Source organism: Achromobacter semiaridum, from assembly GCF_053543755.1.
The window spans coordinates 1-52,218 of sequence record NZ_JBLVOL010000012.1 but is presented as its reverse complement, the minus strand read 5'-3'; the positions used below and the strand labels follow the sequence as shown (position 1 = coordinate 52,218).

Below are 52,218 nucleotides of genomic sequence, written 5' to 3'. Positions count from 1 at the left end.
CCGCCCGTGCCCGGGCCATCGGCGCGGGGCATGCCGCCGCCTGAAAACAGCGTTCTGCCCAAGGGGGTTGGGACGGAACACAGCGCATCAAGACACACACCATGATTCTTCTACAGCTTATCTACAGCGGTATCGCGCTAGGCATGATCTATGCCGTGATTGCGTTCGGATACCAGCTCACCTTCGCCACGTCCGGCACACTGAACTTCGGTCAGGGTGAAGCCCTGATGCTGGGCGCGCTGGTCGGGCTGACGCTGGTCGGCCTGGGCGTGAACTACTGGGTCATGATTCCCATCGTCTGCATCTTCGGCTTCGCGCAGGGCGCACTGGTCGAACGCGTGGGCGTGCGGCCGGCCATCAAGACGCGATCGGAATTCGGCTGGATCATGGCCACCATCGCGCTGGGCATCATCTTCAAGAACGTGGCCGAGAACATCTGGGGCCGCGACGACCTGCGCTTTCCGTCGCCCCTGCCCGAAGCGCCCATCCAGGTGCTGGGCGCCAACGTGCTGCCGATGGAACTACTGGTGGTGTTCGGCGCGCTGGGCATGATGATCCTGGTTGAAATCTTCAACCGCAAGTCCATTTACGGCAAAGCCTTCGTGGCCACGTCGAACGATCGCGACGCGGCCGGATTGATGGGCATCAACACCGGCATGGTGATCACGTTTTCGTATGCGCTGTCATCGCTGACCGCCGCGTTTGCCGGCGTGCTGGTCGCGCCGCTGACGTTGACCGGCGCCACGATGGGCGCGGTGCTGGGCTTGAAGGCGTTTGCCGTGGCGATCATCGGCGGCCTGTCCAGCGGCATGGGCGTGGTGGTGGGCGGGCTGATTCTGGGCATCGCCGAAACCACCACCGGTTTCTATCTGTCGACGGGGTACAAGGACGTGCCGGGATTGGTATTGCTGCTGCTTGTGCTGACCTTCAAGCCCGCCGGCCTGTTCGGCAAGACCGCGATCAAGAAGGTGTAAGCGATGAAACCCCTGCACCTCTTGCTGTCCGTCGTGGCCGTGGCCTGCCTGGCCGCCGTGCCCCTGGGCGTGACCAATACGTATTACCTGCACCTGATCGAAACAATCATGATCTATTCGATCCTGCTGTTCGGGCTCGATATCGTGGTGGGCTACACCGGCCAGGTGTCGCTGGGCCATGCCGGCCTGTTCGGCATCGGCTCGTACGTGGCCGGCGTGCTGTTCTTTCATCTGCAAATGCCGATCTGGGTGATTCTGCCCGCCGCCATCCTGATCGCGGCGGCCTTTGGCGCGGTGCTGGCGTTGCCGGCGCTACGCGTGACCGGGCCTTACCTGGCGATGGTGACGCTGGCGTTCGGCACCATCATCCAGATCCTGATCAACGAGATGACCTTCATGACCGAAGGCCCCTTGGGCATCAAGATTCCCAAGCCGTCCATCGGCGGGCACATCCTGACCAAAAGCGAGTACTTCTGGCTGGTGGGCGCGCTACTGGTGCTGTCGCTGATCGTCGTGCACCGCATCTTGAAGTCGCACCTGGGCCGCTCGTTCGAAGCGCTGCGCGACAGCCCGATTGCGTCCGACTGCATGGGCGTGTCGGTCTACCGGCACAAGGTGTTCGCGTTCGTGATCAGCGCCGGCTTTGCCGGGCTGGCGGGCGCGCTGTACTCGTATTCGGAACAGTACATCTCGCCCAACACATACAACTTCGAACTGACCATCCTGTTCCTGCTGGCCATCATCATGGGCGGGCGCAAAAGCCGCACGGGCGCGCTGCTGGGCGCATCCATCATCGTGCTGCTGCCCAAGATGCTGGACGACATCGGCACCTTCCGCCTGATCGCGCTGGCGGTCGCCATCCTGGTCACGGTGGGCAGCATCGTGGCCGTGTCCAAGGGCCGCGCCGAACCACGCCGCGTGGTCGTGCCCGTGGTGGGCACCATCGTGCTGGCCATTTTTTCGTACTGGCTGGAAGCCGTGACCGACTGGCGCCTGACGATCTTCGGCGCGATGATCCTGTTCGTGGTGTATTACCTGCCCGACGGCATCGTGGGCTTTGTGCGCAACCTGTTCTTCTCGAACCGCCGCGCGGCGCTGTCGGTGAAGACCGACCTGGTCAAGGAACAGGACGCGGTGCCGGACGCCGTGGTGGCGGGCAAGGGCGAGACGCTGCTGTCCGCCAAGCGCGTGCTGATGCAGTTTGGCGGCCTGAAGGCGCTGAACGAAGTGGACCTGACCATCAAGCGCGGCACCATCCACGGCCTGATCGGCCCGAACGGATCGGGCAAGAGCACGATGATGAACGTGCTGACCGGCATCTATGTGCCGACCGCCGGCGCGGTGGAATTTTCGGGCAAGTCGCTGGTGGGCCTGCCGCCGGCGGATATCGCCGCCACCGGCATCGCGCGCACGTTCCAGAACGTGCAGCTGTTTGGCGAAATGACGGCACTGGAAAACGTGCTGGTCGGCCTGCACCACACCTTCACCACCGGCCTTGCCGGCATTGCGCTGCGCACGCCGAAGTGGAAGGGCGAAGAGCAAGGCGCCCGCGCTCGCGCCATGGCGCTGCTGGAATTCGTGGGGCTGGAATCCCTGGCAAGCGAAGAAGCCCGCAACCTGCCCTACGGCAAGCAACGATTGCTGGAAATCGCGCGTGCGCTGGCGCTGGACCCGCAGCTGCTGCTGCTGGACGAGCCCGCCGCCGGGCTTACCGCGCCCGACATCGTCGAGCTGCTGGCCATCATCCGCAAGGTGCGCGACCACGGCATCACGTTGATCCTCATCGAACATCACATGGATGTGGTGATGGGAGTGTGCGACACCGTATCGGTGCTGGACTTTGGCCAGAAGATTGCCGAAGGCCTGCCGAACGAAGTGCAAAGCAACGCCAAGGTTATCGAGGCGTATCTGGGCGGCGCGCCCGCCTGACGCCAAGAGGACGACAAGATGCTATCGATCAAGAATCTGGAAGCGGGCTACGGCAAGGTCAAGGTGCTGCATGGCATCAGCATGGAGGTGCCCAAGGCCAAGGTGGTGACGCTGATCGGCTCCAACGGCGCCGGCAAGACCACGACGATGCGGGCGCTGTCGGGCATGATCCGGCCCACGGCGGGCGAGGTCACGCTGAGCGGCAAGCGCATTGATGGTCTGGAATCGCACCGCATCGCGCGGCTGGGCCTGGCGCATTCGCCCGAAGGCCGGCGCGTGTTTCCCACGCTGTCGGTGACCGACAACCTGCTGTTGGGTGCGTTTCCGCGCCTGACGGGCAGCCGCCCCAAGGGCGATGTGCAGGCCGACCTGGGCCGCGCCATGGATCTGTTTCCGCGCCTGAAGGAACGGCGCGATCAACTGGCCGGCACCTTGTCGGGCGGCGAACAGCAAATGCTGGCCATGGCGCGCGCCGTGATGCTGAACCCGGAACTGGTGTTGCTGGACGAGCCGTCGATGGGGCTGGCGCCCATCTTGGTGGAAGAGGTGTTCCGCATCATCGCGCGCTTGAAGGATGAGGGCGTGACGATGCTGCTGGTCGAACAATTTGCCGCGGCCGCCTTGCAGGTGGCCGACTACGGCTACGTGCTGGAGAACGGCCGGATCTCGGTGCACGGTAGCGCCGACAAGTTGCGCGACGACCCGGCGGTGGTGGCGGCGTACCTGGGCGGCGGGCACTAGCAACGAAAAACGCGACGGGCCGTGCGTTCAACACGGAACCGTCGCGTCTGCTTACGCCCGCTTCTATCCGGGCGGCTGGCGCGGGGTGCGCGTCGCAGCGCGCAACGACGCTTAGACGATGGTCAGCGTCACGTCGATGTTGCCGCGCGTGGCGTTCGAGTATGGGCAAACAATGTGCGCTGCCGCCACCAGCTTTTCGGCCTGTTCGCGGTCCATGCCCGGCAGGGAAATCTTCAATTCGACTTCGATGCCGAAGCCGGTCGGGATGGCGCCGATACCCACGATGCCGTTCACCGACACGTCGGCCGGGATGGCGATCTTGTCGCGGCCGCCAACGAACTTCATTGCGCCCAGGAAGCAGGCGGAGTAGCCCACTGCGAACAGCTGTTCAGGGTTGGTGCCGGCCGCGCCCGCGCCGCCCAGTTCACGCGGCGTGGTCAGCTTGACGTCCAGGTTGCCGTCATCGCTGACGCCACGGCCTTCACGGCCACCGGTGGCGGTTGCATTGGCGCGGTAGAGGACTTTTTCGATAGACATGATGCGTTTCCTTTGTAGGATGAAAGTTGAACTGCCTGGGCCGGGCGGGCCTTCCCGCATCGGCGCTTACTGATGGACTGCTAACCCACTGCAAACCTGCTTCAGACCTGCTTCAAATCGGTTTCAATTCCATTTACATCGCACGCTACTATATCGTGCACTATTTATTAGATCGGATGATGACACGCATCACCCCACACTTCAAACACTATCAACCAGCTTTTCCCGCAATGCGTGCAGCGCCTTCATCATGCCCTGGGCTTCGTCCAGCGAGCACTGGGCGGCGGCAGCCACGGAATGCGGCACGGCCTCGGCCTGCTCGCGCAGATCACGGCCTTGCTGCGTCAGCCCCACGATCACCTGGCGTTCGTCGTCCACCGCGCGCTTGCGGGTCACCAGACCGGCGGCTTCCAGACGCTTGAGCAGCGGCGTCAGCGTGGCCGAATCCAGGAACAGCCGGGCGCCGATATCGGTCACCGTGATGTCGTCCCCTTCCCACAGCACCAGCATCACCAGGTACTGCGGATACGTCAGGTCCAGCCCGCGCAGCAGCTTGCGGTACACCTTGTTCATCGCCAGCGAGGTCGAGTACAGGGCGAAGCACAGTTGGCTGTCCAGCAGCAGCGGGTTGAACGCGCTTTTGGCTTTGGTGGGCGCTTTCGCTTTGGATTTCATTGCGCAATATTAAATAGCGCACTACTTAACGTCAAGGCTTTTTTGAATATTTTTTAGGGCTTCGGAACATCACACCGCCCTGCCTTCAGGCCGCGTGTTCGCCTTCCACCGTACTGCGGTCCGACCCGTATTGTTTCAGTCCGTCCAGATCCAGCACGCGTACCGCGCCGTATTCCACGTTCAACAGACCCGCCTCTTCCAGTTTGCGCAGCGCCTGATTCGCACGCTGGCGCGACACCCTGGCCAGATAGCCGACTTCTTCTTGCGTAATCGTCAGCCGCATTCCCATGCCGGGATACAGCAAAGGATTGAACAGTTCAGCCAGACAGCGGGCCACGCGTGCATCAGGATCCAGCAAGCGGTCGTATTCGGCCTTGCCGATGAACTGCGCCACGCGCTCGTTCAGCTGATGCAGCAGATAACGGTTGAACGGAATGCTGGTGTCCAGCAGCCAGTCGAATGTGGGCGCCGGCAGCCGCGCCACGACGGAATCGCGCAGCGCGACGATGTCATATTTGCGGACTTCGCGCTTCAAGAGCGACCCTTCGCCGATCCAGCCGCCGGCGGGTACGCCCGTCAACGAGGCGACCTTGCCTTCCGCGTTGCCCACCGACACTTTCACCAAGCCGGCCAATACACCAATCCAAGCCTGTGCGAGTTCCCCTTTGCGCTCTATGATCGATCCGGCAACGACTTGCTGCACGGACAGGTCCCGCTCGACGCGCGATTGTTGCTCGGCGTTGAGCACGCGAAACCACGCCGCGGCAAGTTGAAGGGAGTCGGATAGCTGCATCGGGAATACCCTAAAAGTTCCTTGAATGTCGCGATGGTGACAGTTGGTAGCAACCCAACCTTATACCTTAAGTCCTGCCGTAAATCTAAAACCAACTGGTCAAGCCCCTACTCGCCAATGCCGCATCCGCGGCGCGCCGGCGCGGTGTGCCCAAACCGGAGGAGACAACGTGGCACATTCATCGCCCGCATCCGCACAGGTGCCGGCGGCGCTGGACACCTTTCCAGCGCTGCTGTTCGCGCATGCCAATGTACGTGGGTCGCGGCCCGCGATCCGAGAGAAAGACCTGGGGATCTGGCAAACCCTGACGTGGTCCCAGGTGGCCGAGCATGTACGCCATGTGGCCAATGGCCTGGCGGCGCTGGGCATTCGGCCTGGCATGCACGTGGCCGTCATCGGCGAGAACCGGCCGCGTCTGTACATGGCGATGATGGCCGCGCAATCGTTGGGCGCGATTCCCGTGCCGCTTTATCAAGACGCCGTCGCGCAGGAAATGGTCTACGTGCTGCAAGACGCCGAGATCAGCGTGGCGGTGGTGGAAGACCAGGAACAGGTCGACAAGATGCTGGAAGTGCGCGAGCAATGTCCGGCCTTGAAGCACGTGGTGTTTGATGACCCGCGCGGCCTGCGCCATTACTCCGATTCCATGTTGCAGTCGTATGAACAGCTGGAGAAGCTGGGCCAGGACTACGCGGCCCAACATCCCGACTTTCTTGACCGCGCCATCGCCGCCGTGCAGCCGCACGACCCGGCCGCCATGTTCTATACGTCGGGCACCACCGGCAAGCCCAAGGGCGTGGTGCTGACGCACCATGCGCTGATCGACCGCGCGCGCGCCGTGTCCGACATGGAAAAGCTGACCGACCAGGAAGACGTGCTGGCGTATCTGCCTCCCGCCTGGATCGGGCAGAACATGTTCTCGTATACGCAGCTGCTGGTCACGGGCTTCACGGTCAACCATCCCGAATCGCCGGACACCGTGTCGATCGACATGCGCGACATCGGTCCCACTTACTACTTCGCGCCGCCGCGCGTGCTGGAAGGCCTGCTGACGCACGTGATGATCCGCATGGAAGACGCGGGCTACATCAAGCGCAAGCTGTTCGGCGCCTGCATGAAGCTGGCGCGTCGCGTGGGCACCAAGATCCTGGACGGCGAATCCGTCAACGCCTGGGATCGCCTGCGCTATGCGCTGGGCAATGCGTTGATCTACGGCCCCTTGCGCAACGCGCTGGGCATGAGCCGCGTGCGCGTGGCGTATACGGCGGGCGAAGCCATCGGCCCGGACCTGTTCGTGTTCTATCGGTCTATCGGCATCAACCTGAAGCAGTTGTACGGCTCGACGGAAACGTCCGTGTTCGTCTGCGTGCAACCCGACGGCAAGGTGCGCGACGACACCGTCGGCCCGCCCGTGGCCGGCGTTGAAATACGCGTGGCGGACAACGGCGAAATTCTGGTCAAGAGCCCCGGTCTGTTCAAGGAGTACTACCGCAACCCGGACGCCACGGCGGAAGCGCGCAGCGCCGACGGCTGGTTCCACACGGGTGACGCGGGCTACCTGGACACCGACGGCCAGTTGAAGATCATCGACCGCGCCAAAGACGTGGGCAAGCTGGCCAACGGCAGCCTGTTCGCGCCGAAGTACATCGAGAACAAGCTCAAGTTCTTCCAGCACATCAAGGAAGCCGTGGCCTTTGGCGCCAACCGCGACGACGTATGCGCCTTCATCAACATCGACCTGGAAGCCGTGGGCAACTGGGCCGAGCGCCGGGGCCTGCCGTATGCGGGCTACACCGACCTGGCCGCCAAGGAAGAGGTCTACCAGCTGATCGCCGAATGCGTTGAGCAAGTCAACGCCGATCTGGCCACCGACCCCAAGCTGTGCGCGTCCCAGGTCAGCCGCTTTTTGATCCTGCACAAGGAACTGGACCCGGACGACGACGAGCTGACCCGCACGCGCAAGGTGCGCCGCGCATTCATCGCGCAGAAATACGGCGTGCTGATCGACGCCCTGTTCAGCGGCAAGCAGTCGCAGTTCATTGAAACCGAAGTGAAGTTCGAAGACGGACGCACCGGCAAGATCTCAGCTGACCTGAAGATCTGGCCCGTCAAGACGTTTCCCGCCATCACAGCCCGAGCCGCGTAGAGATCATGAGCAACAACGACCGCGACCAGCGTATCGGCGACGTCATGCTGGACATGCAGAACATCTCGTTGTCCTTTGGCGGCGTGAAAGCGCTGACGGACATTTCCTTCAACGTGCGCGAGCACGAGATCCGCGCCATCATCGGCCCCAACGGCGCGGGCAAGAGTTCCATGCTGAACGTCATCAACGGCGTCTACACGCCGCAGAAAGGCGGGATCGCATTCCGTGGCGAGAGTTTCTCGAAGATGAACCCGCGCCGCGCCGCCGAAATGGGCATCGCGCGCACGTTCCAGAACCTGGCGCTGTTCAAGGGCATGAGCGTGCTGGACAACATCATGACGGGCCGCAATCTGCGCATGAAGTGCGGGCTGCTGTCGCAAGCTTTCCGCCTGGGCCCGGCCGAACGCGAAGAGACCCAACACCGGGAATTCGTCGAGAACATCGTCGACTTCCTGGAAATCCAGGCGTATCGCAAGACGCCGGTGGGCCGGCTGCCCTACGGCCTGCAAAAGCGTGTGGACCTGGGCCGCGCACTGGCGATGGAGCCGCGCCTGTTGTTGCTGGACGAACCCATGGCCGGCATGAACATCGAGGAAAAGCAGGACATGAGCCGCTTCATCCTGGATGTGAATGATGAATTCGGCACCACCATCGTGCTGATCGAGCACGACATGGGCGTGGTGATGGACATTTCCGACCGCGTGGTGGTGCTGGACTACGGCAAGAAGATCGGCGATGGCCGCCCGGACGAAGTCCGTGCGAACGAAGACGTCATCCGCGCCTATCTCGGCGTGTCGCACTGAGGCGGACAGACATGGGATTTTTTCTAGAGACCTTATTCGGCGGCTTGATGAGCGGCATGATGTATGCGCTGATCGGCCTGGGCTTCGTGTTGATCTTCAAGGCGTCCGGCGTCTTCAACTTCGCGCAGGGCGCGATGGTGCTGGTGGCCGCCTTGTCGATGGCGCGTTTCTCGGAATGGATACCGCGCTGGCTGGGCTTTGACAACATGATCCTGGCCAACGTGCTGGCGTTCATCGTCAGCGCCATGGTGATGTTCCTGCTGGCCGTTGCGATTGAACGCTTTGTGCTGCGCCACCTGGTCAACCAGGAAGCCACCACGCTGTTGATGGCGACGCTGGGCATCAGCTACTTCCTGGACGGGCTGGGCCAGATCACGTTCGGCAGCTCGGTGTATTCCATCAACGTGGGCATGCCGAAAGATCCGCTGATGATTCTGGACACGGTCTTTGAAGGCGGCTTGCTGATCAACCTTGAAGACCTGACAGCGGCTGTCATCGCCGCGCTGCTGGTGGCCACGCTGGCGCTGTTCTTTCAATACACGTCCACCGGCCGCGCCCTGCGCGCGGTGGCCGACGACCACCAGGCCGCGCAGTCCATCGGCATTCCGCTGAATCGCATCTGGGTCATCGTGTGGTGCGTGGCGGGCCTGGTGGCGCTGGTGGCGGGGATTATCTGGGGCTCGAAATTTGGCGTGCAGTTCACGCTGTCCACCGCGGCGCTGCGCGCGTTGCCGGTGGTGATCCTGGGCGGCTTGACGTCGGTGCCGGGCGCCATTCTGGGCGGCTTGATCATCGGCGTGGGGGAAAAGCTGTCCGAGGTCTACCTGGGGTCGCTCGTGGGCGGCGGTATCGAAATCTGGTTCGCCTATGTGCTGGCGCTGGTGTTCCTGCTGTTCCGTCCGCAAGGGCTGTTCGGCGAGAAGATCATCGACCGCGTGTAAACCACAGGCCACTAGGATAAAAACATGTTCTATCGTGAAAACGGCCAGTTCAAGACCACGTACCGGGCGGACCAGCAGATCTTCCCGATCCGCCAGGACCGCATCTTCATCTGGTTACTGCTGGCGGTGGCGTTCATCGCCGTGCCCGCGCTGTCGTCCGACTACCTGCTGCGCGCCATTCTGATTCCGTTCCTGATCCTGTCCCTGGCGGCGGTCGGCCTGAACATCCTGGTCGGCTATTGCGGGCAGATCTCGCTGGGCACGGGCGCCTTCATGGCGGTGGGCGCGTATGCAGCCTGGAACTTCGGCGTGCGCTTTCCGGGCATGCCGCTGATCATCCAGATCTTGCTGGGCGGCTGCTTCGCCACGCTGGTCGGCGTGATCTTCGGTATCCCCAGCCTGCGGATACGCGGGCTATACCTGGCGGTGGCGACACTGGCCGCGCAGTTCTTCGTGGACTGGGCGTTCCTGCGCATTCCGTTCTTCACCAACTATTCGTCTTCGGGCAACGTGTCGGTGCCGCCGCTGACGGCGTTCGGCCTGCCGGTGCAATCGGCCATGGAAAAGTACCTGTTCGTGCTGATCCTGGTGGTGATCTTCAGCCTGCTGGCCAAGAACCTGGTGCGCGGCGCGATCGGCCGCCAATGGATGGCGATACGCGACATGGACGTGGCGGCGTCGGTCATCGGCATCCGCCCCATGTACGCAAAGCTGACGGCGTTTGCGGTCAGCTCGTTCATCGTGGGCGTGGCGGGCGCGCTGTGGGGCTACATCCACCTGGGTTCGTGGGAACCGCTGGCGTTTGACCTGACGCGCTCGTTCCAGCTGCTGTTCATGGTCATCATCGGGGGGCTGGGCTCGATCATCGGCAGCTTCTTCGGCGCGGCGTTCATCGTGCTGGTGCCGGTGGCGCTGTCGAACATCCCGCATGCGCTGGGCATCCCGCTGTCGGTGGACACCGCCGCGCACATCGAGCACATGGTGTTCGGCGCGCTGATCGTGTTCTTCCTGATCGCCGAACCGCACGGGCTGGCGCGCTTGTGGAGCATCGGAAAAGAAAAGCTGCGCATCTGGCCGTTCCCGCATTGAACGAGATGCCCCCCCGAAGCGCCGTTGGCGCTTGCCATCAAGGGGCCACTCGGAGGTACTGAGGCAACACGCGATAAGAGCTTATTGATAAACGGCTGTCGGGGCGGCACAAGCGCCACGGCGACCATCCTGAATACCCGGCTCAAGACCGGGCCAATCCCGGTGTCCCAGGGTTTACTGACCCAAGCACCACGCAGGAGGTAAATGGAGATGAAGCGTCTTAACCTGAAGTTGGCGGCAGCCCTGGTGGCCGCAGCCGGCGCCCTTGGCGCCGTGGCCACGCCGGCAATGGCGGCCGAAGAGCAGTTCGTTCCGTTGCTGGTGTATCGCACCGGGTCGTTCGCGCCGCTGGGCATTCCCTGGGCCGATGGCAAGCTGGACTACCTGAAGCTGGTCAACGAACGTGATGGCGGCGTCAACGGCGTCAAGATCACCTACGAAGAATGCGAAACCGCCTACGCCACCGACCGCGGCGTGGAATGCTATGAACGGCTGAAGGGCAAGGGCACCGGCGCATCGGGCTTTGACACCCAGTCCACCGGCATCACTTTCGCCGTCAGCGACAAGGCCATGGTCGACAAGGTGCCGGTTGAAACGATGGGCTACGGCCTGTCGCAGTCGGTGGACGGCAGCGTGTTCGAATGGAACTTCCCGCTGCTGGGCACCTACTGGACCGCTGCCGACGTGATGATCCAGGACATCGCCAAGAAAGAGGGCGGCATGGACAAGCTCAAGGGCAAGAAGATTGCCCTGGTCTATCACGACTCGCCCTACGGCAAGGAACCGATCCCGCTGCTGCAAAAGCGCGCGGCCAAGGAAGGCTTCGAGCTGGTGCTGTATCCCGTGACCGCCCCCGGCGTGGAACAGAAGTCCACCTGGTTGCAGATCCGCCAGGCGCGCCCGAACTACGTGCTGCTGTGGAGCGCGGGCATCATGACGCCCACCGCCATCCGCGAAGCGCAGGCCAGCGGCTATCCGCGCGACAAGATGTACGCCATCTGGTGGGCCGGCTCTGAAGGCGACGTCAAAGATCTTGGCGATGTCGCCAAGGGCTACAACGCCATCACCGTGCACAACAGCGGCGCCGACCACGACAAGGTCTACGACGACCTGAAGAAGTTTGTCTACGACAAGGGCCAGGGCGCGGACAAGACCGGCAAGACCACGCTGGGCACCATCGCCCACACGCGCGGCATGATGATTTCGATGCTGCAAGTGGAAGCGATCCGCACGGCGCAGGAAAAGTACGGCAAGGGCAAGGCGTTGACGCCCGAGCAGGTGCGCTGGGGTTTTGAAAACCTGAACCTGACGCAGGACAAGCTGGACAAGCTGGGTTTTGGCCAGATCATGCGCCCCGTGAAGACCTCGTGCAGCAACCACAAGGGCGACGACTGGGCCCGCATCGTGCAGTGGGACGGCGCCAAGTTCAAGGTGGTGTCCGACTGGTACCAGGCCGACAAGACGATTCTGGACCCGATGGTCAAGGACGCCGCGGCCAAGTACGCCAAGGAAAAGAACATCACGCCCCGCACTTGCGAGAACTGATGTGAACCGACGGCCGGCGTCCTTGGGGATGCCGGCCGCCACCACGCCGCAGGATTCGTCATGACCGCTGCATCTTCCGCTGCATTCTCCGCCGCACCTTCCGCAGCAACCCCGGTTGCCGCCCCTGCCGCCGCGCCCTCGGTGCTGCTGGACGTCAACGGCATCGAGGTGATCTACAACCACGTGATCCTGGTGCTCAAGGGCGTGTCCCTGCAAGTGCCGGAAGGCAAGATCGTGGCCTTGCTGGGCGCCAACGGCGCCGGCAAGACCACGACGCTGCGCGCGATTTCGAACCTGCTCAAGGGCGAACGCGGCGACGTCACCAAGGGCCATATCCAATACCGGGGCCAGCGTATCGAACGTCTGTCGCCGGCCGAGCTGGTCAAGCGCGGCGTCGTGCAGGTGATGGAAGGCCGCCACTGTTTCGCGCACCTGACCATCGAGGAAAACCTGCTGACGGGCGCCTACACCCGCAGCATGAGCCGCGCCGATACCGCCGCCGCGCTGGAACGCGTCTATCAGTATTTCCCGCGCCTGAAGCAACGTCGCACCAGCCAGTCGGGCTACACGTCGGGCGGTGAACAGCAGATGACCGCCATCGGTCGCGCGCTGATGGCCAACCCCAACATGATCCTGCTGGACGAGCCCTCGATGGGGCTCGCGCCGCAGATCGTGGAAGAGATTTTTGAAATCGTGCGCGACCTGAACCAGCGTGAACGCGTGAGCTTCCTGCTGGCGGAACAGAACACCAACATCGCGCTGCGTTATGCCGACTACGGCTACATCCTGGAGAACGGACGCGTCATGATGGACGGGGCCGCGCTGGATCTGGCCCAGAACGAGGACGTGAAGGAGTTCTACCTGGGCATTTCCAGCGGAGAACGCAAGAGCTTTCGCGACAACAAGTTCTATCGCCGCCGCAAACGCTGGCTGGCCTGAAGAGAGGGTGCGATCCCATGTCCGAGTTTTTCGATGTACTGGAAACCCGTGCGCCCGAGCAACGCGAGCGCGAATTGATGGCGGCCTTGCCCGCCGCGATTTCGCGCGCCATTGCGCGTGCGCCGGCAATCGCCGAGCAGCTGCGCGGCGTTGACCCGGCCAGCATCACGACGCGCGCGGCGCTTGCCCGCCTGCCGGTGCTGCGCAAGCACGAACTGCTGGAACGCCAGCAGCACAGCCGCGACGACGACGCCACGCCCGCCGGCCCCGGCAAGGCGTTCGGCGGCTTCTCGGCCATTGGCTGGGGCGAGGCGATGCGCGTGTTTGCGTCGCCCGGCCCCATCTACGAACCGGAAAGCGCGCGCGCCGATTACTGGCGCTTTGCCCGCGCGCTGTACGCGGCGGGTTTTCGCGCGGGCGAGCTGGCCTACAACTGCTTTTCCTATCACTTCACGCCGGCCGGCTCCATGATGGAAACGGCGGCGCACGCCGTGGGCTGCACCGTGTTTCCGGGCGGCACCGGCCAGACCGAGCAACAGGTGCGCGCTATTCAGGACCTGGCGCCCAGCGGTTACACGGGCACGCCAAGCTTTCTGAAAATCATCTTGGAAAAGTCGGACGAACTGGGCGTGAAGCTGGGCTCGTTGCGGCGTGCGCTGGTGTCGGGCGAAGCCTTCCCGCCGTCGCTGCGCGACTGGCTGGCGGCGCGCGGCATCGACGGTTATCAGGCGTACGGCAGCGCCGACCTGGGCATGATTGCGTTTGAAACCCCCGCGCGCCAGGGGCTGGTGCTGGGCGAAGACATCATCGTGGAAATCGTGCGCCCGGGCACGGGCGAACCGGTGCCAGACGGCGAGGTCGGCGAAGTGGTCGTCACCACCTTGAACCCGGACTACCCGCTGGTGCGCTTTGGCACCGGCGATCTGTCGGCGGTCATGCCGGGCATCTCGCCTTGCGGGCGCACCAACACGCGCATCAAGGGCTGGATGGGCCGCGCCGACCAGACGACCAAGGTGCGCGGCATGTTCGTGCACCCCTCGCAAGTGGCGGACGTGGCGCGGCGCCATCCCGAGATCCTGCGCGCGCGGCTGGTCATCAGCGGCAGCACGGGGTCGGACCGGATGGTGTTGAAGGTGGAATCGCGCGTGCGCGGCGAAGACCTGTCCAAGCGCATCGCGGAATCGGTGCGCGATGTGACCAAACTGCGCGCCGACGTGGAATGGGCGGATGCCGACAGCCTGCCCAACGACGGCAAGGTCATCGACGACGTGCGCACGTACGAGTAACGCGAAGGCCGCGACGGCCTAGCGCTGTCGGGTCTTTTCGATCACCGCGAAGATCGCCATGCCCGCGATCATCGCGGCCAGAACGATCAGCGCGTCCGGCACGGGGTAAAGGCGGACCAGTCCAGGTTCATGTGAGTGACGCCATCGCGCGGCCGCAGTACAAACTGGATAGCGTTTTCATGACCAGGCTGACTTCAAGGCTGGCCATCTGGTAGTAGACGTACTTGCCATCACGGCGCGTGGCCACCAGCCCTTCGTCGCGCAGCACGCCCAGCTGCTGCGACAGGGTCGGCTGGCGGATCCCCGTTAGCGATTCCAGTTCACCCACATTGCGTTCGCCTTGCACCAGCTGGCACAGCAACAGCAGCCGGTCTTCGTTGGCCAACGCCTTGAGCAGCGTGCAGGCCTTGGCGGCAGAGGCGCGCAAGGCGGCAAGTTCGCAGTCGGTCAGGGGGGAGTTCATGAGCCAGGGGGGTGACAAAGAAGGCGGGCGGTCATTATATTTATGTATAAACTATCGAACAATATTATTTAAAAATATATATTGAATAAGTATTGTTTGTTCGTATGAAGTTGTCTCCACGGCCGGCCATGAATCCACACATCCAAGCGTTTTTCGACTCCGTCACCGCCACCGTCACTTACGTCGTGCATGACGGCAGCGCCTGCGCCATCATCGATTCGGTGCTGGACTACGACCCGAAGTCCGGACGCAGCAGCACGGCCAGCGCCGATCGCGTCGTGCAGTACGTGCGCGAACAGGGGCTGCAAACGCAATGGCTGCTGGAAACGCATGCGCATGCCGACCACCTGTCGGCCGCGCCCTATCTGCAACGGCAGTTGGGCGGCGTAATCGCCATCGGGCAAAGCATCCGTACCGTTCAAGGCGTGTTCAAGCAGGTCTTCAACCTGGAACCCGAATTCCAGCTGGACGGCTCGCAGTTCGGCCGCCTGTTCGCCGACGGCGAGACCTTTTCGATCGGCCAACTGACGGCCACCGCCATCCACGTGCCCGGCCACACGCCCGCCGACATGGCCTACCTGATCGGCGACGCCGCGTTCGTGGGCGACACGATGTTCATGCCGGACGTGGGCACGGCGCGTTGCGATTTCCCGGGTGGCGACGCGCACGAACTGTACCGGTCCATCCAGCGCCTGCTGGCATTGCCCGGGGGCACGCGCCTGTTCATGTGCCATGACTATCCGCCGGCTGGCCGCCAGGCCCACTGGCAGACGTCGGTGGCCGAACAACGGGCGTCCAACATCCATGTGCGCGACGGCATCAGCGAGGATGAGTTCGTGGCCATGCGCACGCGGCGCGACGCCACGCTGGGCATGCCGACGCTGATCCTGCCGGCCATCCAGGTCAATATCCGCGCGGGGCATTTTCCGCCGCCCGAAGACAACGGCGTGCGCTACCTGAAGATTCCGGTCAACGGGCTGTAGGCGGCGCGGCGTGGCCAGCGCCCCCCGAAGTGCAATGACCGTACTTGCGCGGCACGGGCGAATCCCGCAAGATCGGCGGACTTACCGATAGCCGACCAGACGGAACCCCATGTTCGCAGAAGCCGAAGCCGACCCCAGCCTGCCCAAGGACGAGTTCAAACCGCTGGAAGCCCGCTTGCGCGTCGCCCTGCTCAACGCGCAGTACCGGCGCCTGGAACAGGCCGACAAGACCTTGCTGGTGGTGGTCGCCGGGATTGACGGCGCGGGCAAGGGCGCCACGATCAATCAGTTGAACGAATGGATGGACCCGCGCCACATCAAGACGCTGGCGTATGGCCCGCCCGAAGGCGAAGAGCTGGACCGCCCGCCGTTCTGGCGGTACTGGAAGGACCTGCCGCCCAAGGGCAAAACGGGCATCGTGTTCGGTTCCTGGTATGCGCCCTTGATCATCGAGGCCGCCAGCAAGAAGCCCAACCAGGAATACATCGCCGCGCAATCCGCCGCCATCCTGCGCTTTGAAGCCATGCTGGCCGCCGAGGGCGTGCAAATCGTAAAGCTGTGGTTCCACCTGTCGGCCAAGGCGCAGACCGAACGCGCCCAGCGTTTGATGGCCAGCCCCGAGACGTCCTGGCAGGTCAGCCCGGTGGACTTGAAAGTGGCCAAGCGGTTCGACCGCATTCGGCATGGCGCGCAGATCGTGCTGAACCATACCGACAGCGGCCACGCGCCCTGGGTCGTCATCCCCAGCGCCGACGAAAACATGCGCGCGGCGCGTACAGCGGAATCCGTGCTGGCCGCGATGCGCCAGCGTGGCGTGCCGCGCATACCGGCATCGTTTCACGCGCATGCGCGCCCGACGCGCGTCGTCGACCGCCTCGGCGAACTGGACTACGACGCCAAGATCGACAAAGACGATTACGAATCCGAGCTGGGCCTGTTGCAGGGCCGCCTGGCGCGCGCGGCGCGTTCGCGAAAATTCCAGGATCGTTCCTTGATCCTGGTATTTGAAGGCCAGGATGCCGCCGGCAAGGGCGGCGCCATTCGCCGTGTCACGCACGCGCTGGACGCCCGCCAGTTCGACATCACTCCCGTTGCCGCACCCACCAGCTATGAGTTGTCGCGTCCGTACCTGTGGCGTTTCTGGCGCCACCTGCCGCGCCACGGCCGCGTCGCCATCTTTGACCGGTCCTGGTACGGCCGCGTGCTGGTCGAGCGGGTGGAAAAATTGATCGCCCCCACGCAATGGCGGCGCGCCTACGGCGAGATCAATGACTTCGAAGAGCAACTGGCGGCCAGCGGCGCGCTGGTGCTGAAGTTCTGGTTGGCGGTAACCGAAGACGTGCAGCTGGAACGCTTCAAGGAACGCGAGAAATCGCCCTTCAAGAATTTCAAGATCACGCCGGACGACTGGCGCAACCGGGAAAAATGGAAGGACTACGCCGCGGCCGCCAACGAGATGATGACCCGCACGGACGTGGCCCATGCGCCGTGGCATCTGGTGTCGGCCAACGACAAGCGTTACGCTCGCCTGCAGGTGCTGCGACACATCGTCCAGGCCCTGGAAGACCAACTTTGAATTCGACCGTGTAGGAGGCCTCGCGCCATGAGTACCGCTGAAATCCGCCCCATCGGCGCCGCCGACTTCGACATCTGGCTGCCGCTGTGGAAGGGCTATGAGGCGTTTTACCGCGTCAGCATCGACGATGCCGTGACGCGCAACACCTGGGCGCGCCTGCTGGACCCCGCCGAACCCATGCACGCCGCGCTGGCGTTTGACGGCGGCCGCGCCATCGGCATGGTGCACTGGATCTTCCATCGCTCCACCTGGACGGCGGGCGACTACTGTTACCTGCAAGACCTGTACGTGGACGCGGACGTGCGCGGCACCGGCGCGGGCCGCAAGCTGATCGAACACGTCTACGCGGAAGCCACCGCCGCCAACGCCGCGCGCGTGTACTGGCTGACGCACGAAACGAACGCCCCCGCCATGCAGCTGTACGACCGCATCGCCGACCGCTCGGGCTTCATCCAGTACCGCAAGGTGCTGACATGAGCGCGCGCGACCCGAACTGCCCCTTGTGCCAGGAAGACGGCGGCACGGTGCTGTGGCGCGGGCCGCATCTGCGCGTGATCGAGGTTGACGATGCCGACTACCCCGGCTTCACGCGGGTGGTCTGGAACGGCCATCTGGCCGAGATGACCAGCCTGTCCACGCACGGGCGCGACCTGCTGATGCGCGCCGTTTACGCGGTGGAAGAAGCGCAGCAGGCCGTGCTGGCGCCGGACAAGATCAACCTGGCGTCGCTGGGCAACATGGTCCCGCACCTGCATTGGCACGTGATTCCCCGGTGGCGCGGCGACCGTCATTTTCCGGACCCGATCTGGGCCGCGCCGCGCATTGCCGCCGGCGCGGAGCCGGCACAATGGGCCGACCGCCAGGCGCGCACGCAAGCCTTGCTGCCGCGCTATCGCAATCGCGTCGTCGAAGCGATGAATGCGCTGCTGATGCACTGATGCACTGCTGATGCACGCGGCCGGTGTGCATTGACCGCGCCGTGGGGCATTGCGTGGTGAATTGCGCAGTGCATTGCGCACACTGTCAGGGCTTTGAAACTCGCTACCGGGCTAGGCCGCGCGGGCGCCGTGGCCCCGTTCTGCCAGCCACGATGCGTACACGGTTTCCACCTGCTGGGCGGCGCGTTCGGCGCAGAACAAGCCCTGGTCCCGTATCCGCACCCTGCCCGCCACGCCCATCCGGCGGCGCAAGGCGGGGTCTGCCAACAACGTGGCCAATGCCGCCCCCAACGCGGGCGGGTCGCGCGGCGGCACCAGCAGGCCGGTCACGCCTGCCTGCATGGTTTCGGGTACGCCCCCCACGTTCGTGCCCACCACGGGCACGCCCATGGCGGCGGCCTCGATGAAGACGGTGCCCAGCGCTTCGCGGTGCGTTGCCAACGCAAAGATGTCCAAGGCCATCAACACGTTGGCGATATCGTGGCGCCGGCCCGTGAAACGCACCCGCGCGTCCAGCCCCATCGCCTTCACCTTGTCCTGCAACTGCGCCATCAACGGCATGCCGTCGCCGACCAGCACCAGATGCGCGGCGGGAAAACGGGCAGCAATCTGGTCAAAGGCATCGATCAGGTCGGCATGGCCTTTTTCAGCGCGCATCACCGCCACGCATCCCACCACCAACGCATCTGCCGGCAGGCCGAGCTCGCGCCGGACGCAGGCATGTTGCGCGGCGTGCGGCAGCACGATGGGCGAATGAATCGTGGCCACAGAGCCGGGCCGCGCGCCGCCATCCAGCAACTGCTGCTGCACATACCGGCTGACGGCAATGACGCGATGCGCAAGCCAGGTGTAGGCATAAAGCGAACCGATGGGCTTGGCCAGATGCCGCGTGCGCACGATCAGCGGCGCGCCGGCCAGCCTTGCGCCCCACGCGGCCAATACGGTGTCGCGGCGGCTGTGCGTGTTGACCACGTCAAAGCGCCCGCGCCGAAGCAAGCGACGTACAAAGAGCACGCCGCGCAAAAAATTGCCCGGGCCGTCCATGACGATGCGGTGCACCGTGAACCCTGCCTCGCTTGCCCGGTCGCCCAGTTCCGCACCGGGCTGGCACAGCAGTTCCAGATGATGGCCGCGGTCGCGCATCGCAACCATTTCCTTGTAGACGCAAAATTCCTGCCCGCCGAATGAGGTGGCGGCTTCGGTATGCAGGATGCGCAGTCGGCCACCGACATCAGCGGCCGGAGTATCAACGGGTGGGGCAGTCATTGCGGCAGGCGGGCGGCGTTCGTGTCGGCGTTCGTGTCGGCGTTCGTGTCGGCCCGGTGCCAGGCTTGACCCAGAACCAGCAGATAGGCTTCCAGATACGCCACATCTTCCGGCGCCAGCGGCAGCACGCCCGGCTGACGGCATTCATGCGGGCATTCAGAGGCGGCCAGGCGTGGGCCTGCCCACACCTGGATGCTGCCGTGGCAAGACATGTCAAAGCGCGCGCCGTCACCGTGCCAAGCCAACAGGCTCATGCTGGGAGCCAGGTGCATTACCTGGTAATGACCATGGGCGTCTGACGACGGGAGTGCGCTCACCGCGCTGCCGATATCGACCAGCCGGGGAGCCGCGCCGGGCCTGGCGGGCTGGTAGGTCAGCACGGAAAGCGGGGGGAGGTGTGGGGACCGAGGAGGCTGTGGGGGCTGTGGGGGCTGAGGTGGCTGAGGTGGCATAGGACGCATAGGGCGCAAGCAAGGACTAAGCTCGGCGATGCTAGTCAGGAACGCGCGCTAAATGCCCGAGAAAATTCTTACTTTCCCCGGGACAGCATTGCAGGACCGACATATACGACAAATCCGACCGAACACCTGCCCACGTCCCTTTCAAGAATTACTGAGAATGCATGGAAATTCGCCGACGTTGAACTACAGTTGCCTCACTTTGCCGGTGCCGCGCTGACTGCGCCGCACGGCATTGCCTTGCCTGTTCAGGTAAAATTCAGCAAATTTTTCGACCCCTCTTTTTCAAGGACGCTCTTTGACACAGCCGGCCACGCCCCATCGCCCCGCCTCTTTTCTTCAGGCATTCCTGCGCTCGGAAGCGCTGGGCGGCTATGTGCTGATGGCCGCCGCGCTGGTCGCCTTGATCGTCGCCAACAGTCCCGCCGCCCCGGTCTATTTCGACGTGCTGGGCACCAAGCTGGGCTTCACGGCCGGTCCCGTGGTGCTCAAGGAAACCGTGCTGCACTGGATCAACGACGGCCTGATGGCCGTGTTCTTCCTGTTGGTGGGCCTGGAAATCAAACGCGAAGTGTTGGACGGCCAGTTGCGCGGGGTATCCCGCATCGTGCTGCCGGGCGTGGCGGCGGTGGGCGGCATGGTGATGCCGGCCCTGATCTACGTGCTGCTCAACCTGGGCACGCCTGACACCTTGCGCGGCTGGGCCATTCCCGCCGCTACCGACATCGCCTTCGCGCTGGGCATCCTGGCGTTGCTGGGCAGCCGCGTACCGACATCGCTGAAAATCTTCCTGACTGCGCTGGCCATTCTTGACGACCTGGGCGCCATCGTCATCATTGCGCTGTTCTACACGTCTCAATTGCAGGTGTTTGCGCTGGCCATGGCCGGTGCGCTCCTGGCCTGCCTGTTCCTGCTGAACCGCGCCGGCGTGCTGCGTCTGACGCCTTATCTGCTGCTGGGCGCCCTGCTGTGGTACTTCGTGCTGAAGTCCGGCGTGCACGCCACCCTGGCCGGTGTCGCTTTGGCGCTGACCATCCCGCTGCGCCCGCGCAACCAGGGCAAGCCCGAGGCCCATTCGCCCCTGCACGATCTGGAACACGCGCTGCACAAGCCGGTCGCCCTGCTGATCGTCCCCATCTTCGGCTTTGCGAACGCGGGCGTGTCGTTCGCGGGCATGGGCCTGGCCAGTCTGGCGCAACCTGTACCGCTGGGCGTGGCGCTGGGCCTGTTCCTGGGCAAACAACTGGGCGTGTTCGGCTTTGCCTGGCTGGCGATCAAGACCGGCATGGCCAGCCTGCCGCGTCATGCCATCTTCAAGCAGTTGTACGGCGTGGCGCTGTTGTGCGGTATCGGTTTCACGATGAGCTTGTTCATCGGCGCGCTGGCTTTCACCGACGCGGCGACGGTCGACGCCACCAAGATCGGGGTGCTGACCGGGTCGCTGGCGTCCGCCGTGGTCGGTTTCCTGCTGCTGCGCTCAAGCGGCGCCCCGGCCACCGAAGCCGCCCCCGCTCCGGCGCGCCCGGGCTGAAGCGGCACGCGACGGGCGTTCAGCCGGCGCTCAAGCTGAAGGACTACCATCGGATCAATTCCTGGCGAATCGCCGGCGCGACACCGGCCGGCCATTCGCCAGGCCTGTCTGTCGCCGGCCATCGCGCCCCTGGGCGCATTCACGGGCCGGCAATCCTAGTCCGGAGGTAGCAGCATGTCCCAGTTGAATGGAAAAGTGGCCGTCGTCACAGGCGCGGCCAGCGGCATCGGCAAGGAAATTGCGCTGACCCTGGCGCGCGCGGGCGCCACCATCGCGATTGCCGATTTGAACCAGGCGGGCGCGGACGCGGTCGCGCAACAGATCGAAAAAGCCGGCGGCAAGGCGATGGGAGTTGCCATGGACGTCACCAGCGAAGACGCCGTGAACCAAGGCATCGACAAGGTGGCGGCCGCCTACGGCAGCATCGACATCCTGATCTCGAACGCCGGCATCCAGATCGTCAACCCCATCGAGAGCTTCGCGTTTTCCGACTGGAAGAAAATGCAGGCCATTCACGTGGACGGCGCCTTCCTGACCACCAAGGCGGCGCTCAAGCACATGTACAAAGACGATCGCGGCGGCGTGGTGATCTACATGGGATCGGTGCATTCGCACGAGGCCTCACCGCTCAAATCCGCCTATGTCGCCGCCAAGCATGCGCTGCTGGGGCTAGCGCGCGTGCTGGCCAAGGAAGGGGCCGCGCACAATGTGCGTTCGCATGTCATCTGCCCCGGTTTCGTGCGCACGCCGCTGGTGGAAAAGCAGATCCCCGAGCAGGCCAAGGAACTGGGCATCAGCGAAGAAGAGGTGGTCAAGAAAGTCATGCTGGGCAACACGGTGGACGGTGTTTTCACGACCGTCGAGGACGTTGCGCAGACCGCGCTCTTCCTGTGCGCCTTCCCCAGCGCGGCCCTGACCGGCCAGTCGTTCCTGGTCAGCCATGGCTGGGTGATGCAGTAGGGAAGCTCGCAGCCGGCGGCGCTATGCCAAAATCGCGCCCATGCCGATCGATAACCGCCTGACTCCCAACGCCCTCGCCGCCCAGACGGCCGCGCTGCCCGCCGCCTGGGCGGCCGTATTCAAAGACTCGGCCGTGGCCGATGCCCTGGCGCGGGCCACCGCTCACGTCGAAAAGCGCCTGGTGGAAGGCGCCGTCGTCTACCCCGCCACGCCGCTGCGTGCGCTGCACGGCATGGCGCCGTCCGACGTACGCGTGGTGATCCTGGGGCAAGACCCGTACCACGGCCCGGGCCAGGCCCAGGGCCTGGCGTTTTCGGTGCCCGACGACTGCAAGCGCCCGCCCAGCCTGCGCAACATCTTCAACGAAATCGCGCTGGAATATCCAGGCGCCGCCATCCCCACCGGCAATGACCTGAGCCCTTGGGCGGATCAGGGCGTCTTGCTGCTGAACACCTGCCTGACGGTGGAGGACGGCCAGCCCGCATCCCACGCCAAGCGCGGTTGGGAAACGGTGACGGATGCATTGATCGCACTGGTCGCGCAAGATCCCGCCCCCAAGGTCTTCATGCTGTGGGGCGCCCACGCGCAGGCCAAGCGTTTGTTGCTGCCGGACAACAACGGGCACCTGGTGCTGATGGCGAACCACCCCTCCCCGCTGTCCGCCCGCAGGCCGCCCATCCCGTTCCTGGGCTGTGGGCACTTTCAGATGACCAATGCGTGGCTGGTGAACCAAGGGAAAAACCCTATTGATTGGGGGCTGGACAAAAAAATAATTCCCTTGCAAAGCGAAATCGGGTTATGATCGCCGCACTGCACAAAACGAGTTCGGCATTTACCGCTTTGATTTAGCGGAATTTTTTGCAGTCTGCCAGGCAAGCTAGCCTGGCCCCCATGCCGAACTATCATCGATTCCTGACCTCCTTTCCTTTCGCCCTGCGTTCCAATCTGTATAAGAGAACGCGCCACGCGCACGGTTGATTCGGTCGGCACGATGCTCCATCAACCGTCGCCTGGATCCGGCCGCCTACTCCCCTGGCCCGACCAAGCACTGCGTCGCATTGTCTGCGGCAAGGGAAAGTAATGTCTTTCGAAACTCTGGGTCTTGCACCCGCTCTGTTGTCGGCCGTTCAAGAAGCTGGCTTCAATACCCCCACCTCGGTCCAAGCCGCTGCCATTCCGCAAGCGCTGGCCGGTCACGACCTGATGGTTTCCTCGCAAACGGGCAGCGGCAAGACCGCCGCCTTCATGCTGCCGGCCCTGCACCGTATTGCCCAGATGCCCGCCAACAAGGGCGTCGGCGTGCAAGTGCTGGTGCTGACCCCCACCCGCGAACTGGCCCTGCAAGTGACCGAAGCCACGGCCACCTACGGCCGCAAGCTGGCTGACCTGCGCACCGCCACCGTCGTGGGCGGCATGCCCTACGGCGCCCAGTTGAAGGCGCTGTCGCGTCGCGTTGACGTGCTGGTCGCCACGCCGGGCCGCCTGATCGATCACCTGCAATCGGGTCGCGTCAAGCTGAACACCGTGCACACGCTGGTGCTGGACGAAGCCGACCGCATGCTGGACATGGGCTTCATCGAAGACATCGAAACCATCGTCAGCCGCCTGCCGGAAGATCGCCAGACGCTGCTGTTCTCGGCCACGCTGGACGGCACGATCGCCAAGCTGGCTGCGAAGATGATGCGCGACCCGCAGCGTATCGAGATGGCCGGCGCCAAGGAAAAGCACACCAACATCACGCAAAGCCTGCTGTACGCGGACGACGCCAGCCACAAGATGCAATTGCTGGATCACGTGCTGCGCGACGCCAAGCTGGATCAAGCCATCGTCTTCACGTCCACCAAGCGTGGCGCTGACGACCTGGCCGATCGCCTGGCCGACCAAGGCTTTGCCGCCGCTGCCCTGCACGGCGACATGAACCAGCGCCAGCGCACCCGTACGCTGTCGCAACTGCAACGCGGCCAGCTGCGTATCCTGGTTGCCACCGACGTTGCCGCTCGCGGCATCGATGTGCAAGGCATCAGCCACGCCGTTAACTTCGACCTGCCGATGCAAGCCGAAGACTACGTGCACCGTATCGGCCGTACCGGCCGCGCCGGTCGCAGCGGCCTGGCGTTCACGCTGGCTACGCACTCCGAGCGCCACAAGGTTCGCCGTATCGAGCACTACATCGGCCAAACGATTACGCCGGAAACCATCGCCGGTCTGGAGCCCAAGCGCACGCCGCGTCCGTCGGCCGGCGGCAGCGGCGCCCCGCGTGGCGGCAAGCCGTTCGGCAAGCGTCCTGGCGGTTTCGGTGGTTCGCGCCATGAAGGCGGCGGCTACCAAGGCAACCGCGAAGGCCGTTCGTTCGGCGGCCCGCGTGAAGGCGGCGCACCCCGTGGCGAATTCAAGCCGCGTGAAGGTGGTTACCAAGGCAACCGCGACAGCGCCCCGCGCGAAGGCGGCTACCAAGGCAATCGTCCCTTCGGCGACCGCCCGGCCCGTTCGTTCAGCGATCGTCCCAGCTTCGGTGATCGTCCCCAGCGCGAAGGCGGCTACCAGGGCAATCGCCCGTTCGGCGACCGTCCCCCGCGTGAAGGCGGCTTCCGTGGTGGTGACCGTGATGCCCGCCCCAGCTTCGGCGGCGACCGTCCCAGCTTTGGCGACCGCCCCCAGCGCGATGCCCGCCCGTTCAGCGAGCGTGCTCCCCGTGAAGGTGGTTTCCGCGGCGCCGACCGTGACGCCCGCCCCAGCTTCGGCGATCGTCCTGCCCGTGAAGGCGGCTTCCGTGGCGGCGACCGCCCGGAAGGCGGCTTCCGCGCCAAGCCCGCGTTCGACAAGCGCCCGGGCGGCCCCGCCAAGCGCTTTGCCAAGCCGGCTGACCGTCGCGGCTAAATCGCCCGATTAAGCCCGCAGTGAAAAACCCCGCGTTCGTCGCGGGGTTTTTTTTATGTCGCCGCCAGACACGCGCCTCCGCCCGGACGGCTGCGCCTTTTTTTGGGAAAATGCCGTCATGCCTACGCCAGAACCCGCCATGCAACGCCCTGCCCCCGCCAATCTTCCTCCGTTGTCACCCGCCGCCCAGGCGCACAGCGACGCCGCCGCCGCCCAGCTGCGCGCCGCCATCGTCGCCAATGGCGGCTGGTTGCCGTTCGACCACTGGATGGCGCAGGCCTTGTACGCGCCGGGGCTGGGCTATTACGCGGCGGGCAACGTCAAGCTGGCTGATGGCGACGACGACGCCAAGGCGCCGGCGGGCGATTTCGTCACCGCGCCGCAACTGACGCCGCTGTTCGCCCGCACCGTTGCCCGTCAGGTCGCGCAGGTGCTGCGTCAGACGCAGACACAAGCCGTGCTGGAATTTGGCGCGGGCACGGGCGCGCTGGCCGAAGGCGTGCTGCGCGAACTGGATGCGCAGGGCCTGGACCAGACGCAATACCTGATCCTGGAAGTGTCGGCCGACCTGCGCGCGCGCCAGGCCGACCGCTTGGCCGCTTTTGGTGACCGCGTGCAATGGCTGGACGCCTTGCCCAACGCCTTCGCCGGCTGCGTGCTGGCCAACGAGGTGCTGGACGCCATGCCCGTATCGCTGTTTTGCTGGAGCGCGGACGGGGCCGTGATGGAGCGCGGCGTGGCGCTGGACCCGCAGCAGGGCTTCGTCTGGGCTGACCGGCCGGCGCCCCGCGCTTTGGCCGAAGCCGTCGCCGCGCGCATGCCGGCGCTGCCCGGCTACGTGTCCGAAATCAATCTGCAAGGCGAGGCGTGGATTGCCGCGATGGGCGGCTGGCTTGAACGAGGCGCGGCGCTGTTGGTGGACTATGGCTTTCCGCGCAACGAGTTCTACCACCCGCAACGCGCGGGCGGCACGCTGATGTGCCATTTGCGTCATCACGCCCATGGCGATCCCTTTGCCGCACCGGGCTTGCAGGACATTACCGCGCACGTGGACTTCACCGCCATGGCCGATGCGGCGCTTGAGGCCGGCCTGCAAGTGCTGGGCTACACGTCGCAGGCGCGCTTCTTGATGAACGCCGGGTTGATGGATTTGCTGGGCCAGCTGGACCCGTCGGACGTGCAGCAATACGCGCAGGCCGTGGCGCCGGTGCAAAAGCTGCTGTCCGAGGCGGAAATGGGCGAACTGTTCAAGGTGCTGGCCCTGGGCCGTGGCATCACGCAACCGCTGACAGGATTTTCCCGCGGCGATCGTTTGGGCAAGCTGTAACGGCTGGGCAAGCCGTCCCGCGGCGCGCCGACCTATCCGGCTCGCAGCCGGTCCAGCCGTGCTTGCCGGACGCTGTCCTTGATGCGGGCCGGGTCGCCCGCGCAAGCTTTCGCAATCGCGCCTGCGTCCACGCCGCGCACCGCATCCACTCTTGCCTGCCAGGCGCCCATGTCGACCGGGCGCAGGATGGCTGCGGTTTTCAACAGGTCGAAGAATCGTTCGGGCTTGCGCAGCGCGTCGGCGCGTTCCATCAGCGCCAGTTGCGCTTCGGTGGCCTCGTCGTTGCTGGCGGCCTGTTCCGCGGCGTCCAGGCCCAGCAACACCTCGGGCAACAAGCGCGCATAGTCGTTGCATTCGGTGGGCACGCGCATACGGCGGCCCAGCGCTTCGCGTTCTGGCGTCAGGCGGCACAGCAGCGCGTACCGGCCGGCCATCGACACCCCCAACCCCGCCGCGCGGTCCACGTCGGCGCCCACGTCGGCAACGCCTTGCAATTCAGGCATCACGCGTGCCAATGCGCCAGAATCTTGCAGCACATCCAACATCCGCGACGGCTTTTTAGCCATCAGCCCGCGCGACAATTCCTTCCATACCCGTTCGGCGACCAACGCGTCGGCCTCGCCCGCGTCGACCATGGCGCGGCAAAGCGCCATCGTTTCGGGCGCCACGGAAAAATCATCAAAGCGCGCCGCGAAACGGCCCAGCCGCAGGATGCGAACCGGATCTTCCTGAAAGGCCTCGCCCACGTGGCGAAACACGCGCGCCTGCACGTCGGCCACGCCGCCCAACGGGTCCACCAGCGTGCCGTCCCGGGTCTGGGCGATGGCGTTGACGGTGAGGTCACGTCGGCGCAGGTCTTCTTCCAGCGTCACGTCGGCGCCGGTGTAAAAGGTGAAGCCCTTGTAGCCACGGCCCGACTTGCGCTCGGTGCGGGCCAGCGCGTATTCCTCTTTGGTGCGAGGGTGCAGGAACACGGGGAAATCCCCGCCGACGGGGATGAAACCCCGGCGCACCATATCTTCGGGCGTTGCGCCCACCACCACCCAATCGTGGTCGCCCGGCGTCAGGCCCAGCAAGGCGTCGCGCACCGCGCCGCCCACGATATACACCTGCAAGCCGTTGATGGCGGGGTCCTGCGTCATGGAATCGAGGTGCTTTCGGCGCCCAGCGGCACGATGTTGCCCAAGCGCTCTTTCAGGGATTGCGGCTGGCCGGTGAACATTGCCGCGTAATACACCGAGTTCGACATCACGTTCTTCACGTACGTACGTGTTTCGTTGAACGGGATGGTCTCGGCAAAGATCGCGCCTTCAACCGGATGCGAGAACGTCGAGCGCCAATTGTGCGGACGCCGCGGCCCGGCGTTATAGCCGGCGCTGGCCAGCATCTGCGACCCGTTCAGGTCGCGCAGCACCATGTTCAGGTAGTTGGTGCCCAGTTCGGTATTGGTGTCGAAATCGTTCACGCTGGCAGGCGTGAAGTCCGTCATGCCGATCTTGCCCGCCACCCACTTGGCCGTGGCCGGCATCAGCTGCATCAGGCCCGAGGCGCCCACGTGCGAACGCGCGTCCATGATGAAGCGCGATTCCTGGCGGATCAGGCCGTAGACCCAAGCCGGGTCCAGCGCGATGGCGTTGGCCTTGGCGGTGACGCGGCCTTCAAACGGCGCGATGAAACGCTGGCTGAAGTCGAATTCTTTTTCGGTGCGGTCCGACGTGTTGACGACGCGATCGTAGATGTTCTCGGCGCGGGCCAGCTCGGCGGCCGCCATCAATTGGCGGTCGCTCATGCCGCGCAGCGTGAAGTTCCATTCGGGCACCGCCTCGGCACGCCAGCCCAGGCGGAACAGCTGCACGGCGCGCTGCAAGCCAGGGTTGGCGCGGGCCTCGGCGATTTCGCGGTCGTTGATGGGCGCCGGACGCGGCGGCACATTGATGCGGCGGCCCAGCTCTTCGGCCGACAACTGGCCGTAGAAATCGAAGCGGTCGGCAATGCTGGCGTACATGGCATTGGCCTGGTCCTTGCGGCCCGTGGCGGCCAGGCCGCGCGCCTTCCAGTACACCCACGACGTGTCGTTGCGCTGCGCGGGCGGCATCTCGTCGATGGATTCGATCACCCACTTCCAGTCGATCTTCGGCTGGCGCAATGCAGCGCGCACCTTCCAGCCGGCGTTGTATTCCGTCATGCGGATGTGGCCGGCTTCGTGATACCAGTCGTCGGCGCGGCTATCGAGCTTCAGCGCGGCCATCAGGGCGTATTGCCCGCGCACCCAGGCCAGGTTGGGCTTGGACATGGACTTGGCCCATTCGCGGCGCAGGTAGGAATCGGCAACGCTGACGTCCGATCGCGCCAGCCGCGCCAGGGCGATGGTGACCAGTTCTTTTTCGTTGCGGCCCACCGGCATGCGGTCTTGCCGGGTCAGCCATTTCATCGGGTCCTTCATCAGGACGTCGTATGTTTTCAGGTCGCGCGGCTCGAACATGTACTGCACCAGCTTGCGCGCGTCCGTCGTCTTGTCGGCCTCGATGGCGTCGCGCAGCTGCGGTTCCAGCTGTTCCCAGCCCAGGATGCCGTCGGCCACCAACTGGTCGTACAGCGCCCAGCAGGCGCTGCCGGGCGCGAACACCGACATGGCCTGCGCGGCGGTCGCGCGCTGGCCGGTCATGTGCTTGGCGTCAAGGATGGCGCATTCGATCTGGGCGTTGCTGTTCTTGACCGGCGCCAGCTTGCGCACCGTGTCGAAATCGCCACTGCGGGCGGCGGCCAGCAGCCAGTCGCCACGCAGCCGGTCAGCCAGGTAGGCGTCGCCGTTGCTGCTGATGAAGCGTTGCAGCTCGGCCGTGGGGCGGCCGGTCGCCGGCGGCGTCCAGAGCTGATAGCGCAGCAGCCAGTATTCGGGATACATGCCCAGCGTGTCGGACTTGGCCTGCGGCACCAACGCGCCCAGGATGGACCACTGCTTGCGGTTCATGGCTTCGCGCGCGGCCACGACGGCGGCCAGCGCGGGCGTGTCGGCGGTGGGCGGCATGCCGGCCAGCACGGCGGGCGGGACAGCGATAAGCGGTTGCGCGGCCGACTGCGCGGATTGCACGGGCGGCTGGGGTTGCGTGTTGATGGCGGCGCTGCGCTGTTGGGCGTCCACCGGCGCACAGGCTGCGGTGAACAGCGCCAGCAACGGCAGCCAGCGGCGCAGCCCAAGGCGGGTGTCGGACGTGTCCATGCCGTGCGGGGATTTCCGTTGGATTTTCTGATACCGTCCAGATTGCTGCGAACGTGTCATGCCGCGTCCCTGATTTGCCGTCATACGAAGGCCTTGCCGCACAGCCGCACGACACTGCCCGACGGCAGCATGTCCGTACACCTGCCTTGATTCCGCATGCCCCATTCCAGCACGTTCGCCTTCATTGTCCACCCCCCCATTACAGCCACCGCATGACTACGCAAAATACTCCAAAGGATACCGCAGTCCAGCACCGCACGCGATTGCGGAATCTGCGTGCCGAAATGCCTGAAGACCAGCGCAGCCGCGGCGGTTTGCTGATGCGCGCGCGCCTGTTCACCTGGCTGAATGTGGCCCGTGACGAAGCCCTGCGCGCCGGCCGCCCCGCCCCCGCCACCGTCGCCGCGTTCTGGCCCATGGACGACGAGCCCGACCTGCGCCCGCTGCTCACGCAATGGGTTGAAAACGGCGTCGGCGTGGCGCTGCCGGTGGTGCGCGAGCGCAATGCGCCGCTGGCCTTCCTGTCCTGGACGCCCGAGGCCGAGCTGCGCGCCGGTCCCTACGGCATTCAGGAACCCGTTGCCGGCCCCGACGTGCTGCCCGACGTGGTGCTGGTACCCACCCTGGGCTACACCGAACACGGTGACCGCCTGGGCTACGGCGGCGGCTACTACGACCGCACCCTGGCCGCGCTGCGCGAGCGCGGACACCCCTTCATCACCATCGGCATCGCCTGGAGCTGTGGCGAGCTGGACGCCGACTATCAGGCCGCCCCCCACGACTTCCCGCTGGACGCCGTGCTGACGCAAGACGGCTGGGTGCCCCAGGCGCCGCTGGCCCAAGGCGGCCCCGGCGGCACCACCTTGCATACGTTCCGCATGAACTGACGCACCAGTTGCGCCCGGTGGCGCGCACCAAAGCGGTGCCATCGGCCGCAGCGGGGATGGCGTTTTTGCGCCCTTCAGAGGATATTGTGCCCAAGGGCCCTGTGTCCCCAAAAGCTGGCATGCAGGTTGCTTATTGTTTGTGACCGGCCAATCATCGGCCGGGTTGACCGCGTGCAAGCCGGCCACCACAAGCCGGCAGCAGGCACAGCATCGGAGGAGCCATGAAGGACAGACCATCCCGTCCCGCCGCTTATGACGAAATGCGCGACAGCGCAGGCGGCATACGCTCCCAATACCAGGCGTTCGAACGCTGGCACCAAGAGCAGTCGGCCGAGGCCATGGCCGTGCGCCGGCTGGAAGCCGACCTCAGCTTTCGCCGGGTCGGCATCACGTTTTCCGTCGCGGGCGACGCCGCCGGCACCGAACGCCTGATCCCGTTCGACCTGATCCCGCGCATCATCCCCGCCGACGAATGGCGCCACCTGGAAGCCGGCCTGAAGCAGCGCGTGCGCGCGCTGAACATGTTCATCCACGACATCTACCACGGCCACGACATCGTGCGCGCGGGCATCGTGCCGGCCGAACAGGTATTCCTGAATGCCCAGTACCGCCCCGAAATGCAGGACGTGGACGTAGCCGAGGACATCTACTGCCACATCGCCGGCGTGGATATCGTGCGGGCCGGCGCGGGTGAATTCTATGTGCTGGAAGACAACCTGCGCGTGCCCTCGGGCGTGTCGTACATGCTTGAAAACCGCAAGATGTCGATGCGGCTGATGCCCGACGCGTTCAGCCGCATCAAGGTCGAACCGGTGGCGCACTATCCCGACCTGCTGCTGGACAACCTGCGCGAAGTGGCCCCGCATGGCGGCGACGATCCCACCGTGGTGGTGCTGACGCCCGGGATGTACAACTCCGCCTACTTCGAACACGCCTTCCTGGCCCAGCAGATGGGCGTGGAACTGGTCGAGGGGCAAGACCTGTTCGTGGAACAGAACACCGTCTACATGCGCACCACGCAAGGTCCGCGCAAGGTGGACGTTATCTACCGCCGGCTGGACGACGATTTCCTGGACCCGCTGTCATTCCGGGCCGACTCGGCGCTGGGCGTGCCCGGCCTGCTGTCCGTGTACCGCGCCGGCCGCGTCACGCTGGCCAACGCCATCGGCACCGGCATCGCCGACGACAAATCCACCTATCTCTACGTGCCGGACATGATCCGGTTCTATCTCAGCGAAGAACCCATCCTGTCCAACGTGCCAACCTGGCGTTGCGGGCGGGCTGATGAACTGTCGCACGTGCTGGCCAACATGCACGACCTGGTGGTCAAGGAAGTGCATGGCGCCGGCGGCTACGGCATGCTGGTGGGGCCGTCCGCCAGCCGCGCCGAAGTCGAGGCCTTCAAGGAACGCGTGCGCGCCAACCCGGCCAACTACATCGCGCAGCCCACGCTGGCGCTATCCACCGTGCCCACATACGTGGAATCGGGCGTCGCGCCGCGCCACATCGACTTGCGCCCGTACGTGCTGTGCGGCAAGGACATCCGCACCGTGCCCGGCGGCCTGTGCCGCGTGGCGCTGACCGAAGGCTCGCTGGTGGTCAACAGCAGCCAGGGCGGCGGCACCAAAGACACCTGGGTTCTGGAGGACTGCACATGCTGAGCCGAACCGCCGACAACCTGTTCTGGATGTGCCGCTACATAGAACGCGCCGAAAACACGGCGCGCATGCTGGACGTGAACCTGCAAATGTCGCTGCTGCCACAAGACCCGCAAACGCGCGAAGGCTCGTGGCTGGGCGTGCTGCGCATCTCCGAGCTGCAAGGGCTGTATCAGACCAAGTACGCGTCCATCTCGCCCAACGACGTGTTGCAGTACATGGTGCGCGATCCGGAAAACGCGTCGTCGATCTATTCCTGCATGCGCGCCGCCCGCGAAAATGCGCGCGCCGTGCGCGGCAGCCTGACGACCGAAGTCTGGGAAACCTACAACACCACCTGGCTGGAACTGCTTAAACACCTGCATACCGGCCTGCTGGAACGCAACCCCGGTGAATTCTTTGAATGGGTGAAGTTCCGCTCGCATCTGGCGCGTGGCGTCACCATCGGCACGATGCTGGAAGACGAGGCGCTGTATTTCCTGCGCATCGGCATGCACCTGGAACGCGCGGACAATACCGCCCGCATGCTGGACGTGAAGTTCCATGAGCGCGGCAGCCAGGCCACGGCGGAAGCGCGCGGCGAAGGCTCGGGCACCGCGGCGCTGCAAAGCGAGTTCTATCGGTGGTCGGCACTGCTCAGTTCGGTGTCCGGGCTGGAGATCTACCGCAAGGTGTACCGCGACGTCATCACGCCGGATCGCGTGGCCGAGCTGCTGATCCTGCACCCCGACATGCCGCGTTCGCTGTTGTCGTCGATGCGTGCCGTGTCCGAAGACCTGGCGCGCGTATCGAACCAGCGCTCGACCGAGACCCAGCGCCGCGCGGGCATGCTGTGCGCCGAGCTGCAATTTGGCCGCGTCGAAGACATTCTGGATAGCGGCCTGCACCAGTACCTGGACCATTTCCTGGACCGCATCAACGATTTGGGCAACCGGATCAGCCAGGACTTCCTGGTCCCGCTGTCGGCATAACACGGAGACAGCCCCATGAAACAGTTCATCACGCACGTCACGCACTACCGCTACACGGCGCCGGTCACCTACAGCATCCAGACGCTGCGCATGACCCCCCGCGACGACGAACACCAGCGCGTGCTGCGTTGGCACATCGAAGCGCCCGGCGCGTTGGAAAAGCAGGTAGACGCGTACGGCAACATCACGCACACGCTGACGCTGAACCGGCCGCACACCGATATCGAACTGCGTGTGGTCGGACAGGTGCAGGTGGCGCCGCTGACGCGCGGCCTCTTGGGCGGCGAAGACAGCCGCCTGCCCGTGCACGCCTATTGCGTGCAGACGCCGTTGACCCAGGCGGACGACACCATTCTGGCCTTCGTGCGCGGCGTGCTGCCCAACGGCCTGGGCACCCAGGACGACATCCTGGCGCTGGCCAACGCCATCAGCGACCGCGTGGCTTACGAACCCGGCACCACCGACGTCACCACGGCCGCCAACCAGGTGCTGGCGATGGGCCATGGCGTCTGCCAGGACCACGCGCACCTGTTCCTGGCCTGCGTGCGCGGGCTGGGCGTGCCCGCCCGCTACGTCAGCGGTTATGTGCACACCACCACCGAGCACTCGGCCAGCCACGCCTGGGCCGACGTCTTTTTGCCCGACGTCGGCTGGACCAGCATCGACGTCACCAACCGCCAGTTCGCCTCCGACAGCCATTGCCGCCTGGCCGTGGCGCGCGATTACGATTCCGCCTCGCCCGTGCGCGGCGTGCGCAGCGGCGGCGGTGAGGAATCCATGGAGATCAGCGTGCAGGTGCAGACGTCCGGCCAGCAATAACCGCCGCGGCCACGCCGCAATACAATGCGGCGTGGTTTCTTTAATTGATTGATCATGACCTACTGCGTAGCCGCCCGCCTTGATGCCGGCCTGGTTTTCCTTTCCGACTCCCGCACCAATGCCGGCGTCGACCAGATCAGCGTCTTCCGAAAAATGACCGTCTTCGAGCGTCCGGGCGAACGCGTCATGGTCCTGATGACTTCCGGCAACCTGGCCGTCAGCCAGGCGGTGCTGCACGCCCTGGCGCGCCAGCACGACGAAGGCGGCGACACCATCTGGAATGCGCCCGACCTGTTCGAAGCCACCCGCTGCGTGGGCGCGGCGGTGCGCGAGGTCTACCGCCGCGAGGCGCCCGCGTTGCAGGAACAGGGCGTGGAATTCAATGTCAGCCTGATATTCGGGGGACAGATTGGTAGCGAAGGCTGCCGGCTGTTCCAGGTCTACGCGGCCGGCAACTTCATCGAAGCCGGCCAGGAATGCCCGTACTTTCAGATTGGCGAAGCCAAGTACGGCAAGCCCATCCTGGACCGCGTGCTGCGCCCCGACACGTCGCTGGACGAAGCCGCCAAATGCGCGCTGATCTCCATGGACTCGACCTTGCGGTCGAATATCTCGGTGGGGCTGCCGCTGGACCTGCTGGTCTATGAAAGCGGCTCGCTGCGCGTGACCCACTTTGCCAGCATCGACGAACGCAACGAGTACTTCCGCATGATCCGTGGCACCTGGGGCGAGCGCCTGCGCCAGGTCTTTGCCGAAATCCCGGACCCGCTGTGGACCAATCCCAACGACCCCGGTTCGCTGGTGCCGCCCAGCCGCGTACACCAGCCGCTGCGGGTGGAACCGGCCCATGCGCTGCCGCCCGCCAGCTACCCGACGCCGCAAGTGCTGGCCGAGGACCCGGGCAAGGACCAGCCGAATTAAGCGTCAACCCGCATCAAGCAGTCCGCTTCAAAGAATCCGCATCGAGCAATCCGCATCAAGCGCGGCAATCCGCGTTGATCAAGCAGCAATCCGCGTTAACCCGCCTTTCCGTCGGCTGAAACCCGGCTTGAAAAACGGCGAATTCTCATCCTTGTTCCGGCGGGCCACACTGGGGTCCGACAGAAAATCACAAGGAGCGAGACATGCCCCATTATTTCGCGCGCGCGGCCGCGTGCGCCGCCTGGCCGGTACTGGCCCTGTCCTGCCTTGCCTGGGGGTCCGCCAGTGCGCAAGGCGCCTATCCCAACCACCCCATTTCGCTGGTCGTGCCGTTCGCCGCCGGGGGGCCGACCGACGTGGTGGCGCGCAGCCTGGGCGCGTCGATGGCCAAGACGCTGGGGCAAAGCGTCATCATTGAAAACCGCACCGGCGCGGGCGGCACGCTGGCCTCGCAGCATGTGGCGCGCGCGGCGCCGGACGGCTACACGTTCCTGATCCACCACAACGGCATGGCCACCGCGCCGGCCCTGTATCGCAAGCTGTCGTTCAACCCGCTGACCGACTTTGCCTACGTCGGCCAGGTGGCGGACGTGCCCATGACGCTGCTGGGCCGCAAGGACTTGCCGGCTGATGGCATGGCGGGCTTTATCAAGTACGCGCGTGAAAACGGCAACAAGATCAACCTGGCCAACGCGGGCCTGGGCGCGGTGTCGCAGCTGTGCGGCATGCTGTTGCAGGAATCGCTGGGCGTGCAGTTCACCACCGTGCCCTATGCCGGCACGGCGCCCGCGATGACGGCGCTGCTAGGCGGCCAGGTAGACGTGCTGTGCGACCAGACCACGCAGACCATCCCGCAGATCAAGGCCGAACGCGTGAAACTGTTCGGCGTCACCACGCTGGACCGCATCAAGACGCTGCCGGACGCGCCGACGCTACAGGAAGGCGGCTTGAAGGGCTTTGAGGTGAAGGTGTGGCACGGCGTCTATGCGCCCAAGGGCACGCCGCCGGAAGCCATCGACAAGTTCAACGCGGCGTTGCGCGCGGCGCTGAAAGACCCGGCGTTCTCGCAAAAAATGGCAGAGCTGGGTGCCGAGATCGTGCCGGAATCCAAGCAGACGCCCGAAGGCCTGCAAACCTGGTTGCAAGCCGAGGTGGGCAAGTGGGGCACCGTCATCCGCAAGGTAGGGGTGTACGCGGACTAAAAAAAAGGGGGGCATTTCTGCCCCCCTTCTGCTTGCCGGATACCGCTTAGCGCTTACCGTTTACCGTTTAGCGTTTTACCGTTTACCGTTCACAGCGCCAGTTCCTTCCACACCGCCAGCGGGGCTTCCGCGTGGTTCAAGGTGTAGAAATGCAATCCCGGCGCGCCGTTGTCCAGCAGCGTCTGGCACAACTCGGTCACCACATCCACGCCAAAGGCGCGGATGGATGCCTTGTCGTCGCCAAACTCAGCCAGGCGCAGGCGGATCCAGCGCGGCACTTCAGCGCCGCACATTTCAGAGAAACGCAGCAGCTGGGTGTGGTTCGTGATGGGCATGATGCCCGGCACGATCGGCACCTTCACGCCCTTGGCCTGGGCCCGGTCGACAAAGTCGAAATAGGCATCGGCGTTAAAGAAGTACTGCGTGATGGCGGCATTGGCACCCGCGTTTACCTTGGCCACGAAATGGTCCAGGTCAAGCGAGGGGTTGGCGGCCTGCGGATGCATTTCGGGATAGGCCGCCACTTCGATGTGGAACCAGTCGCCCGTTTCCTCGCGGATGAACGACACCAGTTCGTTGGCGTAGCGCAGTTCGCCCGCATCGCCGCCCATGCCCGAAGGCAGGTCGCCGCGCAGCGCCACCACGCGCCGCACGCCTTCGTTCTTGTACGTTTGCAGAATGTCGCGCAGATCCTGCCGCGTGGCGCCCACGCAAGACAGGTGGGGCGCGGCATCGCAGCCCAGGTTGCGCAACGTGCGCACGGCGTCGGCCGTGCCGGCGCGCGTGGAACCACCCGCGCCGAAGGTCACGCTGACGTACTTGGGCTGGATGGCCAGCATCTGCTTGGCCGCGCGAACCAGCCGTTCCTGACCGGCCAGGTCGCGCGGCGGAAAGAACTCCAGGCTGAAAGCTGGGGAAGTCGAGTCAGACATTAGGGGATCAGTTTGGTAAGCAGGCCAGAGATGATGCTGTACAGAATGGCACCGCCCACGGCCCACCAGAACCCGTTGACCTGGAAGCCCTTCAGCACGGAGCCGACGAACCAGAACAACAAGGCGTTGATGACGATGAGGAAGAGCCCAAGGGTGACGATCGTGATGGGCAGCGTCAGCAGCACCAGCACCGGCTTGACCAGCATGTTCACCAGACCCAGCACCAGCGCCGCGATCAGCGCAGACCCGAAACTGGCCACGGCAATGCCGGGCAAGAGGTAAGCAACAGCCAGCAGGGCCACCGCGTTCAGAATCCAGACGAGTATCAATGTCACCATGTTCGAACTCCTGTATTGACGCTCCGCGGCCCTGCCTTCGACAGACAAAAACAGAGGAATCCGCGGTTCGAAAAATCCGCGCCAACATGGCGCGGGTATTTCCTATTGTGCTTTCAACCCATCAATAACGGTAGTGCTCGGGCTTGAAGGGGCCTTCGACCGGCACGTTGATGTAGTCGGCCTGATCCTTGCGCAACGTCGTCAGCTTCACACCCAGTTTCTTCAGGTGCAGGCGGGCAACCTTTTCGTCCAGGTGCTTGGGCAGCACGTAGACTTCGCCCGACTTGTAGGCTTCGTTGCGCGTGAACAGTTCGATCTGGGCGATGGTCTGGTTGGCGAACGAGGACGACATCACGAACGACGGGTGGCCGGTGGCGCAACCCAGGTTCACCAGGCGGCCCTGGGCCAGCAGGATGATGCGCTTGCCGTCCGGGAAGATCACGTGATCGACTTGCGGCTTGATCTCTTCCCACTGGCAATCGGCCAGGCCGGCAACGTCGATTTCATTATCGAAGTGGCCGATGTTGCAGACGATCGCCTGGTCCTTCATGGCGTTCATGTGCTCACGCGTGATGACGTGGTAGTTGCCGGTGGCGGTGACAAAGATGTCGCCATGCGCGGCGGCTTCGTCCATCGTCACGACCTTGAAGCCTTCCATCGCGGCTTGCAGGGCGCAGATCGGGTCGATTTCGGTGACCCAGACCTGGGCGCGCAGCGCGACCAGCGCCTGGGCGCAGCCCTTGCCCACGTCGCCGTAGCCGGCCACGACGGCGATCTTGCCGGCAACCATCACGTCGGTGGCGCGCTTGATGCCGTCAACCAGCGATTCGCGGCAGCCATACAGGTTGTCGAACTTGGACTTGGTGACCGAGTCGTTGACGTTGATGGCGGCAAAGGCCAGCTCGCCCTTTTGCGACATCTGGTACAGGCGATGCACGCCCGTGGTCGTTTCTTCGGTCACGCCCTTGATCTGCGCCAGACGGGTCGAATACCACTTCGGATCACGCTTGAGCGTTTCCTTGATGGCGGCAAACAGAATGCGTTCTTCGTCGCTGCCCGGGTTGGCCAGCACCGACAGATCTTTCTCGGCCTTGGTGCCCAGGTGCAGCATCAACGTGGCGTCGCCGCCATCGTCCAGGATCATGTTGGCGTGCTGGCCATTGGGCCATTCGAAGATCTTGTGGGTGTACTGCCAGTACTCTTCCAGCGTTTCGCCCTTGACGGCGAAGACGGGCGTGCCGGACGCGGCGATGGCGGCGGCGGCGTGGTCTTGCGTGGAGAAGATGTTGCACGAGGCCCAGCGCACTTCGGCGCCCAGGGCTACCAGCGTTTCGATCAACACGCCGGTCTGGATGGTCATGTGCAGGCTGCCCGCGATGCGCGCGCCCTTGAGCGGCTGCGCGGCGGCGAATTCTTCGCGGATGGCCATCAGGCCCGGCATTTCGGTTTCGGCGATGGCCAGTTCACGACGGCCCCAGCCTGCCAGCGACAGGTCGGCAACCAGGTAATCGGAGAAGGATTTATCAGTTACAGCGTTCATGGTGTGTAGGCTCCACGTGAATATCGAACGGCGCACGATATGGCCGGACAACGCGAATACACCACGACAGTCGAGTGCTCGCCTTTCCCGCCATATGCGACAAAGGTGAGCGCCGTTGCTGTAGCGACGCGCAAGGCGCGGCGCTTGAACAAGGATTCCTGAGCCTGGCGAGCCGGGTTCCGCGTCAATGTGCACGATGCCGTGCACGGCGGTAACCGCGGGGTCGTCGCAACGCTCCTCAGGATTGCCGGGGATTGTACCGGTTTGGCCGGGGGTGCGGAAACCCGTCCCTGAAAAAAACTGTGCGTCACCCCGCCTGCGCGGGCGTGGGCCGGGACGTGGATTCCGGCGGCAGCGGCTTCAGTGGCACCAGGGCGTCCAGCAACGAGGCCGCCACGGCGTCCCAACTGCGGGTCAGCGCGTGCGCGCGCACCGCGTGTCGGTCCAGCGGCAAGGCGGCACGGCAAGCGCGGGCCAGATCGTCGTCCAGGCAGCCGGTCACGCCGGGGGTCACTACCGCCAGCGGCGCCTCGCTGCGAAAGGCCGCCACGGGCGTGCCGCAGGCCATCGCTTCCAGCATCACCAGGCCGAACGTATCGGTCAGACTGGGAAAGACGAACACGTCGGCGGCGCCATACAACGAGGGCAGCGCATCGTCCTGTTGCATCCCCAGGAATACCCCATCGGGAAAGCGTTTTTTCAGCCGCGCCTCATCCGGGCCGGCGCCCACTACGACCTTGCTGCCGGGCAGGTCCAGCGCCAGGAACGCATCCAGGTTCTTTTCCCGCGCAACGCGGCCCACGCAGAGGAAAACCGGGCGGGGCAGATGGGCGAATGCCTGGCTGGCGCTGGGTTGAAATTTGCGCGGGTCCACGCCGCGCGACCAGATGCGCAGGTTGGCCAGGCCGCGTCGCACCAGCACATCGCGCACCGTGGGCGTGGGCACCAGCACGCACCGCGACGGCCGGTGAAACCAGCGCAGATACCGCCACGGCAACGCGGCGGGTATGCCCATGCGCGCTTGCAGGTAGTCGGGGAACATGGTGTGGAACGACGTCGTGAATGCCCAGCCGCGCGACAGGGCCATGCGGCGCGCCGCCAGGCCCAACGGGCCTTCGGTGGCGATGTGCAGGGCGTCGGGGATGGTATCGCCCAGAATGCGGCGCAGTTGCCGCCCGGGTTGCAGGCAGAGCCGCAGGTCGGGCTCGGATGGTGCCGGCACGGTGCGGCTGCCTTCGGGGCTGACCACGATCAGTTCGTGACCCCATTCCTGCAGGATCTGCCGCATGGTCGTCCAGGTGCGGACGACGCCGTTAACTTGCGGATGCCAGGCATCCGTGACCAGGACGATGCGCATGATAAGGCCGGAAGTGGGCGATACCGCGATTTAGCCCGCTTCATGTGACATGACCAAGACGGCGGCGATGATCGGCCCCCGGCCGTGGTCACCCGCGCCGCAACGCGCCGTTCAGTTATTGCGCCGGGGGTACCCCTGCGCCTTGATGCGCACCCAGACGTCGCGCTTTTCCTCTTCCGTCATGAAGACCCAGTTGGCCACTTCCATGGCCGTGCGGCCGCAACCCCGGCAGATGTCATCGAACAGCGTCGAGCACACGGCCACGCAGGGGGAGTCGGTTGCCTTGAAGACGCGTTGCGCGTCGTCGGGGTCGGGTAGTTCGGAAAGGTTGGCAAAGTGGCGATTCATGGGGCGAAGGTTACCACCAGGGTTGTGTCCCTTTTTGGATAGCCCTATCGCCCGCCAAGGCTTGATTGACGGCCGCCGCCTAGCGCCATCCGAAGAACGCGCCGGCCTCTTGCAACAGCGCGTCGGGGCACTCTTCGGCCAGGTAATGCGCCCCCGGCAAGGGGCCGCCCGACACGTCATCGGCGATGGCGCGCCATAGCGCCAGCACGTCAAAATTCCTGCCCACCGCGCCGCGCTCGCCCCACAACGCCCGCACCGGCATGCGCAGCCTTTCGCCGTTGGCACGGCCCGCGCGGTCATGCTCCAGATCCACGGTGGCCGACGCGCGATAGTCTTCGCAGATGCCGGTCGCCCAGCGCGGCAGGCGCGCCGCGCGTTCGTATTCCGTCATTGCCTCGGCGGAAAAATGCGCCAGCCCACCGGGCCGGCCGCCCATCACCGACCGCAGGTAGAACACCGGGTCATGCTCGATCATCGTCTCGGGCCCCGGCGTGGGCTGAATCAGCCAGAACCAATGGAAGTACGCCTGCGCGAAGGCGCGTGTGGTGCCCTCGTACATGTCCAGCGTCGGCGCAATATCCAGCAGCATCATGCGCGACACCGCGTTGGCATGGTCCAGCCCCAGCCGGTGCGCCACGCGCGCGCCGCGGTCATGCGCCAGCACGTCGAAACGCGCATGGCCCAGCGCCTGCATCACGCCCACCATGTCGGCCGCCATCTCGCGCTTGGAATGCGCGATGTGGCCGGGTGAGGCCGCGGGCTTGGTGCTGTCGCCATAACCACGCAGGTCGGCCGCCACGCAGGTGCGATGCTGCGTCAGCGCCGGCCATACACGGTGCCAGATGGCGTTCGTTTGCGGATGGCCGTGCAGCAGCAGCAAGGGCGGGCCCGACCCGTCGATGCGCGCGGCGATCTCAACGCCATTGGCCTGGATACGACGCACCGGCAAGTCGAAGAATGCGGTCATGGATATTGCCTCCTGGTGGATTTATTGTGCCGCCCGATCCAGGCGGTCGCGCACGGTGCGCGCCACATCCTTCATCCACGGATGCCGCGCCCAATGCGTCGCCTCGAACCGTTCTACCTCGGACAATTGCAGCAGCGACGCGCCGACCATGTCCTGGCCCTGCGCAAACATGCGGCGATGGCGTTGGGGCAGCGCAAAGCTTGCCGTCCAGCCATCCGCCGTGCGCACCTGCCCCGCCATGACGTCGATGGTCACGCGATTGCCGCCCGATTCCTGCGTATTGGACACCCTTGCGAGCAAGGCGTCGACTTCCAAGGCGGGCAGGCTGACCAGCAGCAAGCCGTTGTTGACCGCGTTGAAGTAGAAGATCTCGCCAAAGCTGGGCGCGATCACGGCGCGGATGCCAAATTGCTGCAAGCCCCACACCGCGTGTTCGCGGCTGGACCCGCAGCCGAAGTTGGGGCCGGCCACCAGCACCGACGTGCCCGCGTAGGCGTCCTGGTTCAACACAAAGCCGGAACGCGGCGCGCCATGCTCGTCAAAGCGCAGGTCGTACAGCAGGCCACGGTCCAGCCCCGCCTTGTCGATGATGCGCAGAAACTGCTTGGGCATGATCTGGTCAGTGTCCAGATTGGAAAACGGCAGCGGCGCGGCCACGCCTTCGATCAACGGGTTCATTTGGCAAGGCTCCATTCACGGACATCAACAATGCGGCCGGCCAGCGCGGCAGCGGCGGCCATGGCGGGGCTCATCAGATGCGTGCGCCCTGCCCGCCCTTGTCGCCCTTCGAAATTACGGTTGGTGGTGGACGCGCAGCGCTCGCCGGGCCGCAGCACATCGTCGTTCATGGCCAGGCACATCGAACAGCCGGGTTGACGCCACTCGAAGCCCGCTTCGATCAGCACCGCCGCCAGCCCTTCGGCCTCGGCCTGCGCGCGCACCGCGCCCGAGCCTGGCACGACCATGGCGCGCACGCCGTCGGCCACTTTCCTGCCGCGCGCCAGTCCTGCCACGACACGCAGGTCTTCGATGCGGCCGTTGGTGCAGGACCCGATGAACACGCGGTCCACCGGCACGCCCGCAATCGGCGCTCCCGGCGCCAGGCCGATGTAGTCCATCGCCTTTTCCAGCGCCAGCCGCGCCAGCTGGTCGGGTTCGGCTTGCGGATCGGGCACGTGGCCCGTAACCGGCAGGGCCTGGTCGGGGCTGGTTCCCCAGGTGACAAACGGCGCGATGTCGGCGGCGTTGAACACGTGCTCTACCTCAAAGACCGCATCCGGATCGCTGCGCAACGTGGCCCAGTACGCACGCGCCTGGGCCAGCAGGTCGCCATGCAGTTGCGGCGCGTGCGCGGCCACGTAGGCGTCGGTGGTGGGGTCTGGCGCGATGAGCGCGGCGCGCGCGCCGGCCTCCACCGTCATGTTGCACAAGGTCATGCGGGCCTCGGCGGACAGCGCATCGATGGCCTGACCGCAAAACTCCACCGCGTGTCCGCGCGCGCCTTGCGCGCCGATCCGATGCACCAGATAAATGACCAGATCCTTGGCGGACACGCCTACGCCCAGGGTGCCGTCCACCCGGATGCGCATGTTGCGCGCCACGCGATACACCAGCGTCTGCGTGGCCAGGATGTGTTCAACCTCGGACGTGCCGATGCCAAAGCCCAGCGCCCCCAGCGCGCCGTAAGTGGTCGTATGGCTGTCGCCACACAACACCACCATGCCGGGCAGGATCATGCCGTGCTCGGGCGCAATCACGTGTTCAATGCCCTGCAACGGGTCGGTCGTGTCGAACAGCGCAATGTGCTGGGCGTCGCAATTGCGCTTCAGGTTCACGGCCTGGCGCGACGACGCTTCATCGGCAATCACCCGCAGCGCCGACGGCACGGGATGTGTGGGGATGATGTGGTCCACCACCGCCATCTGCTGGCCCGGCCGCAACACGGCGCGGCCGCGCGCAGCCAGCCCGCTGAAAGCTTGCGGGCTGGTGTATTCATTCATGATGTGCAGATCGACGTACAGCAGGATGTGCTCGTCGTCGATGCGGGCCACCTCGTGGCTGGCCACCAGTTTGTCGTACAGCGTCATGCCGGGCATGTCTTGCTTCCTTATGTCTTGCCTGCTTGCTTGATTGCTTGCTTGATTGCTTGCCTGTCTAAAGCGGGGCGCCCGCCTTGCCGACGGACGGGCCTTGCTGCGTCTTGCTGCGTCTTGCTGCGTCTTGCTATGCCTTGCCGTGTCTTCTGTGCCGGCTCGATCGGCTGCATCAGTCAGCCGGATCAGTCAGCCGACTCAGTTCGCCTGGATGCCGGCGTCCTTCACCACCCCCGCCCAGCGCGTCATCTCGGCGGCCACCATGTCGTCCGTCTTGGCGGGCGTGGACACCAGCGGATCAAAGCCCTCGCGCTGCATGCGCGCCTTGAGCTCAGGCGATTGCAGCGCCTGGGCCAGCTTTGCGTTCAGGGTGTCGATCACCGGCTGCGGCGTACCGGCAGGCGCGCTGATGACGAACCAGGTGTTGAATTCATACCCGGGCAAGCCGGATTCCGCGATGGTCGGCACATCGGGTAACAGCGGCGAACGCGTGCTGCCCGTCACGCCAAGCGCACGCAGCTTCTTGCCGTCCACCTGCGGCTTGGCGGCGGACAGCACCGGGAAGCTCATCTGCACCTGCCCGCTGATGGTGTCGACCATGGCCGGCCCGCCGCCCTTGTACGGCACGTGCAGGATCTGCGTCTTGGACACCGACTTGAACAGCTCCGCCGCCATGTGGAAGGTGCTGCCCGTGCCGGCCGACCCAAAGCTCAGATCGTTGGCGGGCCGCGCGCGCACATAGGTCAGCAGTTCGCCGACGGTTTTCACGGGCAGGGTGTTGGTCACCGTCAGCACATGTTGCGACGTACCCACCGAGCCCACCGAACGCAGGTCTTTCTTCGTGTCGAACGGCATGTCCTTGAACAGCGCCGGGTTGATGGCCAGCGACATCGTGTTGATGGCCAGCGTGTAGCCGTTGGGCTGCGCGCGCGCCACGGCGGCCATGCCGATATTGCCGGACGCGCCCGCGCGGTTTTCAACGATCACGCTTTGGCCCAACGCGCGCGCCCACGCGTCCGAGATCAACCGCGCGGCGATATCGACGCTACCCCGGCGCAAACGGCACAATCAACGTCACAGCGCGGTCGGGAAAGGCGTCGGCGGCGGTAGCCGGAAGGCTCCAACAGGCGCCAGCAACGAGCGCCGCGCACCACGCGCGGGCGGTGGGTCTGATCTTCATGCGTTGTCTCCTCGGTTGGCCGCGTTGATGGGAGATCCCGTGCGGCTCTGGTTGGGTAAAGCCAGTGTATAAGCCGGGTAGATTCTTATAATTCGCGGTACGCCGAATTCTTTATTAAATTAAATTTATAAATCTCCCTTCGCGCGCCCCACCGCGCCCCTGCCATGGACGCTCTTTCCGATCTCGCTTTCTTTTCGTTGGTGGTCAAACACGGCAACCTGTCCGCCACCGCGCGCGAACTGGGCCTGACCCCGCCCGCCATCAGCGCGCGCCTGGCCCGGCTGGAACAGCGGCTGGGCGTGCGGTTGCTTAACCGCACCACGCGCCGCGTCAGCGTCACGCAAGAAGGCGAGCTATACCTGGCCGAAGGCGGCCGTATCCTGGCCGACCTGGAAGCGCTGGAACGCTCGGTATCCAGCGCCCGCGCCCAACCCCAAGGCCTGCTGCGGCTGAACGCCACCTTCGGGTTCGGCCGCGCCCACATCGTGCCCGCCGTATCCGACTTCGCGCGGCAGTATCCCGACGTCGAAGTGCTGATGCGCCTGACAGACCGGCCGCTGAACCTGATCGAAGAAGGGTTCGATGTTGCCGTGCGCTTCGGCGACCTGCCCGACGCCCGCCTGACGGCCCGCAAGATCGCCTCTAACCGCCGGCTGCTGTGCGCATCGCCGCGCTACCTGGACGCCTACGGCGAGCCCCGCACGCCGGGCGACCTGCAACGCCACCGCTGCATCGTCGTCCGCGAAAACGACGTCGCCTACGGCACCTGGCGCCTGCAAGCCGGCCAGCGCACCGAAACCGTGAAGGTGCGCGGCCCGGTCAGTTCCAACGACGGTCAAAGCGCGCTGGAATGGGCGCTGGACGGCCACGGCATCGTCATGCGCTCGGAATGGGAAACCGCCGCCCACCTGCGCGACGGCCGTCTACGCGAAGTGCTGGCCGACTGGCGCACTCCCCCCGCGGACATCCATGCGCTCTACCCGGAACGTCTGAACCTGCCGGCCAAAACGGTGGCGTTCGTGGACTTTCTGGCCCAACGGTTTGCGCGGTATCTGAAGGCCCCGGGCGGGGCGGGAGGAACGTGGTGATGCAGGCTGCCAACACGGCCAACCGCGCCGGGTCATCGGACGGTCCGACGGGCTGGCCCCGCCACGGCGGGCGTAGCCGCCTTCCGCTCAGATTTCATCAATCGCCGTACTTGCCGTTGTTCCCGCCGGGGCTTCCCCCGCGCCGATGGCGTAGCGGTCGCGGGTGGTGACGTAGAAGCTGGCGCCGAAGCGGCCTACCGGGAAGTAGTCTTGCAGGCGCACACGCCAGGTGTCCGTGTCGATCAGGCCGTCGCGGGCGTGCAGCCAGCGGACCTGGCCGATGAAGATCTGGCGGCTGGCGGTTTCCATGGTTTCGTAGAGCGTGCATTCGAAGGCCACCGGCGCCTGCACGATACGCGGCGGCTTGACGTGGTGGCTGGGCGCGGCGTCCAGGCCCGCGTGAGCAAGCTCGCTGACGTCGGCGGGCAGGCGGTCGCCGCAGCGGTGCATCTTTTCGGCCATGGCTTCGTCGGTCAGGTGCACCACGAATTCCTTGTCGCGGGCAATGTTGCGCGCCGTGTCCTTCAAGCCGCCGTCTTCCAGTCGGTTGATGCTGACCATGACGATGGGCGGATCTTCGCCCAGCATGTTGAACATGCTGAACGGCGCGGCGTTGACCACGCCGGTTTCCGACAAGGTGGTGATCAGCGCGATGGGCCGGGGCACGATCAGGCTGGCCATCAGCTTGTAGCGCTGGTATTCGGTGATTGCGTCGAAGTCGATTTCCATATCAGGCCAGTCCCAGCATCTGGGCAAGGGTTTGCGCGGGCTGCGGGCGTTCAAGGCTGATGCGCCGCTCCAGGTCCGCCAGGTGGTTGTCATTGATTTTCACGGCCTCGGCCACGTCGCCGCGTTCCATCAGGTCCACGATCAGCACGTGTTCGCCGTGTTCGCAGGCGGCGTTGCCGGGCGGTTCATACAGGGCCACGATAAGCGAGCAGCGCGACACCAGTTCCGCCAGATAACCGTGCAGGATGGCGTTGCCGGAAAGCTCGCCCAGACGCACGTGAAAGGCGCTGGCCTGGCGCGCCCAGGCGGGCTGGCCCGCGCGATGCAACAGCGCGTGTTCATCACGCAGCTGCTTGCGCAGCGATGCGTAGTCGGCCTTGGTGGCGCGCGCGACGGCCAGCGGCAACAGCGCGGCCTCCAGCGCGCGGCGTGCCTGAAAGATCTGGCGCGTGTCTTCGGGCGTGGGCTCGGCCACCACGGCGCCCCGATTGTGGTGCAGGTCCACCACATGCTCGTGCGCCAGCCGCTGCAAGGCCTTGCGCGCCACCGAGCGCGACACGCCGAACAATTCGCAGATGGCCGCTTCGGGCAGCTTCGTGCCGGGCGTCAGCCGCTGGCTCATCACGCTTTCATAGACGGCTTCGCAGATGCGGCCTTCCATGTCGCTGTCGGGCGCTCCGTCGGGAAGGACGGCGCCCGGGTCGGGCGTGGCGTCGTTCCTGTCACGGGCGGCGGGTTTGGCGCGGGGTTTGGCGGATTGTCGGGTTGGCATGCTGGACTCGGGCAATGGGCTCGGGCAATGAAAAGGTAAGAGGGCGGCGGACAAGGGGTCGAGGGATGGCGCAACCGGTGGCCGCTCTGGATGGCCGATCCGGATAGCCGACCTGGATGGCTGCTCAAAGCGCCGCGATCACCCCCGGTGGCAGGCCATCCACATGGCGGCAGATTTCGCCGGGCGTGGTGAACCAGATTTCGCCACGATCGCGCGCGGCAGCCAGCGGTTCCAACGCCCGCCGCAGATGACGCAAGCGGTACGGCTGCCCGACGATATAGGGATGCAGCGCAATGCCCATCACCAGCGGCTGGCGGGCGGACTGCGCGCGCATCTCTTCGAACTGGTCAAGAATCATATCGGCAAAGTCGCGCGCGTCCATCTTGCGGCCCATGATCATCGGGATGTCGTTGAGCTCTTGCGGGTAAGGAATGGCCCACAGGTCGCCCGCGCGGGTGCGCATGCGCATGGGCTGATCGTCATGGCACCAGTTCAATGTATAGCGGTAGCCAGCCTCGGCAAGCAGGTCGGGCGTGGCGTGGCTTTCAGATATCCACGGCGACAACCAGCCCGCCGGCGCCTGCCCGACATGCCGTTCGATGCGGTCGCGGCAATGCGCCAGCAGCGCGCTTTCCTCGTCTTCCGGCAAGCCGCCCTGGCGATGTGCGTTGCTATAGCCGTGGCCGATCAGTTCGTCGCCGCGCGCGCGAAACGCCTCGACCAGTTCGGGGCAGTGGTCATACAGCGCGGTGTTGATCAGCACGCCCGCCGGCAAGCGCAGTTGGTCGAACAGATCCAGGCAGCGCCACGCGCCAACGCGGTTGCCGTATTCGCGCCAGGCGTAGTTCAGCACGTCGGGATGCGGTGACGCGGGCCCCAATTCGGCTCCAAGCCCCTCGCCAAACGCAAAGTGTTCGATGTTGAAGCCCAGATACACGGCCAGGCGCGCACCGTTCGGCCAGGTGTAGTCGGGCCGGCCGGCGATGCCCTGATAGGTGAAACGGCCGTGGCAGGCCAACGCGTCGGGCGTCCACGCATCGGCGTCGTTACGCCCCGGATTAGTGCTTGCGAGCAAGGTTGGATTCATTTTGGTGCAAATCCTGATGCATGATTGTTAACAAAATTCCAGAAGCTTTGGAAACAAAACTAGGCTTTGACGCGGACAAACCACGTTCAAAGACGCTGCTTGCCCCACGTGGCGCAGTGATCGACACCCCCGGCGGCCAGGCCGGCACAGATGGCATGGATCTTGCATGGGCTACGCAAGCAGCACCTATCCCCATGCAAGATCCGTTCCACTTTTTCAGGAGTGCCCCGATGGTCCCGACCCGCCGTTCCTTCCTGCTTCGCGCCACCGCCGCCGCCCTCTTCACGGCTGGCCTTGCCTTGCAACCGGCGCTTGCCGCCGACCCCATCAAGATCGGCCTGATCACCGCGCTGTCGGGTGAATCGGCGCGCGCCGGCGAAGCGCTGACGCGCGGCATGAGCATCGCCATCGACGAGATCAACGCCAAGGGCGGCCTGCTGGGCGGACGCCAGATCGTGCTGGTGCGGCGCGATGACCAAGGCAACCCCGCCAAGGGCATGGCCGCCGCGCGCGAGCTGATCTTCAAGGAAAAGGTGGCCGTGCTGTTCGGCGGCCTGGACACGCCGGTGTCGATGGCGATCGTGCCCATCGTGAACCAGGAAAAAGTGCCGTTCATGGGTCCGTGGGCCGCGGGCACCGCCATCACGCAGAACAAGGGCAACCCGAACTTTGTGTTCCGCGTGTCGGCCATGGACGAGATCGTTGACAGCGCCATGCTTCAGTACGCGCAAAAGACGTTTCAGACGGCCAAGCCCGGCCTGATCCTGGTGAACAACCCCTGGGGCGAATCGAACGAAAAAGGCCTGAACGCGGCCATGGCCGCCGCCAAGGTCACGCCGGCCGGCACTGAAAAATTCCAGCCCAACGACCTGGACGTGGTGCCGCAGCTGAGCCGCCTGAAGGCGGCCGGCGCCGACACGCTGTTCCTGGTGGGCAACGTGGGCCCGTCGGCGCAAGTGGTGAAGTCGCTGGACCGCATGGGCTGGAAGGTGCCGATCGTGTCGCACTGGGGCCCGGCGGGTGGCCGCTTCACCGAGTTGGCCGGCCCCAACGCCAAGAACGTGCACTTCGTGCAGACCTACAGCTTCTTTGGCACGCAAGGGCCCGTGGGCGACAAGGTAATGCAGGCGCTCAAGACCAAGTATTCCGACATCAAGGGCCCGCAGGACATCACCCCCGCCGTGGGCGTGGCCAACGCGTACGACGGCATGCAGCTGGCGGCGCTGGCGATTGCGCAGGCCGGCTCGACCGATGGGGATGCAGTGCGCCAGGGCTTCTACAAGATCGGCAAGTACGACGGCCTGATCAAGACGTACGAACAACCCTTCACGCCGACCTCGCACGACGCGCTGCGCGAGAACGACTACGTGTGGACGCAGTTCATCGACAACCGCATCCTGCCCGTCAAGGGCACGCAATAAGGCGACGCGGCCCGGCATCGCCGGCCGCCACGCAAACCAGCATTTGAATCACGCGGGAGACGCGCATGTTGTTGATGTCCGCCATAGTCAGCGGCCTGGGTCTGGGAAGCATGTACGGGCTGATGGCCCTGGGCTTCTACCTGACCTATGCCGTGTCGGGGACGGTGAATTTTGCCCAGGGCAGTTCCATGATGCTGGGCGCCGTGCTGACCTATACCTTTGCGCAGACGCTGGGCTGGCCGCTAGCGCCCGCGCTGTTGGTGGCGCTGGCTTTGTGCGGCGTATATGGCCTGGTGGTCGAACGCCTGGCCGTGCGGCCGTTCGCCAGCCGGGGTTCCAACGCATGGTTGATGTCGACGGTGGCGCTGGGCATCGTGCTGGACAACGTGGTGATGTTCACCTTCGGCAAAGAGCCGCGCAGCCTGCCGTCTCCGCTGGCCCAGGCCCCGCTTGAAATCGGTGGCCTGGGGCTGGGCATCTATCCGCTGCAATTGCTGATTCCGTTGGTCGGGCTGGCGCTGGCGGCCGCCCTGCATACCTTGTCGCGTCGCACGCGCTGGGGCGTGGCGCTGCTGGCCGTGGTGCAAAACCCGAACGCCGCGCGCCTGATGGGCATCCCGGTGCGCCACGCCATCATGGCCGCGTTTGCCGTGTCCACGCTGTTCGCGGGCGTGGCCGGCGCACTGGTGGCGCCGCTGTTCAACGTGCAGGCGGACATGGGCACGCTGTTCGGGCTGAAGGCGTATGTGGTCGCCATCCTGGGCGGCATCACCAGCGCCTGGGGCGTGATGATCGCGGGCCTGCTGTTCGGCGTGGTCGAAGCGCTGATCACCGTGGCGCTGGGCTCCGGATACACCCAGATCATCAGCTTCACGCTGGTGATCGTCATGCTGGCCGTGCGTCCCAACGGACTCTTCGGCCGCGCCGATGTCAGGAAGGTCTGATGAATAAGCAACTTGCATCGCGCTGGCTACCGCTGGCGCTGTACGCCGTGCTGGCCGTGGCGGCGCTGGCTCTGGCGGCCACCGTCAATGGCTACTACGTCTTCGTGCTTGGCAACGTGGCCTTGCTGGCGCTGGCCGGCATCGGCTTGAACGTATTGCTGGGCCTGACGGGGCAGATGTCGTTCGGACACGCGGGCTTTTACGCCATCGGCGCCTACACCGTGGCCATCCTGACCGGCCAGGCGGGCTGGAGCTTCTGGTTGGCGTGGCCGGCGGCGGCGGGGGTGGCGGGCGCCTTTGGCCTGCTGCTGGCGCTGCCGGCGTTGCGCGTCAAAGGTCCGTACCTGGCGATGATCACCATCGCGTTCGGCTTCATCGTGGAACACGCGCTGATTGAAGGCGGCGATATCACCGGCGGCCAGAACGGGCTGATGGGCATCGCGCAGCCCTCGCTTGCCGGTATCGGCGGCGACCGGGGCGTGGCGATGCTGGCCATCGTTGCGGTGTTCGTGGCGTTGGCCGCCTACGCGTTGCTGTCGCGCGGGACCTGGGGCGCGGCGATGCGCGCCGTCAAGGACAGCGAGACGGCCAGCGAATCCATCGGTATCAACCCCTTGATGGTCAAGACCGTGGCGTTCATGGTGTCGGCCGCCGTGGTCGGCCTGGCGGGCGGCCTGGTTGCGCCGCAAGCCGGCATGATCACGCCGCACAACTTCAACTTCATGCAGTCGATCCTGTTCGTGCTGGCGGTGACGCTGGGCGGCGCGGGATCGTTGGCCGGCCCCTTGTTGGGCGCGGTGGTGGTGGGCCTGCTGCCCGAACTGCTGTCCAGCCTGGAGGAATACCGGCTGCTGTTCTTCGGCGCCTTTCTGTTGGTGGTGTTGTGGGCCGCGCCGGACGGCGTGGCGGGCTTGCTGTCACGCTGGCGGCGCCGCGCGGCGAACCATGCGCTGGCGCCACGCCAAGG

General features: G+C 65.2%; 48 protein-coding genes, 1 pseudogene and 1 riboswitch. Of the genes and pseudogenes, 29 read left to right on the top strand and 20 right to left on the bottom strand.

From position 1 onward, the window contains the following. Positions 1-101 precede the first annotated feature (101 nt). From ACNPP0_RS03340 to ACNPP0_RS03330, 3 genes are read left to right on the top strand one after another with little or no spacing between them, the layout of a single operon-like run. Positions 102-974: a branched-chain amino acid ABC transporter permease gene (locus tag ACNPP0_RS03340; RefSeq protein ID WP_006216335.1), complete on the top strand. Its 873-nt coding sequence runs from the start codon at positions 102-104 to the stop codon at positions 972-974. Between the two features lie 3 nt (positions 975-977). After that, positions 978-2,903 carry a branched-chain amino acid ABC transporter ATP-binding protein/permease gene (locus ACNPP0_RS03335; RefSeq protein WP_332609646.1) on the top strand — a complete coding sequence of 642 codons (1,926 nt, stop codon included), beginning with the start codon at positions 978-980 and terminating at the stop codon, positions 2,901-2,903. 18 nt (positions 2,904-2,921) lie between these two features. Continuing rightward, on the top strand, positions 2,922-3,644 hold the full coding sequence (locus ACNPP0_RS03330) for an ABC transporter ATP-binding protein (RefSeq protein WP_046803048.1): 723 nt from the start codon (positions 2,922-2,924) through the stop codon (positions 3,642-3,644). Positions 3,645-3,755: 111 nt separating this feature from the next. Here ACNPP0_RS03330 and ACNPP0_RS03325 read toward each other — a convergent pair whose 3' ends face one another. The 3 genes from ACNPP0_RS03325 to ACNPP0_RS03315 all read right to left on the bottom strand — a co-directional run bounded on the left by ACNPP0_RS03325 (position 3,756) and on the right by ACNPP0_RS03315 (position 5,649). Then, entirely contained in the window at positions 3,756-4,181 is a 426-nt protein-coding gene (locus ACNPP0_RS03325) for an organic hydroperoxide resistance protein (protein ID WP_006216338.1), read from the bottom strand. A gap of 201 nt (positions 4,182-4,382) precedes the next feature. Continuing rightward, the gene (locus ACNPP0_RS03320) at positions 4,383-4,856 is read right to left on the bottom strand and encodes a MarR family winged helix-turn-helix transcriptional regulator (RefSeq protein WP_332609645.1); all 474 of its coding nucleotides are present in this window, start codon (positions 4,854-4,856) and stop codon (positions 4,383-4,385) included. A gap of 85 nt (positions 4,857-4,941) precedes the next feature. After that, positions 4,942-5,649 carry a Crp/Fnr family transcriptional regulator gene (locus ACNPP0_RS03315; RefSeq protein ID WP_332609644.1) on the bottom strand — a complete coding sequence of 236 codons (708 nt, stop codon included), beginning with the start codon at positions 5,647-5,649 and terminating at the stop codon, positions 4,942-4,944. Between the two features lie 169 nt (positions 5,650-5,818). On the opposite strand from ACNPP0_RS03315, the gene ACNPP0_RS03310 reads away from it, so the two are divergent. The 7 genes from ACNPP0_RS03310 to ACNPP0_RS03280 all read left to right on the top strand — a co-directional run bounded on the left by ACNPP0_RS03310 (position 5,819) and on the right by ACNPP0_RS03280 (position 14,398). Further along, positions 5,819-7,795: an AMP-dependent synthetase/ligase gene (locus tag ACNPP0_RS03310; protein WP_332609643.1), complete on the top strand. Its 1,977-nt coding sequence runs from the start codon at positions 5,819-5,821 to the stop codon at positions 7,793-7,795. Positions 7,796-7,800: 5 nt separating this feature from the next. Further along, positions 7,801-8,598 (top strand): ABC transporter ATP-binding protein, encoded by a 798-nt coding sequence (locus ACNPP0_RS03305; RefSeq protein WP_046803043.1) that lies wholly within the window; start codon positions 7,801-7,803, stop codon positions 8,596-8,598. Positions 8,599-8,609: 11 nt separating this feature from the next. Beyond that, on the top strand, positions 8,610-9,539 hold the full coding sequence (locus tag ACNPP0_RS03300; protein WP_046803042.1) for a branched-chain amino acid ABC transporter permease: 930 nt from the start codon (positions 8,610-8,612) through the stop codon (positions 9,537-9,539). Positions 9,540-9,563: 24 nt separating this feature from the next. Further along, complete coding sequence (locus ACNPP0_RS03295) at positions 9,564-10,628, top strand: branched-chain amino acid ABC transporter permease (RefSeq protein WP_006216344.1); 1,065 nt, start codon at positions 9,564-9,566, stop codon at positions 10,626-10,628. A 204-nt stretch (positions 10,629-10,832) separates the two neighbouring features. Continuing rightward, a complete protein-coding gene (locus tag ACNPP0_RS03290) occupies positions 10,833-12,173 on the top strand; it encodes an ABC transporter substrate-binding protein (protein WP_332609640.1) in 1,341 nt (446 codons plus the stop codon). 60 nt (positions 12,174-12,233) lie between these two features. Then, the gene (locus ACNPP0_RS03285) at positions 12,234-13,112 is read left to right on the top strand and encodes an ABC transporter ATP-binding protein (protein WP_332609639.1); all 879 of its coding nucleotides are present in this window, start codon (positions 12,234-12,236) and stop codon (positions 13,110-13,112) included. Positions 13,113-13,129: 17 nt separating this feature from the next. Beyond that, a complete protein-coding gene (locus ACNPP0_RS03280) occupies positions 13,130-14,398 on the top strand; it encodes a phenylacetate--CoA ligase family protein (protein WP_332609638.1) in 1,269 nt (422 codons plus the stop codon). A 127-nt stretch (positions 14,399-14,525) separates the two neighbouring features. Here ACNPP0_RS03280 and ACNPP0_RS03275 read toward each other — a convergent pair whose 3' ends face one another. Then, complete coding sequence (locus ACNPP0_RS03275; protein WP_448705018.1) at positions 14,526-14,861, bottom strand: ArsR/SmtB family transcription factor; 336 nt, start codon at positions 14,859-14,861, stop codon at positions 14,526-14,528. Between the two features lie 128 nt (positions 14,862-14,989). Here ACNPP0_RS03275 and ACNPP0_RS03270 point away from each other — a divergent pair, with 128 nt between their 5' ends. The 4 genes from ACNPP0_RS03270 (at position 14,990) to ACNPP0_RS03255 (ending at position 18,358) form a co-directional block, all read left to right on the top strand. Continuing rightward, a complete protein-coding gene (locus ACNPP0_RS03270; protein WP_448705017.1) occupies positions 14,990-15,844 on the top strand; it encodes an MBL fold metallo-hydrolase in 855 nt (284 codons plus the stop codon). Positions 15,845-15,953: 109 nt separating this feature from the next. Continuing rightward, positions 15,954-17,420, top strand: coding sequence for a polyphosphate:AMP phosphotransferase (gene pap, locus ACNPP0_RS03265; protein WP_332609633.1), 1,467 nt, complete (start codon positions 15,954-15,956; stop codon positions 17,418-17,420). Positions 17,421-17,447: 27 nt separating this feature from the next. Further along, positions 17,448-17,897 carry a GNAT family N-acetyltransferase gene (locus ACNPP0_RS03260; protein ID WP_448705016.1) on the top strand — a complete coding sequence of 150 codons (450 nt, stop codon included), beginning with the start codon at positions 17,448-17,450 and terminating at the stop codon, positions 17,895-17,897. After that, complete coding sequence (locus ACNPP0_RS03255; RefSeq protein ID WP_046803033.1) at positions 17,894-18,358, top strand: HIT family protein; 465 nt, start codon at positions 17,894-17,896, stop codon at positions 18,356-18,358. The genes ACNPP0_RS03260 and ACNPP0_RS03255 overlap by 4 nt, the downstream gene beginning before the upstream one ends. Positions 18,359-18,469: 111 nt before the next feature. Here the strand turns inward: ACNPP0_RS03255 and ACNPP0_RS03250 are convergent, their stop codons facing one another. Beyond that, a complete protein-coding gene (locus ACNPP0_RS03250) occupies positions 18,470-19,624 on the bottom strand; it encodes a glycosyltransferase (RefSeq protein WP_448705015.1) in 1,155 nt (384 codons plus the stop codon). After that, positions 19,621-19,878, bottom strand: a complete 258-nt coding sequence (locus tag ACNPP0_RS03245) for a hypothetical protein (protein WP_448705014.1) — start codon at positions 19,876-19,878, stop codon at positions 19,621-19,623. The genes ACNPP0_RS03250 and ACNPP0_RS03245 overlap by 4 nt, the downstream gene beginning before the upstream one ends. 502 nt (positions 19,879-20,380) lie before the next feature. Between ACNPP0_RS03245 and nhaA the strand changes: the two genes are divergently transcribed. The 5 genes from nhaA (at position 20,381) to ACNPP0_RS03220 (ending at position 26,777) form a co-directional block, all read left to right on the top strand. Next, positions 20,381-21,613, top strand: coding sequence for a Na+/H+ antiporter NhaA (gene nhaA / locus ACNPP0_RS03240; RefSeq protein ID WP_448705013.1), 1,233 nt, complete (start codon positions 20,381-20,383; stop codon positions 21,611-21,613). A 174-nt stretch (positions 21,614-21,787) separates the two neighbouring features. After that, positions 21,788-22,573: a 3-hydroxybutyrate dehydrogenase gene (locus ACNPP0_RS03235; RefSeq protein WP_448705012.1), complete on the top strand. Its 786-nt coding sequence runs from the start codon at positions 21,788-21,790 to the stop codon at positions 22,571-22,573. A 40-nt stretch (positions 22,574-22,613) separates the two neighbouring features. Next, positions 22,614-23,375: a uracil-DNA glycosylase gene (locus ACNPP0_RS03230; protein ID WP_448705011.1), complete on the top strand. Its 762-nt coding sequence runs from the start codon at positions 22,614-22,616 to the stop codon at positions 23,373-23,375. A 278-nt stretch (positions 23,376-23,653) separates the two neighbouring features. Next, the gene (locus ACNPP0_RS03225; protein WP_046803027.1) at positions 23,654-25,450 is read left to right on the top strand and encodes a DEAD/DEAH box helicase; all 1,797 of its coding nucleotides are present in this window, start codon (positions 23,654-23,656) and stop codon (positions 25,448-25,450) included. A 139-nt stretch (positions 25,451-25,589) separates the two neighbouring features. Next, on the top strand, positions 25,590-26,777 hold the full coding sequence (locus tag ACNPP0_RS03220; protein WP_448705010.1) for a class I SAM-dependent methyltransferase: 1,188 nt from the start codon (positions 25,590-25,592) through the stop codon (positions 26,775-26,777). A 32-nt stretch (positions 26,778-26,809) separates the two neighbouring features. On the opposite strand, the gene ACNPP0_RS03215 is transcribed toward ACNPP0_RS03220, so the two are convergent. Together ACNPP0_RS03215 and ACNPP0_RS03210 are read right to left on the bottom strand one after the other, a co-directional pair. After that, complete coding sequence (locus tag ACNPP0_RS03215) at positions 26,810-27,919, bottom strand: tRNA nucleotidyltransferase/poly(A) polymerase-related protein (protein WP_332609621.1); 1,110 nt, start codon at positions 27,917-27,919, stop codon at positions 26,810-26,812. Further along, a complete protein-coding gene (locus ACNPP0_RS03210) occupies positions 27,916-30,057 on the bottom strand; it encodes a lytic transglycosylase domain-containing protein (RefSeq protein ID WP_332609619.1) in 2,142 nt (713 codons plus the stop codon). The genes ACNPP0_RS03215 and ACNPP0_RS03210 overlap by 4 nt, the downstream gene beginning before the upstream one ends. 152 nt (positions 30,058-30,209) lie before the next feature. Between ACNPP0_RS03210 and ACNPP0_RS03205 the strand changes: the two genes are divergently transcribed. From ACNPP0_RS03205 to ACNPP0_RS03180, 6 genes are all read left to right on the top strand, one after another. Continuing rightward, positions 30,210-30,884 (top strand): 5-formyltetrahydrofolate cyclo-ligase, encoded by a 675-nt coding sequence (locus ACNPP0_RS03205; protein ID WP_448705009.1) that lies wholly within the window; start codon positions 30,210-30,212, stop codon positions 30,882-30,884. Positions 30,885-31,105: 221 nt separating this feature from the next. Then, the gene (locus tag ACNPP0_RS03200; RefSeq protein WP_448705008.1) at positions 31,106-32,545 is read left to right on the top strand and encodes a circularly permuted type 2 ATP-grasp protein; all 1,440 of its coding nucleotides are present in this window, start codon (positions 31,106-31,108) and stop codon (positions 32,543-32,545) included. Beyond that, positions 32,539-33,513: an alpha-E domain-containing protein gene (locus ACNPP0_RS03195; RefSeq protein WP_332609615.1), complete on the top strand. Its 975-nt coding sequence runs from the start codon at positions 32,539-32,541 to the stop codon at positions 33,511-33,513. Before ACNPP0_RS03200 ends, ACNPP0_RS03195 begins: the two co-directional genes overlap by 7 nt. Before the next feature lie 15 nt (positions 33,514-33,528). After that, positions 33,529-34,332 (top strand): transglutaminase family protein, encoded by an 804-nt coding sequence (locus ACNPP0_RS03190; protein WP_332609614.1) that lies wholly within the window; start codon positions 33,529-33,531, stop codon positions 34,330-34,332. 54 nt (positions 34,333-34,386) lie between these two features. Beyond that, positions 34,387-35,253 carry a proteasome-type protease gene (locus tag ACNPP0_RS03185; protein WP_448705007.1) on the top strand — a complete coding sequence of 289 codons (867 nt, stop codon included), beginning with the start codon at positions 34,387-34,389 and terminating at the stop codon, positions 35,251-35,253. 203 nt (positions 35,254-35,456) lie between these two features. Further along, a complete protein-coding gene (locus tag ACNPP0_RS03180) occupies positions 35,457-36,455 on the top strand; it encodes a tripartite tricarboxylate transporter substrate-binding protein (RefSeq protein ID WP_448705006.1) in 999 nt (332 codons plus the stop codon). An 89-nt stretch (positions 36,456-36,544) separates the two neighbouring features. Here the strand turns inward: ACNPP0_RS03180 and metF are convergent, their stop codons facing one another. The 9 genes and pseudogenes from metF to ACNPP0_RS03135 form a co-directional block, all read right to left on the bottom strand. Beyond that, entirely contained in the window at positions 36,545-37,387 is an 843-nt protein-coding gene (metF, locus tag ACNPP0_RS03175) for a methylenetetrahydrofolate reductase [NAD(P)H] (RefSeq protein WP_332609610.1), read from the bottom strand. After that, complete coding sequence (locus ACNPP0_RS03170) at positions 37,387-37,722, bottom strand: phage holin family protein (RefSeq protein WP_006224804.1); 336 nt, start codon at positions 37,720-37,722, stop codon at positions 37,387-37,389. The genes metF and ACNPP0_RS03170 overlap by 1 nt, the downstream gene beginning before the upstream one ends. A 124-nt stretch (positions 37,723-37,846) precedes the next feature. Continuing rightward, positions 37,847-39,265, bottom strand: coding sequence for an adenosylhomocysteinase (gene ahcY / locus ACNPP0_RS03165; protein ID WP_046803020.1), 1,419 nt, complete (start codon positions 39,263-39,265; stop codon positions 37,847-37,849). A gap of 100 nt (positions 39,266-39,365) precedes the next feature. Continuing rightward, a riboswitch (S-adenosyl-L-homocysteine riboswitch) is annotated at positions 39,366-39,511 on the bottom strand. A gap of 61 nt (positions 39,512-39,572) precedes the next feature. Beyond that, complete coding sequence (locus ACNPP0_RS03160) at positions 39,573-40,622, bottom strand: glycosyltransferase family 4 protein (RefSeq protein ID WP_448705005.1); 1,050 nt, start codon at positions 40,620-40,622, stop codon at positions 39,573-39,575. Positions 40,623-40,733: 111 nt separating this feature from the next. Beyond that, complete coding sequence (locus tag ACNPP0_RS03155) at positions 40,734-40,970, bottom strand: DUF1289 domain-containing protein (protein ID WP_046803018.1); 237 nt, start codon at positions 40,968-40,970, stop codon at positions 40,734-40,736. 79 nt (positions 40,971-41,049) lie between these two features. Continuing rightward, a complete protein-coding gene (locus tag ACNPP0_RS03150) occupies positions 41,050-41,937 on the bottom strand; it encodes an alpha/beta fold hydrolase (RefSeq protein ID WP_332609605.1) in 888 nt (295 codons plus the stop codon). Positions 41,938-41,958: 21 nt separating this feature from the next. Then, the gene (gene leuD, locus ACNPP0_RS03145; protein ID WP_448705004.1) at positions 41,959-42,615 is read right to left on the bottom strand and encodes a 3-isopropylmalate dehydratase small subunit; all 657 of its coding nucleotides are present in this window, start codon (positions 42,613-42,615) and stop codon (positions 41,959-41,961) included. Then, entirely contained in the window at positions 42,612-44,033 is a 1,422-nt protein-coding gene (gene leuC, locus ACNPP0_RS03140; RefSeq protein ID WP_448705003.1) for a 3-isopropylmalate dehydratase large subunit, read from the bottom strand. Before leuC ends, leuD begins: the two co-directional genes overlap by 4 nt. Before the next feature lie 195 nt (positions 44,034-44,228). After that, positions 44,229-45,210: pseudogene (locus ACNPP0_RS03135) on the bottom strand (tripartite tricarboxylate transporter substrate binding protein). A gap of 164 nt (positions 45,211-45,374) precedes the next feature. On the opposite strand from ACNPP0_RS03135, the gene ACNPP0_RS03130 reads away from it, so the two are divergent. Next, positions 45,375-46,298: a LysR family transcriptional regulator gene (locus tag ACNPP0_RS03130; protein WP_332609600.1), complete on the top strand. Its 924-nt coding sequence runs from the start codon at positions 45,375-45,377 to the stop codon at positions 46,296-46,298. An 87-nt stretch (positions 46,299-46,385) separates the two neighbouring features. Here ACNPP0_RS03130 and ACNPP0_RS03125 read toward each other — a convergent pair whose 3' ends face one another. The 3 genes from ACNPP0_RS03125 to ACNPP0_RS03115 form a co-directional block, all read right to left on the bottom strand. Beyond that, on the bottom strand, positions 46,386-47,027 hold the full coding sequence (locus ACNPP0_RS03125; RefSeq protein ID WP_046803011.1) for a flavin reductase family protein: 642 nt from the start codon (positions 47,025-47,027) through the stop codon (positions 46,386-46,388). Position 47,028: 1 nt separating this feature from the next. Beyond that, positions 47,029-47,799, bottom strand: coding sequence for a GntR family transcriptional regulator (locus ACNPP0_RS03120; RefSeq protein WP_448705002.1), 771 nt, complete (start codon positions 47,797-47,799; stop codon positions 47,029-47,031). 124 nt (positions 47,800-47,923) lie between these two features. Beyond that, positions 47,924-48,886: a polysaccharide deacetylase family protein gene (locus ACNPP0_RS03115; protein WP_332609597.1), complete on the bottom strand. Its 963-nt coding sequence runs from the start codon at positions 48,884-48,886 to the stop codon at positions 47,924-47,926. A gap of 230 nt (positions 48,887-49,116) precedes the next feature. Here ACNPP0_RS03115 and ACNPP0_RS03110 point away from each other — a divergent pair, with 230 nt between their 5' ends. The 3 genes from ACNPP0_RS03110 to ACNPP0_RS03100 all read left to right on the top strand — a co-directional run. Beyond that, positions 49,117-50,307 (top strand): ABC transporter substrate-binding protein, encoded by a 1,191-nt coding sequence (locus ACNPP0_RS03110; protein WP_448705001.1) that lies wholly within the window; start codon positions 49,117-49,119, stop codon positions 50,305-50,307. Positions 50,308-50,372: 65 nt separating this feature from the next. Further along, a complete protein-coding gene (locus ACNPP0_RS03105; RefSeq protein WP_046803008.1) occupies positions 50,373-51,251 on the top strand; it encodes a branched-chain amino acid ABC transporter permease in 879 nt (292 codons plus the stop codon). Next, on the top strand, positions 51,251-52,218 hold a 968-nt coding region (locus tag ACNPP0_RS03100), incomplete at its 3' end, for a branched-chain amino acid ABC transporter permease (RefSeq protein ID WP_448705000.1). The genes ACNPP0_RS03105 and ACNPP0_RS03100, both read left to right, overlap by 1 nt.

What these genes read in the sequence shown, in the direction of transcription:
- ACNPP0_RS03300 (WP_046803042.1), top strand. Translation starts at nt 8,610, where the DNA reads ATGGGATTTTTTCTAGAGACCTTATTCGGCGGCTTGATGAGCGGCATG.
- ACNPP0_RS03155 (WP_046803018.1), bottom strand. Translation starts at nt 40,970, where the DNA reads ATGAATCGCCACTTTGCCAACCTTTCCGAACTACCCGACCCCGACGAC.
- ACNPP0_RS03190 (WP_332609614.1), top strand. Translation starts at nt 33,529, where the DNA reads ATGAAACAGTTCATCACGCACGTCACGCACTACCGCTACACGGCGCCG.
- ACNPP0_RS03275 (WP_448705018.1), bottom strand. Translation starts at nt 14,861, where the DNA reads ATGAACTCCCCCCTGACCGACTGCGAACTTGCCGCCTTGCGCGCCTCT.
- ACNPP0_RS03305 (WP_046803043.1), top strand. Translation starts at nt 7,801, where the DNA reads ATGAGCAACAACGACCGCGACCAGCGTATCGGCGACGTCATGCTGGAC.
- ACNPP0_RS03200 (WP_448705008.1), top strand. Translation starts at nt 31,106, where the DNA reads ATGAAGGACAGACCATCCCGTCCCGCCGCTTATGACGAAATGCGCGAC.
- ACNPP0_RS03250 (WP_448705015.1), bottom strand. Translation starts at nt 19,624, where the DNA reads ATGACTGCCCCACCCGTTGATACTCCGGCCGCTGATGTCGGTGGCCGA.
- ACNPP0_RS03295 (WP_006216344.1), top strand. Translation starts at nt 9,564, where the DNA reads ATGTTCTATCGTGAAAACGGCCAGTTCAAGACCACGTACCGGGCGGAC.
- ACNPP0_RS03335 (WP_332609646.1), top strand. Translation starts at nt 978, where the DNA reads ATGAAACCCCTGCACCTCTTGCTGTCCGTCGTGGCCGTGGCCTGCCTG.
- ahcY (WP_046803020.1), bottom strand. Translation starts at nt 39,265, where the DNA reads ATGAACGCTGTAACTGATAAATCCTTCTCCGATTACCTGGTTGCCGAC.
- ACNPP0_RS03120 (WP_448705002.1), bottom strand. Translation starts at nt 47,799, where the DNA reads ATGCCAACCCGACAATCCGCCAAACCCCGCGCCAAACCCGCCGCCCGT.
- ACNPP0_RS03150 (WP_332609605.1), bottom strand. Translation starts at nt 41,937, where the DNA reads ATGACCGCATTCTTCGACTTGCCGGTGCGTCGTATCCAGGCCAATGGC.
- ACNPP0_RS03130 (WP_332609600.1), top strand. Translation starts at nt 45,375, where the DNA reads ATGGACGCTCTTTCCGATCTCGCTTTCTTTTCGTTGGTGGTCAAACAC.
- metF (WP_332609610.1), bottom strand. Translation starts at nt 37,387, where the DNA reads ATGTCTGACTCGACTTCCCCAGCTTTCAGCCTGGAGTTCTTTCCGCCG.
- ACNPP0_RS03115 (WP_332609597.1), bottom strand. Translation starts at nt 48,886, where the DNA reads ATGAATCCAACCTTGCTCGCAAGCACTAATCCGGGGCGTAACGACGCC.
- ACNPP0_RS03125 (WP_046803011.1), bottom strand. Translation starts at nt 47,027, where the DNA reads ATGGAAATCGACTTCGACGCAATCACCGAATACCAGCGCTACAAGCTG.
- ACNPP0_RS03280 (WP_332609638.1), top strand. Translation starts at nt 13,130, where the DNA reads ATGTCCGAGTTTTTCGATGTACTGGAAACCCGTGCGCCCGAGCAACGC.
- leuD (WP_448705004.1), bottom strand. Translation starts at nt 42,615, where the DNA reads ATGAACCCGTTGATCGAAGGCGTGGCCGCGCCGCTGCCGTTTTCCAAT.
- ACNPP0_RS03245 (WP_448705014.1), bottom strand. Translation starts at nt 19,878, where the DNA reads ATGAGCCTGTTGGCTTGGCACGGTGACGGCGCGCGCTTTGACATGTCT.
- ACNPP0_RS03110 (WP_448705001.1), top strand. Translation starts at nt 49,117, where the DNA reads ATGGTCCCGACCCGCCGTTCCTTCCTGCTTCGCGCCACCGCCGCCGCC.
- ACNPP0_RS03180 (WP_448705006.1), top strand. Translation starts at nt 35,457, where the DNA reads ATGCCCCATTATTTCGCGCGCGCGGCCGCGTGCGCCGCCTGGCCGGTA.
- ACNPP0_RS03210 (WP_332609619.1), bottom strand. Translation starts at nt 30,057, where the DNA reads ATGACACGTTCGCAGCAATCTGGACGGTATCAGAAAATCCAACGGAAA.
- pap (WP_332609633.1), top strand. Translation starts at nt 15,954, where the DNA reads ATGTTCGCAGAAGCCGAAGCCGACCCCAGCCTGCCCAAGGACGAGTTC.
- leuC (WP_448705003.1), bottom strand. Translation starts at nt 44,033, where the DNA reads ATGCCCGGCATGACGCTGTACGACAAACTGGTGGCCAGCCACGAGGTG.
- ACNPP0_RS03215 (WP_332609621.1), bottom strand. Translation starts at nt 27,919, where the DNA reads ATGACGCAGGACCCCGCCATCAACGGCTTGCAGGTGTATATCGTGGGC.
- ACNPP0_RS03340 (WP_006216335.1), top strand. Translation starts at nt 102, where the DNA reads ATGATTCTTCTACAGCTTATCTACAGCGGTATCGCGCTAGGCATGATC.
- ACNPP0_RS03270 (WP_448705017.1), top strand. Translation starts at nt 14,990, where the DNA reads ATGAATCCACACATCCAAGCGTTTTTCGACTCCGTCACCGCCACCGTC.
- ACNPP0_RS03160 (WP_448705005.1), bottom strand. Translation starts at nt 40,622, where the DNA reads ATGCGCATCGTCCTGGTCACGGATGCCTGGCATCCGCAAGTTAACGGC.
- ACNPP0_RS03320 (WP_332609645.1), bottom strand. Translation starts at nt 4,856, where the DNA reads ATGAAATCCAAAGCGAAAGCGCCCACCAAAGCCAAAAGCGCGTTCAAC.
- ACNPP0_RS03185 (WP_448705007.1), top strand. Translation starts at nt 34,387, where the DNA reads ATGACCTACTGCGTAGCCGCCCGCCTTGATGCCGGCCTGGTTTTCCTT.
- ACNPP0_RS03235 (WP_448705012.1), top strand. Translation starts at nt 21,788, where the DNA reads ATGTCCCAGTTGAATGGAAAAGTGGCCGTCGTCACAGGCGCGGCCAGC.
- ACNPP0_RS03285 (WP_332609639.1), top strand. Translation starts at nt 12,234, where the DNA reads ATGACCGCTGCATCTTCCGCTGCATTCTCCGCCGCACCTTCCGCAGCA.
- ACNPP0_RS03260 (WP_448705016.1), top strand. Translation starts at nt 17,448, where the DNA reads ATGAGTACCGCTGAAATCCGCCCCATCGGCGCCGCCGACTTCGACATC.
- ACNPP0_RS03195 (WP_332609615.1), top strand. Translation starts at nt 32,539, where the DNA reads ATGCTGAGCCGAACCGCCGACAACCTGTTCTGGATGTGCCGCTACATA.
- ACNPP0_RS03205 (WP_448705009.1), top strand. Translation starts at nt 30,210, where the DNA reads ATGACTACGCAAAATACTCCAAAGGATACCGCAGTCCAGCACCGCACG.
- ACNPP0_RS03255 (WP_046803033.1), top strand. Translation starts at nt 17,894, where the DNA reads ATGAGCGCGCGCGACCCGAACTGCCCCTTGTGCCAGGAAGACGGCGGC.
- ACNPP0_RS03330 (WP_046803048.1), top strand. Translation starts at nt 2,922, where the DNA reads ATGCTATCGATCAAGAATCTGGAAGCGGGCTACGGCAAGGTCAAGGTG.
- ACNPP0_RS03325 (WP_006216338.1), bottom strand. Translation starts at nt 4,181, where the DNA reads ATGTCTATCGAAAAAGTCCTCTACCGCGCCAATGCAACCGCCACCGGT.
- ACNPP0_RS03220 (WP_448705010.1), top strand. Translation starts at nt 25,590, where the DNA reads ATGCAACGCCCTGCCCCCGCCAATCTTCCTCCGTTGTCACCCGCCGCC.
- ACNPP0_RS03105 (WP_046803008.1), top strand. Translation starts at nt 50,373, where the DNA reads ATGTTGTTGATGTCCGCCATAGTCAGCGGCCTGGGTCTGGGAAGCATG.
- ACNPP0_RS03315 (WP_332609644.1), bottom strand. Translation starts at nt 5,649, where the DNA reads ATGCAGCTATCCGACTCCCTTCAACTTGCCGCGGCGTGGTTTCGCGTG.
- ACNPP0_RS03290 (WP_332609640.1), top strand. Translation starts at nt 10,833, where the DNA reads ATGGAGATGAAGCGTCTTAACCTGAAGTTGGCGGCAGCCCTGGTGGCC.
- ACNPP0_RS03230 (WP_448705011.1), top strand. Translation starts at nt 22,614, where the DNA reads ATGCCGATCGATAACCGCCTGACTCCCAACGCCCTCGCCGCCCAGACG.
- ACNPP0_RS03225 (WP_046803027.1), top strand. Translation starts at nt 23,654, where the DNA reads ATGTCTTTCGAAACTCTGGGTCTTGCACCCGCTCTGTTGTCGGCCGTT.